The sequence below is a fragment of the Kitasatospora sp. NPDC087314 genome (assembly GCF_044744365.1).
Lineage (GTDB): Bacteria > Actinomycetota > Actinomycetes > Streptomycetales > Streptomycetaceae > Kitasatospora.
In genome coordinates, this window is sequence record NZ_JBIUYE010000027.1 from 1 (window position 1) to 56,067 (window position 56,067).

The 56,067-nt window shown below is 72.4% G+C and carries 54 protein-coding genes; 36 read left to right on the top strand and 18 right to left on the bottom strand.

The window, feature by feature from the left end; genetic code table 11:
- Positions 1-126 precede the first annotated feature (126 nt).
- The 8 genes from mshD to pstB all read left to right on the top strand — a co-directional run bounded on the left by mshD (position 127) and on the right by pstB (position 9,734).
- Positions 127-1,110: a mycothiol synthase gene (gene mshD / locus ACIO5E_RS38000; RefSeq protein ID WP_400676833.1), complete on the top strand. Its 984-nt coding sequence runs from the start codon at positions 127-129 to the stop codon at positions 1,108-1,110.
- Positions 1,111-1,430: 320 nt separating this feature from the next.
- Entirely contained in the window at positions 1,431-3,608 is a 2,178-nt protein-coding gene (locus tag ACIO5E_RS38005; RefSeq protein ID WP_400676964.1) for an RNA degradosome polyphosphate kinase, read from the top strand.
- A gap of 103 nt (positions 3,609-3,711) precedes the next feature.
- On the top strand, positions 3,712-4,800 hold the full coding sequence (locus ACIO5E_RS38010; RefSeq protein ID WP_400676835.1) for a CHAD domain-containing protein: 1,089 nt from the start codon (positions 3,712-3,714) through the stop codon (positions 4,798-4,800).
- A 1-nt stretch (position 4,801) separates the two neighbouring features.
- Positions 4,802-5,329, top strand: a complete 528-nt coding sequence (locus ACIO5E_RS38015) for an NUDIX hydrolase (RefSeq protein WP_400676837.1) — start codon at positions 4,802-4,804, stop codon at positions 5,327-5,329.
- A 227-nt stretch (positions 5,330-5,556) separates the two neighbouring features.
- The gene (gene pstS / locus ACIO5E_RS38020) at positions 5,557-6,690 is read left to right on the top strand and encodes a phosphate ABC transporter substrate-binding protein PstS (RefSeq protein WP_400676839.1); all 1,134 of its coding nucleotides are present in this window, start codon (positions 5,557-5,559) and stop codon (positions 6,688-6,690) included.
- A 148-nt stretch (positions 6,691-6,838) separates the two neighbouring features.
- Positions 6,839-7,819 carry a phosphate ABC transporter permease subunit PstC gene (gene pstC / locus ACIO5E_RS38025; protein ID WP_400676841.1) on the top strand — a complete coding sequence of 327 codons (981 nt, stop codon included), beginning with the start codon at positions 6,839-6,841 and terminating at the stop codon, positions 7,817-7,819.
- A complete protein-coding gene (pstA, locus tag ACIO5E_RS38030) occupies positions 7,816-8,892 on the top strand; it encodes a phosphate ABC transporter permease PstA (protein ID WP_400676843.1) in 1,077 nt (358 codons plus the stop codon). The genes pstC and pstA overlap by 4 nt, the downstream gene beginning before the upstream one ends.
- A gap of 65 nt (positions 8,893-8,957) precedes the next feature.
- Positions 8,958-9,734 (top strand): phosphate ABC transporter ATP-binding protein PstB, encoded by a 777-nt coding sequence (gene pstB, locus ACIO5E_RS38035; RefSeq protein ID WP_280685424.1) that lies wholly within the window; start codon positions 8,958-8,960, stop codon positions 9,732-9,734.
- Between the two features lie 155 nt (positions 9,735-9,889).
- Here the strand turns inward: pstB and ACIO5E_RS38040 are convergent, their stop codons facing one another.
- Both ACIO5E_RS38040 and ACIO5E_RS38045 read right to left on the bottom strand, forming a co-directional pair.
- Positions 9,890-10,885: an anion permease gene (locus tag ACIO5E_RS38040; RefSeq protein ID WP_400676846.1), complete on the bottom strand. Its 996-nt coding sequence runs from the start codon at positions 10,883-10,885 to the stop codon at positions 9,890-9,892.
- A 5-nt stretch (positions 10,886-10,890) separates the two neighbouring features.
- Positions 10,891-11,511, bottom strand: coding sequence for a DUF47 domain-containing protein (locus ACIO5E_RS38045; RefSeq protein ID WP_280685426.1), 621 nt, complete (start codon positions 11,509-11,511; stop codon positions 10,891-10,893).
- Between the two features lie 359 nt (positions 11,512-11,870).
- On the opposite strand from ACIO5E_RS38045, the gene ACIO5E_RS38050 reads away from it, so the two are divergent.
- The gene (locus ACIO5E_RS38050) at positions 11,871-12,251 is read left to right on the top strand and encodes a metal-sensitive transcriptional regulator (RefSeq protein ID WP_400676848.1); all 381 of its coding nucleotides are present in this window, start codon (positions 11,871-11,873) and stop codon (positions 12,249-12,251) included.
- A gap of 20 nt (positions 12,252-12,271) precedes the next feature.
- Here ACIO5E_RS38050 and ACIO5E_RS38055 read toward each other — a convergent pair whose 3' ends face one another.
- Complete coding sequence (locus ACIO5E_RS38055) at positions 12,272-12,472, bottom strand: hypothetical protein (protein WP_400676850.1); 201 nt, start codon at positions 12,470-12,472, stop codon at positions 12,272-12,274.
- Between the two features lie 196 nt (positions 12,473-12,668).
- Positions 12,669-13,568, bottom strand: a complete 900-nt coding sequence (locus tag ACIO5E_RS38060) for a hypothetical protein (protein WP_400676853.1) — start codon at positions 13,566-13,568, stop codon at positions 12,669-12,671.
- 162 nt (positions 13,569-13,730) lie between these two features.
- Here ACIO5E_RS38060 and ACIO5E_RS38065 point away from each other — a divergent pair, with 162 nt between their 5' ends.
- Complete coding sequence (locus ACIO5E_RS38065; RefSeq protein ID WP_400676856.1) at positions 13,731-13,934, top strand: hypothetical protein; 204 nt, start codon at positions 13,731-13,733, stop codon at positions 13,932-13,934.
- A 9-nt stretch (positions 13,935-13,943) separates the two neighbouring features.
- Here the strand turns inward: ACIO5E_RS38065 and ACIO5E_RS38070 are convergent, their stop codons facing one another.
- Both ACIO5E_RS38070 and ACIO5E_RS38075 read right to left on the bottom strand, forming a co-directional pair.
- Positions 13,944-14,657 carry a phosphatase PAP2 family protein gene (locus ACIO5E_RS38070; protein ID WP_400676859.1) on the bottom strand — a complete coding sequence of 238 codons (714 nt, stop codon included), beginning with the start codon at positions 14,655-14,657 and terminating at the stop codon, positions 13,944-13,946.
- 183 nt (positions 14,658-14,840) lie between these two features.
- Entirely contained in the window at positions 14,841-16,037 is a 1,197-nt protein-coding gene (locus ACIO5E_RS38075) for an NlpC/P60 family protein (protein ID WP_400676860.1), read from the bottom strand.
- Positions 16,038-16,285: 248 nt separating this feature from the next.
- Here ACIO5E_RS38075 and ACIO5E_RS38080 point away from each other — a divergent pair, with 248 nt between their 5' ends.
- The 6 genes from ACIO5E_RS38080 (at position 16,286) to ACIO5E_RS38105 (ending at position 23,946) form a co-directional block, all read left to right on the top strand.
- The gene (locus ACIO5E_RS38080) at positions 16,286-16,636 is read left to right on the top strand and encodes a hypothetical protein (RefSeq protein WP_280685431.1); all 351 of its coding nucleotides are present in this window, start codon (positions 16,286-16,288) and stop codon (positions 16,634-16,636) included.
- A 165-nt stretch (positions 16,637-16,801) separates the two neighbouring features.
- A complete protein-coding gene (locus ACIO5E_RS38085) occupies positions 16,802-17,617 on the top strand; it encodes a hypothetical protein (RefSeq protein WP_400676863.1) in 816 nt (271 codons plus the stop codon).
- Positions 17,607-18,908 carry a hypothetical protein gene (locus ACIO5E_RS38090; RefSeq protein ID WP_400676866.1) on the top strand — a complete coding sequence of 434 codons (1,302 nt, stop codon included), beginning with the start codon at positions 17,607-17,609 and terminating at the stop codon, positions 18,906-18,908. The genes ACIO5E_RS38085 and ACIO5E_RS38090 overlap by 11 nt, the downstream gene beginning before the upstream one ends.
- A gap of 7 nt (positions 18,909-18,915) precedes the next feature.
- Positions 18,916-20,490, top strand: coding sequence for an SCO6880 family protein (locus ACIO5E_RS38095; protein WP_400676868.1), 1,575 nt, complete (start codon positions 18,916-18,918; stop codon positions 20,488-20,490).
- Positions 20,491-20,544: 54 nt separating this feature from the next.
- Entirely contained in the window at positions 20,545-21,894 is a 1,350-nt protein-coding gene (locus ACIO5E_RS38100; RefSeq protein WP_400676871.1) for an ATP-binding protein, read from the top strand.
- A gap of 252 nt (positions 21,895-22,146) precedes the next feature.
- Positions 22,147-23,946, top strand: a complete 1,800-nt coding sequence (locus tag ACIO5E_RS38105) for a bifunctional metallophosphatase/5'-nucleotidase (protein ID WP_400676873.1) — start codon at positions 22,147-22,149, stop codon at positions 23,944-23,946.
- A gap of 56 nt (positions 23,947-24,002) precedes the next feature.
- Here ACIO5E_RS38105 and ACIO5E_RS38110 read toward each other — a convergent pair whose 3' ends face one another.
- The 5 genes from ACIO5E_RS38110 to ACIO5E_RS38130 form a co-directional block, all read right to left on the bottom strand.
- Complete coding sequence (locus ACIO5E_RS38110) at positions 24,003-25,517, bottom strand: sensor histidine kinase (RefSeq protein ID WP_400676875.1); 1,515 nt, start codon at positions 25,515-25,517, stop codon at positions 24,003-24,005.
- Positions 25,514-26,284, bottom strand: a complete 771-nt coding sequence (locus tag ACIO5E_RS38115; protein WP_280685438.1) for a response regulator transcription factor — start codon at positions 26,282-26,284, stop codon at positions 25,514-25,516. Before ACIO5E_RS38115 ends, ACIO5E_RS38110 begins: the two co-directional genes overlap by 4 nt.
- Positions 26,285-26,338: 54 nt before the next feature.
- The gene (locus ACIO5E_RS38120; protein WP_400676878.1) at positions 26,339-27,445 is read right to left on the bottom strand and encodes a S1C family serine protease; all 1,107 of its coding nucleotides are present in this window, start codon (positions 27,443-27,445) and stop codon (positions 26,339-26,341) included.
- A gap of 125 nt (positions 27,446-27,570) precedes the next feature.
- Positions 27,571-28,632, bottom strand: coding sequence for a LacI family DNA-binding transcriptional regulator (locus tag ACIO5E_RS38125; RefSeq protein WP_400676880.1), 1,062 nt, complete (start codon positions 28,630-28,632; stop codon positions 27,571-27,573).
- Between the two features lie 125 nt (positions 28,633-28,757).
- Positions 28,758-29,489: a response regulator transcription factor gene (locus ACIO5E_RS38130; protein ID WP_280685441.1), complete on the bottom strand. Its 732-nt coding sequence runs from the start codon at positions 29,487-29,489 to the stop codon at positions 28,758-28,760.
- A 687-nt stretch (positions 29,490-30,176) separates the two neighbouring features.
- Here ACIO5E_RS38130 and ACIO5E_RS38135 point away from each other — a divergent pair.
- The 7 genes from ACIO5E_RS38135 to ACIO5E_RS38165 all read left to right on the top strand — a co-directional run bounded on the left by ACIO5E_RS38135 (position 30,177) and on the right by ACIO5E_RS38165 (position 34,778).
- The gene (locus ACIO5E_RS38135) at positions 30,177-30,470 is read left to right on the top strand and encodes a MoaD/ThiS family protein (RefSeq protein WP_400676883.1); all 294 of its coding nucleotides are present in this window, start codon (positions 30,177-30,179) and stop codon (positions 30,468-30,470) included.
- 5 nt (positions 30,471-30,475) lie between these two features.
- The gene (locus tag ACIO5E_RS38140; protein WP_400676885.1) at positions 30,476-31,792 is read left to right on the top strand and encodes a hypothetical protein; all 1,317 of its coding nucleotides are present in this window, start codon (positions 30,476-30,478) and stop codon (positions 31,790-31,792) included.
- 219 nt (positions 31,793-32,011) lie between these two features.
- The gene (locus ACIO5E_RS38145) at positions 32,012-32,737 is read left to right on the top strand and encodes a DUF2993 domain-containing protein (RefSeq protein WP_400676887.1); all 726 of its coding nucleotides are present in this window, start codon (positions 32,012-32,014) and stop codon (positions 32,735-32,737) included.
- Between the two features lie 230 nt (positions 32,738-32,967).
- Entirely contained in the window at positions 32,968-33,048 is an 81-nt protein-coding gene (locus tag ACIO5E_RS38150; protein WP_350517234.1) for an Ms5788A family Cys-rich leader peptide, read from the top strand.
- A 232-nt stretch (positions 33,049-33,280) separates the two neighbouring features.
- Positions 33,281-34,114, top strand: a complete 834-nt coding sequence (locus tag ACIO5E_RS38155) for a sulfurtransferase (RefSeq protein WP_280685444.1) — start codon at positions 33,281-33,283, stop codon at positions 34,112-34,114.
- 38 nt (positions 34,115-34,152) lie between these two features.
- Positions 34,153-34,443 (top strand): DUF1416 domain-containing protein, encoded by a 291-nt coding sequence (locus ACIO5E_RS38160; protein WP_030059605.1) that lies wholly within the window; start codon positions 34,153-34,155, stop codon positions 34,441-34,443.
- Between the two features lie 62 nt (positions 34,444-34,505).
- Positions 34,506-34,778, top strand: coding sequence for a DUF3099 domain-containing protein (locus ACIO5E_RS38165; protein WP_400676890.1), 273 nt, complete (start codon positions 34,506-34,508; stop codon positions 34,776-34,778).
- Positions 34,779-34,832: 54 nt separating this feature from the next.
- Here ACIO5E_RS38165 and ACIO5E_RS38170 read toward each other — a convergent pair whose 3' ends face one another.
- Complete coding sequence (locus ACIO5E_RS38170; RefSeq protein WP_400676892.1) at positions 34,833-35,195, bottom strand: DsrE family protein; 363 nt, start codon at positions 35,193-35,195, stop codon at positions 34,833-34,835.
- 349 nt (positions 35,196-35,544) lie between these two features.
- On the opposite strand from ACIO5E_RS38170, the gene ACIO5E_RS38175 reads away from it, so the two are divergent.
- The 3 genes from ACIO5E_RS38175 to ACIO5E_RS38185 all read left to right on the top strand — a co-directional run bounded on the left by ACIO5E_RS38175 (position 35,545) and on the right by ACIO5E_RS38185 (position 37,718).
- A complete protein-coding gene (locus ACIO5E_RS38175) occupies positions 35,545-36,129 on the top strand; it encodes an FABP family protein (protein ID WP_280685447.1) in 585 nt (194 codons plus the stop codon).
- Positions 36,130-36,236: 107 nt separating this feature from the next.
- Positions 36,237-36,701, top strand: a complete 465-nt coding sequence (locus ACIO5E_RS38180; RefSeq protein ID WP_400676894.1) for a Fur family transcriptional regulator — start codon at positions 36,237-36,239, stop codon at positions 36,699-36,701.
- Positions 36,702-36,755: 54 nt separating this feature from the next.
- Positions 36,756-37,718 carry a YgfZ/GcvT domain-containing protein gene (locus tag ACIO5E_RS38185; RefSeq protein WP_400676897.1) on the top strand — a complete coding sequence of 321 codons (963 nt, stop codon included), beginning with the start codon at positions 36,756-36,758 and terminating at the stop codon, positions 37,716-37,718.
- 40 nt (positions 37,719-37,758) lie between these two features.
- Here the strand turns inward: ACIO5E_RS38185 and dtd are convergent, their stop codons facing one another.
- A complete protein-coding gene (gene dtd / locus ACIO5E_RS38190) occupies positions 37,759-38,199 on the bottom strand; it encodes a D-aminoacyl-tRNA deacylase (RefSeq protein WP_400676899.1) in 441 nt (146 codons plus the stop codon).
- Between the two features lie 473 nt (positions 38,200-38,672).
- On the opposite strand from dtd, the gene ACIO5E_RS38195 reads away from it, so the two are divergent.
- The 3 genes from ACIO5E_RS38195 to ACIO5E_RS38205 all read left to right on the top strand — a co-directional run bounded on the left by ACIO5E_RS38195 (position 38,673) and on the right by ACIO5E_RS38205 (position 40,663).
- Complete coding sequence (locus ACIO5E_RS38195; protein ID WP_280685451.1) at positions 38,673-39,284, top strand: ABC transporter substrate-binding protein; 612 nt, start codon at positions 38,673-38,675, stop codon at positions 39,282-39,284.
- A gap of 69 nt (positions 39,285-39,353) precedes the next feature.
- Positions 39,354-40,313 (top strand): asparaginase, encoded by a 960-nt coding sequence (locus tag ACIO5E_RS38200; protein ID WP_400676901.1) that lies wholly within the window; start codon positions 39,354-39,356, stop codon positions 40,311-40,313.
- Positions 40,314-40,453: 140 nt separating this feature from the next.
- On the top strand, positions 40,454-40,663 hold the full coding sequence (locus ACIO5E_RS38205; protein WP_280685453.1) for a dodecin: 210 nt from the start codon (positions 40,454-40,456) through the stop codon (positions 40,661-40,663).
- Between the two features lie 16 nt (positions 40,664-40,679).
- On the opposite strand, the gene ACIO5E_RS38210 is transcribed toward ACIO5E_RS38205, so the two are convergent.
- Genes ACIO5E_RS38210 through ACIO5E_RS38220 form a run of 3 tightly spaced genes read right to left on the bottom strand, consistent with a single transcriptional unit; the run spans position 40,680 to position 43,596 of the window.
- Positions 40,680-41,498, bottom strand: coding sequence for a heme ABC transporter ATP-binding protein (locus tag ACIO5E_RS38210; protein WP_400676904.1), 819 nt, complete (start codon positions 41,496-41,498; stop codon positions 40,680-40,682).
- On the bottom strand, positions 41,495-42,556 hold the full coding sequence (locus ACIO5E_RS38215; protein ID WP_400676906.1) for a FecCD family ABC transporter permease: 1,062 nt from the start codon (positions 42,554-42,556) through the stop codon (positions 41,495-41,497). Before ACIO5E_RS38215 ends, ACIO5E_RS38210 begins: the two co-directional genes overlap by 4 nt.
- Positions 42,553-43,596 carry a hemin ABC transporter substrate-binding protein gene (locus ACIO5E_RS38220; RefSeq protein WP_400676908.1) on the bottom strand — a complete coding sequence of 348 codons (1,044 nt, stop codon included), beginning with the start codon at positions 43,594-43,596 and terminating at the stop codon, positions 42,553-42,555. Before ACIO5E_RS38220 ends, ACIO5E_RS38215 begins: the two co-directional genes overlap by 4 nt.
- Before the next feature lie 171 nt (positions 43,597-43,767).
- Here ACIO5E_RS38220 and ACIO5E_RS38225 point away from each other — a divergent pair, with 171 nt between their 5' ends.
- Both ACIO5E_RS38225 and ACIO5E_RS38230 read left to right on the top strand, forming a co-directional pair.
- Positions 43,768-45,351 (top strand): HtaA domain-containing protein, encoded by a 1,584-nt coding sequence (locus ACIO5E_RS38225; protein WP_400676910.1) that lies wholly within the window; start codon positions 43,768-43,770, stop codon positions 45,349-45,351.
- Between the two features lie 59 nt (positions 45,352-45,410).
- Positions 45,411-47,066: an HtaA domain-containing protein gene (locus ACIO5E_RS38230; RefSeq protein ID WP_400676912.1), complete on the top strand. Its 1,656-nt coding sequence runs from the start codon at positions 45,411-45,413 to the stop codon at positions 47,064-47,066.
- A 96-nt stretch (positions 47,067-47,162) separates the two neighbouring features.
- On the opposite strand, the gene ACIO5E_RS38235 is transcribed toward ACIO5E_RS38230, so the two are convergent.
- Both ACIO5E_RS38235 and ACIO5E_RS38240 read right to left on the bottom strand, forming a co-directional pair.
- Positions 47,163-47,831, bottom strand: coding sequence for a heme oxygenase (biliverdin-producing) (locus tag ACIO5E_RS38235; RefSeq protein ID WP_400676914.1), 669 nt, complete (start codon positions 47,829-47,831; stop codon positions 47,163-47,165).
- A gap of 208 nt (positions 47,832-48,039) precedes the next feature.
- Positions 48,040-48,531 (bottom strand): inorganic diphosphatase, encoded by a 492-nt coding sequence (locus ACIO5E_RS38240; RefSeq protein ID WP_030244505.1) that lies wholly within the window; start codon positions 48,529-48,531, stop codon positions 48,040-48,042.
- A gap of 76 nt (positions 48,532-48,607) precedes the next feature.
- On the opposite strand from ACIO5E_RS38240, the gene dacB reads away from it, so the two are divergent.
- The 5 genes from dacB to ftsH all read left to right on the top strand — a co-directional run bounded on the left by dacB (position 48,608) and on the right by ftsH (position 55,970).
- Positions 48,608-50,212, top strand: coding sequence for a D-alanyl-D-alanine carboxypeptidase/D-alanyl-D-alanine-endopeptidase (gene dacB, locus ACIO5E_RS38245; protein WP_400676916.1), 1,605 nt, complete (start codon positions 48,608-48,610; stop codon positions 50,210-50,212).
- Between the two features lie 289 nt (positions 50,213-50,501).
- Positions 50,502-51,677, top strand: a complete 1,176-nt coding sequence (locus ACIO5E_RS38250; RefSeq protein ID WP_400676918.1) for a zinc-dependent metalloprotease — start codon at positions 50,502-50,504, stop codon at positions 51,675-51,677.
- A 258-nt stretch (positions 51,678-51,935) separates the two neighbouring features.
- Positions 51,936-53,063 carry a tRNA lysidine(34) synthetase TilS gene (gene tilS, locus ACIO5E_RS38255; RefSeq protein WP_400676921.1) on the top strand — a complete coding sequence of 376 codons (1,128 nt, stop codon included), beginning with the start codon at positions 51,936-51,938 and terminating at the stop codon, positions 53,061-53,063.
- A gap of 70 nt (positions 53,064-53,133) precedes the next feature.
- Positions 53,134-53,688 carry a hypoxanthine phosphoribosyltransferase gene (gene hpt, locus ACIO5E_RS38260; RefSeq protein ID WP_280685463.1) on the top strand — a complete coding sequence of 185 codons (555 nt, stop codon included), beginning with the start codon at positions 53,134-53,136 and terminating at the stop codon, positions 53,686-53,688.
- Positions 53,689-53,915: 227 nt separating this feature from the next.
- Positions 53,916-55,970, top strand: a complete 2,055-nt coding sequence (ftsH, locus tag ACIO5E_RS38265) for an ATP-dependent zinc metalloprotease FtsH (protein ID WP_400676924.1) — start codon at positions 53,916-53,918, stop codon at positions 55,968-55,970.
- The last annotated feature ends 97 nt before the right edge of the window (positions 55,971-56,067 follow it).

Sequence of the window (56,067 nt, forward strand, 5' to 3'; positions counted from 1 at the left end):
CGCCGATGGTACTGCAGGGGGGACCCTGTGGGAGAGTAGGACGCCGCCGAACAATCATTCAGAAGAACCCCCATCCGGGAAACCGGATGGGGGTTTTTCGCATTTCCGGTGACGTATCGTCGGGGCATGGACGATCAGACAGCGGTCATTGCGAACAGTGTGCTCCGCCCCGAGCAGCGCGACGGCGCCCTGCGCGTTCTGGCGGACGCCCAGGCGGTGGACGGTCGGGCTGCCGTGTCCGAGCAGGGCCGGCTCCGGCTGCGTTCCTCGGAGACGTCGCGCCCGGGTGTCAGCCATCTCATCGAGATCGAGAGCGAGCAGGCCGGCGCCTCCGTCGTCGGCTACGGCCAGCTCGAAGTCCCGGAGGCGCCGTCCGCCAACCCCGCCGCCGAGTTGGTGGTCGACCCGGCCGCCCGTGGGCGCGGCCTGGCCCGGCCGCTGGTGGACGCGGTGCTCGCGGAGGCCCACCGGGCGGGCCGCGATGCGGTGGACTTCTGGGTGCACGGCGGTCACCCGGCGGCCCGGCACCTGGCCGGGCGATACGGGGCCGAGCTGGTCCGCGAGCTGCGGCAGATGCGTCGCACCGGGCCGCAGACCGAGGCCGTCGCCGTCCCGGAGGGCGTCGAGCTCCGCACCTTCCGTCCCGGCGAGGACGACGCCGAGTGGCTGCGGCTGAACGCGCTGGCCTTCGCCCACCACCCGGAGCAGGGCGCCTGGACGGAGCGTGACCTGGCCGAGCGGCTGGCCGAGCCGTGGTTCGACCCGGCCGGCTTCTTCCTCGCCACCCGAAACGGCAAGGTGGTCGGTTTCCACTGGACCAAGGTGCACCCGGCCGACGCCACCGAGCCGGCCCTCGGAGAGGTGTACGTCGTCGGGGTGGACCCGGCGGAGCAGGGCAGCGGCCTCGGCCGCGCGCTGACCGCCGCGGGTCTGCGCCATCTGACCGGTTCGGGCGTGGGCGAGCGCGGACTTGAGACGGTCCTGCTCTACGTCGACGCCGACAATCCGGCCGCTGTGCGGGTATATGAACGACTGGGGTTCACCATCCACGAGGTGGACCTCATGTACCGAGTCCAGTACCGCGAAGGCCGGCCGGGCCAAGCGGGCTAGACGAGTCAGACAGGCCGAACGGACCGGACGGCTTAGCCGCACCAGGTGGTCCGGGGCAAGGGGTCGGACGGCCCCGTCCCTTGCCCCGACCGACTCAGCTTTCCTCCTGGCCATGCGGTGTTTACCGTGGATTCAATTGCTGCCGCGAAGATCACAGGATGAAGTCCGTAGTGTCTCGCTCGTGCAGAGTCGACCGCCACGTGCCGGCCGACCCTGTACGGACCGCGCCCGGCGGGTGGGCGCTGGCCGTGGGCGAGAACGACGGCTCGCAGAGCCATTCGCGTCCGGACGCCGTCCTGCTGCTGGAGGAGCTGGAGCCCATGAGCATCCCCCGCCCCGTCTCTGCCCCGCTTTCCCCGCCGGCCCGGATGTCCAGTGCGCTGGGGATACCGCCAGAGCTGCCGGCCGAGGACGAGCAGGAGTTCGACGCGCTGCCGCAGGGCCGCTTCCTCGATCGCGAGCGCAGCTGGCTCGCCTTCAACGAGCGGGTCCTGGAGCTGGCCGAGGACCCGGGCATCCCGCTGCTGGAGCGGGCCAAGTTCCTCGCGATCTTCGCGAGCAACCTGGACGAGTTCTTCATGGTCCGGGTGGCCGGCCTGAAGCGTCGGATCGCCACGGGCGTCGCCCAGCGCAGCGCGTCCGGCCTGCAGCCGCGCGAGGTGCTGGACCTGATCTGGACCCGCTCGCGCGAGCTGATGGCGCGGCACGCCGCCGCCTTCCAGCAGGAGGTACTGCCGGACCTCGCGACCGAGGGCATCGAGGTGGTCCGCTGGCCGGAGCTGGCCGAGAAGGAGCAGGCCCGGCTGCACACCCTGTTCCGGCAGAAGATCTTCCCGGTCCTCACCCCGCTGGCGGTCGACCCGGCGCACCCCTTCCCGTACATATCGGGACTCTCGCTCAACCTGGCCGTCGTGGTGCGCAACCCGGTGTCGGGCCACAAGCACTTCGCCCGGGTGAAGGTGCCGCAGTCGCTGGCCCGCTTCCTGGAGGCCTCGCCGCAGCGTTACGTCCCGCTGGAGGACGTGATGGGCGCGCACCTGGAGGAGCTGTTCCCGGGCATGGAGGTGCTCGCCCACCACGCCTTCCGGGTGACCCGCAACGAGGACCTGGAGGTGGAGGAGGACGACACCGAGAACATCCTCAAGGCCCTGGAGAAGGAGCTGATGCGGCGGCGCTTCGGCCCGCCGGTGCGGCTGGAGGTCGAGGAGTCGATCGACCCCTACATCCTGGACCTGCTGGTGCGGGAGCTGAACATCACCGAGGCGGAGGTCTTCCCGCTGCCCGGGCCGCTCGACCTGACCGGCCTGTTCGGGATCGCCGAGCTGGACCGCCCGGAGCTGAAGTACCCGAAGTTCGTGGCCGGCACCGCCCGCGGGCTGACCGACGTCGAGTCGGCGTCCCAGCCGGACATCTTCGCCGCGATGCGCGAGCGGGACGTCCTGCTGCACCACCCGTACGACAGCTTCTCCACCTCGGTGCAGGCCTTCCTGGAACAGGCCGCCGCCGACCCGGACGTCCTGGCGATCAAGCAGACGCTGTACCGCACCTCGGGCGACTCGCCGATCGTGGACGCGCTGATCGACGCGGCGGAGTCGGGCAAGCAGGTGCTGGTCCTGGTGGAGATCAAGGCGCGCTTCGACGAGCAGGCCAACATCAAGTGGGCCCGCAAGCTGGAGGAGGCCGGCTGCCACGTGGTCTACGGCCTGGTCGGGCTGAAGACGCACTGCAAGCTGTCGCTGGTGGTCCGCCAGGAGGGCGACACCCTGCGCCGCTACTCGCACGTGGGCACTGGCAACTACCACCCGAAGACCGCCCGGCTGTACGAGGACCTGGGGCTGCTGACCTCGGACCCGCAGGTCGGGGCCGACCTCTCGGACCTGTTCAACCGGCTGTCCGGTTACTCGCGCCGCGAGTCCTACCGCCGCCTGCTGACCGCCCCGCGCGGTCTGCGCGACGGGCTGATCTCCCGGATCCACAACGAGATCGCCCACCACCGGGCCGGCCGACCGGCGTACGTGAAGCTCAAGGTCAACTCGATCGTCGACGAGGCCGTGATCGACGCGCTGTACCGGGCGTCGCAGGCCGGCGTGCCGGTGGACGTCTGGGTGCGCGGGATCTGCGCGATCCGGCCGGGTGTGCCGGGGCTGAGCGAGAACATCCGGGTGCGCAGCATACTGGGCCGCTTCCTGGAGCACTCCCGGATCTTCGTGTTCGGCAACAACGGCGATCCGGAGGTCTGGATCGGCAGCGCCGACATGATGCACCGCAACCTGGACCGCCGGATCGAGGCGCTGCTGCGGATCACCGATCCGGCGCACCGGGCCGAGCTGTCCGGGCTGATCGACCTCGGGATGTCGGACGAGAGCGAGTCCTGGCACCTCGGGCCGGACGGTGCGTGGGCCCGCCACTCGCAGGACACCGAGGGCAGGCCGTTGCGGCACGTCCAGGATCTGCTGATCGACTCGCGCCAGCGCCGCCGGGCCGCCGCCTCGCGCTGACGCGACCACTGATGCGAGCCGCTGGAACCGCAGGGGACCGGTTCCAGCGGTCGGCCACCAGCCCCGGGGGGACGAACCCGGGGGAACGGGGATCTACCACGCCATGACCGATGCGCCGATGACGGCCCAGGCGGCTGCCACAGCGACCGCCGGGGACATCCTCTCCAGCCATCTCACCGCCCAGGCCGGCGCGTTCCTTCGTGCCCTGCCGCTGGCGGTGGGCGAGGTCGGCGCCAGACCGGGGACGGCCGCGGTCGTTCCGGCGGCCGGTACCGCCGACCTGCTGGGGACGGTCCGGCGGATCGGCGGGCTGCTGCACACCTTCGGTTCCGTCTTCGAGCAGGCCTGGGCGCAGGAGTCGCGCACCGAACTGCGCTGGCTGCTCAACCTGTTGGCGCTGGAGCCCGGGTACGTCCGCCGCTCGGCCCGGCTGCTGGGCGCGCTGGACTCGCTGAGCGGCAGCGACCCGGACGGGACGGGCATGCTGGCCGGGCACACCGGGGCGCCCAAGGCGCGGGCGCTGCTGGACCGGCAGCTGACCCTGGCCCGGACCAGGGCGCACTCCTCGGTGCTCCAGGAGCTCCGGTCGGCCCGGCTGCACGCGCTGGCGGACCGGATGACGCTGCTGGTCGGCGAGGCACCGCTGCTGGAGGCGGCGGGCGGCCGGGCGCCGGCGGTGCTGCTGCCGCAGGCGGCCGCCGCGGTCGCGGTGCTGTCCGCGAGCGCCCAGCAGCTGCCGCTGCGGCGGGCCGCCACCCCGTACGGCGGGGACGGGCTGCGCCGGCTGGGCGCCGTTCCGGCGGCGCGCGGCGCGGTGGACGCGGACACGGCGCTGGCGGCCGACGACGCGCCGTGGGCCCGGATGCGGATCCTGGTGAAGCGGGCCCGGTACGCGCTGGAGGTCTGCGGCCGCACCTCCGCCGAGCTGGACGAGCTGGACGGGGTGCTGGGCCGGCACCAGGAGGCGGCGGACGCCGCGGTCACGGTGGCCACCGCGGCGCGGACTCCGCGGATCACCCCGGCGACCGCGTACGTGTTGGGCGTGGTGCACGCTGATCAGCGACTGGAGGTGGAGGCGGCGCGGTACGCCTTCGGCCGCCGGTGGCCCGACCTCCCGCCCGGCCTGGACGGCTGGCTGGACCTCCCCGCTGCCGAGGGCTGGGGGCATTCCCCCGCACCACGGACGGCCTGAGTTGCGCGATCGTCCGAGCACCGGGCCGGGAGCGGAGGCAACCGCGACCGGGGCGGGGCGTGCCCCGGTGGTCCTGGCGGCCGGCGCGGTGCTGTGGCTGCCGGGCCGGCCGAAGAAGAGCGGCCGACTGGGGCGGCCGCGGATCGCGGTGATCCACCGGCCCAAGTACGACGACTGGAGCCTGCCGAAGGGCAAGCTCGATCCGGGGGAGGGCGTGGTCGCGGCGGCGCTGCGCGAGGTGCGCGAGGAGACCGGGTTCTCCTGCCTGCTCGGTCCGGAGCTGCCGACCCAGCACTACCTGGCGCAGGGGCGGCCGAAGGAGGTGCGCTACTGGGCGGCGGTGCCGTCGAGCGGGGCGTTCCGGCCGAACCGCGAGGTGGACCGGTTGGAGTGGTTGCCCGCCGGAAAGGCCCGCGCCCGGCTGACGCACGACCGCGACCGGTTGCTGGTCGACGCCCTGCTGGTGATGCTGGGTGCGAAGCCCGTACGGGCGGACGACCTGCCATCGGCGAAGGGACGGTGGAAGTGATCACGTCGCGCCCTTGCCGTGACGCAACCGTTACTACCTGACGTAGTTTCCTGTCATCCGTTCGAGGTTCACTCCCCGTTCACTTGCGACCGGCTGTCGTGTCACCTACCCGGCCTAACTTCGGGTTTACCGGAGGGCCGAACGGGCCCCGGACCACAGCAAAACCCGCGCTCCGCCGTCCTCGTACGGCCCGCGCGACGGGCAATGCCACAGAAAGGGACACCCCAGTGAAGCTCCAGCGGAACGGCCGCTCCAAGGCCCTCGCCATCGGTGCCATGGCGCTCGTCAGCTCGCTGTCGCTCGCCGCCTGCGGCTCGGACAACAACAACGACACCAAGGCGTCCGGTGGTTCCAGCGGCGGCTCGTCGGCCGCGGCGATCAACTGTGGCAAGGCGGGCACGCTGCTCGCCTCGGGCTCCACCGCCCAGGGCAACGCGATGGACGTCTGGAAGACCAACTTCGGCGCCGCCTGCTCCGGCAGCACGATCAACTACGGTGGCGGCGGCTCGGGCACGGGTGTCCAGCAGTTCAACCAGGGCAAGGTCCAGTTCGCGGGTTCGGACTCGGCCCTGAAGCCGGCCGAGGTCGAGGACAGCAAGAAGGTCTGCACCGGCGGCCAGGGCATCGACCTGCCGATGGTCGGCGGCCTGATCTCGCTGATCTACAACATCGACGGTGTCGACAACCTGGTCCTGGACGGCCCGACCGCCGCCAAGATCTTCGACTCGCAGATCACCAAGTGGAACGACCCGGCGATCGTCGCCCTGAACCCGGGCGCCAAGCTGCCGGACGCCGACATCCAGGCCTTCCACCGCTCGGACGACTCCGGCACCACGGAGAACCTGACCAAGTACTTCGCCAAGACCTCCGGCGGCGCCTGGAGCTACCCGGCCGCCAAGGCCTGGGCGGGCAAGGGCGGCCAGTCGGCCAAGGAGTCCGCCGGTGTCTCGGCCCAGGTGAAGCAGGTCAAGAACTCGATCAGCTACGCCGAGCTCTCCTACGCGCAGACCAACAACCTGAAGAGCGCCGCCATCAACACCGGCGCCGCCAAGCCGGTCGAGGCCACCGCCGCCAACGCCGCCAACACCTTCGCCAAGGCGAAGGTCGCCGGCACCGGCAGCGACCTGGCGCTGACCCTCGACTACGCGACCAAGGACGAGGGCTCGTACCCGCTGGTCCTGGTCACCTACGAGATCGTCTGCGACAAGGGCAACAAGACCGACACCCTCGACACCGTGAAGGCCTTCCTGACCTACGCCGCCAGCGACGCCGGCCAGAAGGCCATCGGCGACACGGGCTACGTCCCGCTCCCCAAGGAGCTGACGGACAAGGTCAACGCCATCATCCCGACGCTGGCCTGATCCAGTAGGACCTCCCGGTGGGGCGGCCCCGTGAACGAGGGGGGCCGGGGCCGCCCCCACCGGGAAGCAGTGACGAGAAAGCACGTCCGGGGCACCGCCGCCAGGGTGCCGCCCCCTCGGGGCAGCACCACCAGACCGGAGTAGACCAATGACTTCATCCTCCCCTGCCGCCCCGCGAGGCAGGGAACGCCGCAAGCGTGACAGCCGGGTCGGCGACAAGATCTTCATGAACGCCGCTCGTGGGTCGGGCATCCTGCTGCTGGTCATCATGGCCGCCATCGCGGGCTTCCTGACCTGGCGCTCGGGCATCGCCCTGAGCAAGAACGAGGGCAACTTCCTCACCACCTTCGAGTGGACGCCGGACGCCCCGAAGCCGGTCTTCGGCATCGCGGTCCTCGCGTTCGGCACCATCGTCAGCGCGTTGATCGCGATGGCGATCGCCGTCCCGGTGGCCATCGGGATCGCGCTGTTCATCTCGCACTACGCGCCGCGCAGGATCGCCCAGCCGTTCGCCTACCTGGTGGACCTGCTCGCGGCCGTCCCCAGCGTCGTGTACGGCCTCTGGGGCGCGCTGTTCCTGGTGCCGCACCTGGACGGGCTGACCAGCTGGCTGAACGACTACCTCGGTTGGACGTACATCTTCGACCAGTCGCGGGCCGGCACCACGCCGCGCAACCTGTTCACCGTCGGCATCCTGCTGGCCATCATGATCCTGCCGATCATCACCGCGGTCAGCCGCGAGGTCTTCCGGCAGGTGCCGCGGATGCACGAGGAGGCGGCGCTCGCGCTCGGCGCGACCCGCTGGGAGATGATCCGCACCGCGGTGCTGCCGTTCGGCCGTCCCGGCATCATCTCGGCCTCGATGCTCGGCCTCGGCCGCGCGCTCGGCGAGACCATCGCGGTGGCGATCGTGCTCTCGTCCAACAACGTCCTGTCGCTGCACCTGCTCGACCCGGGCGGCGGTACCTTCGCGCAGAACATCGCGCTGAAGTTCAACGAGGCCCAGCCCTTCGGCCGGGACGCGTTGATGGCCTCCGGCCTCGTCCTGTTCGTGATCACCCTGCTGGTGAACGGTGCCGCGCGGCTGATCGTCGCCCGCCGCAAGGAGTACTCGGGGGCCAACGCATGAGCACTGCTACGACCTCGGTTCCGGCGGACGCCCGCCTGATCAACCGTCCGCTCACCGCGAACCGGCTGCCCAAGTGGGCCCCGGCCGCCGTCGCCGGCGGCTCCATCGCGCTCGGCTGCGCGCTCGGCGCGATCGGCGGACTGGCCAGCCACCTGCAGTGGGGCCTGATCTCCGCCGTCCTGTTCGTGGTGATCAGCTACGTGCTCTCGGCCCAGGTCGAGGGTCGCCGCCAGGCCAAGGACCGGCTCGCCACCTCGGTGGTCTGGGTCGCCTTCATCCTGGCCGTGGTGCCGCTCGCGGCGCTGACCTTCTACACCGTCCAGCAGGGCGCCAGCGTGGTGGACGGGAACTTCCTGTCCCACTCCATGAAGGGCATCCGCACCTCCGGCCCCGGCGGCGGCATCTACCACGCGCTGATCGGCACGCTGGAGCAGGTCGGCCTGGCCACCGCGATGGCCGCCCCGATCGGTCTGCTGACCGCCGTCTACCTGGTCGAGTACGGCCGCGGCACGCTCGCCAAGGTGGTCACCTTCTTCGTCGACGTCATGACGGGTGTCCCGTCGATCGTCGCCGGTCTGTTCATCCTCTCGCTCTGGAACCTCGTCCTCGGCTTCAACTACTCCGGTTTCTCGGGCAGCCTCGCGCTGGCGATCCTGATGATGCCGGTCGTGGTCCGCTCGACCGAGGAGATGCTCAAGCTCGTCCCGAACGAGCTGCGCGAGGCTTCGTACGCGCTCGGCGTGCCGAAGTGGAAGACCATCCTGCGGATCGTCATCCCCACCGCGATCGGCGGCATCACCACCGGTGTGATGCTCTCGGTCGCCCGCATCACGGGCGAGACCGCCCCGGTGATGATGCTGGTGTTCGGTGCCGACTACATCAACACCAACCCGTTCGACGGACCGCAGCAGTCCCTGCCGATGTACATCTGGCAGCAGTACTCGATGGTCAACAACGACTTCGGCTACGCCCGCGCCTGGGGCGCCGCGCTGGTGCTGATCGCCTTCGTGATGGGGCTCAACCTCATCGCCCGGGGCATCGCACGCTGGCGCTCGCCCAAGGGCGGACACTGAGCGCCCGACTGACGTACGAACCAGAATTCATTAGCGGCTCCGCCGCAGGCGAGAGAAGAACGATCATGGCCAAGCGCATCGACGTCAGCGGACTGTCCGCCTTCTACGGCACCACCAAGGCCATCGAGGACATCTCGATGAGCATCGAGCCCCGCTCGGTGACGGCCTTCATCGGCCCCTCCGGCTGCGGCAAGTCGACCTTCCTGCGCACCCTCAACCGGATGCACGAGGTGATCCCCGGTGCCCGCGTCGAGGGCAAGGTGCTCCTGGACGACGAGAACCTGTACGGCGCCAGCGTCGACCCGGTCGCCGTCCGCCGTTCGGTCGGCATGGTCTTCCAACGCCCGAACCCGTTCCCGACCATGTCGATCTACGACAACGTGGTCGCCGGGCTGAAGCTCGCGGGTGTGCGCAAGAAGTCCCTCCTGGACGGCGTGGTGGAGAAGTCCCTCCAGGGCGCCAACCTGTGGAACGAGGTCAAGGACCGGCTGAACAAGCCGGGCGCCGGCCTCTCCGGCGGCCAGCAGCAGCGACTGTGCATCGCCCGCGCCATCGCGGTCGAGCCGCAGGTCCTGCTGATGGACGAGCCCTGCTCCGCGCTCGACCCGATCTCGACCCTCGCGATCGAGGACCTGATCGGCGAGCTGAAGTCGCAGTTCACCATCGTCATCGTGACCCACAACATGCAGCAGGCGGCCCGCGTCAGCGACCGCACCGCCTTCTTCAACCTGGCCGGCGTCGGCCAGCCGGGCAAGCTGGTCGAGCTGGACGACACCCAGCGGATCTTCTCCAACCCGTCGGTCCAGGCGACCGAGGACTACATCTCCGGCCGCTTCGGCTAGGCCGGCCCCGTCACGAGCCCCGGACCGGAGCGTCCGGAGGCGAACGGCGAGACACAGACTGCTCCGCGGTGCTGCATGGCGGTGCCGCCGTGGAGCATGAAGAAGGGCCCGCCCCCGAGATGTGGGGGCGGGCCCTGTTTCACGTCCGGGGGCGGTCAGCCCCAGAACAGGTGGACGAACCAGTACACCAGCGCTGCGACGATGGCGGCCGCCGGCATCGTGATGAACCAGCCGAGCACGATGTTCTTCGCGACGCCCCAGCGCACCGCGCGGATCCGCTTGGTGGCCCCCGCGCCCATGATCGCCGCGGTGATCACGTGGGTGGTGGAGATCGGCGCCTTGAAGACGAACGACGTGACGTACATGACCGTCGCGGCGGTGGCCTCGGACGCGAAGCCCTGCGGCGGGTCCAGCTCGATGATCTTGCGGCCGAGCGTCCGCATGATCCGCCAGCCGCCCGCGTAGGTGCCCAGCGAGAGCATGGTGGCGCAGGAGATCTTCACCCACACCGGGATGCCCTCACCGGTGTGGTGGCCGGAGATGGTGAGTGCCATCACCACGATGCCCATGGTCTTCTGCGCGTCCTGCAGACCGTGCGCCAGCGCCATCGCGGCGGCCGAGGCGGTCTGGGCGACCCGGAAGTTGCGCTTGGCGCGGTGCGGGTTGGCCCGGCGGAAGATCCACAGGATCGCCAGCATCACCAGGAAGCCGCCGACCAGGCCGACCACCGGCGAGACGATCATCGGAATGACGATCTTGTCGAGGACCCCGCCCCAGAACACCTCGATGCCGCCGGCCAGGCCCGCGCCCACCATGCCGCCGAACAGCGCGTGCGAGGAGGAGGACGGCAGGCCGAAGTACCAGGTGACCAGGTTCCAGGCGATCGCGCCGACCAGGGCGGCGAACAGGATCGCCATCCCCTGGTTGCCGCTGGGGGTCGCGATGATCCCCTGGGAGACGGTGTGTGCCACGCCGCTGCCGAGGAAGGCGCCGGCCAGGTTCATCACCGCGGCCATCGCGAGTGCGGCCCTGGGGGTCAGCGCCCGGGTGGAGACCGAGGTGGCGATCGCGTTCGCCGAGTCGTGGAAGCCGTTGGTGTAGGTGAAGAAGAACGCAACGCCGACGACGGCGATGAGTGCTGCCATGTCCACGAGGGTCAGGACTCCTTGACGGCGATGGTCTCCACCGTGTTGGCGACGTGCTCGAACGCGTCCGCCGCCTCCTCAAGGACGTCCACGACCTGCTTGAGCTTGAGCACCTCGATGGCGTCGTACTGGCCGGAGAACAGGTGGGCGAGCAGCTTGCGGTGGATCTGGTCGGCCTGGTTCTCCAGCCGGTTGACCTCGATCCAGTACTCGGTGAGGTTCGACATGCTGCGCAGGTTCGGCATCGCCTCGGCGGTGAGCTCGGCGGCCCGTGCCAGCACCTCGATCTGCTGCTCGATCCCCTTCGGCAGCGTCTGGATGTCGTAGAGGACGACCAGGTCGACGGCCTCCTCCATGAAGTCCATGATGTCGTCCAGCGACGAGGCGAGGTTGTAGATGTCCTCACGGTCGAAGGGCGTGATGAAGGACGAGTTCAGCTGGTGGAAGACGGCATGGGTGGTGTCGTCCCCAGCGTGCTCGGCGGCGCGCATGCGCTCGACGATCTCCGCGCGGGCCGACACGTCTGATCCCAGTAGTTCCAGCAGGAGTTTCGAACCGACGACGAGGTTGTCCGCAGCGGCGGCGAACATGTCGTAGAAGCTCGTCTCCTTCGGGGTCAGGCTAAAACGCACGGAAATCTCCGATGTGCGGGGTAGGGACTGAACGATGCTAGGTGCAACCAAGCGCAATCACGCAAACGGGGTGCTGACGGTGGAGGAGGAGCCTCCCCTTCCGTTCGGCTGCCGCACCAGCTGACCCGGACCGCACACCCATGTGCGGACGGGAGCTCCCAGTCTGACGGAACCTCGCCCGGATTGTCCTCGTCGGGCCTGCGGAAGACGGGGGCGCCGCTCAGACGGCTCAACCGCGCGGGGGCCGGTCCGAGGCCCTTCGGCACATGCCGCGTCGGCCATCGGAACACCACGGACGGCCCTGGTGTTGGACACTGGTGGCCGACGCAGCCACCAGGCATCCAGACGAAGGCGGGCCGATGACCACGACGCAAGCGCGCACCGAGCCGGACCACGCGCACGGGACCGAGCCGTCCGCCGACGCGCCCGCCGCCCCCGCGGCCGCCGGGCACCACGGCCCGCACGGCTACAGCGCGCAGAAGGACGCCCACCTCAAGCGGCTGCGCCGGATCGAGGGCCAGATCCGCGGCCTCCAGCGGATGGTCGACGAGGACGTCTACTGCATCGACGTGCTCACCCAGGTGTCGGCCGGCACCAAGGCGCTGCAGTCCTTCGCGCTCTCCCTGCTGGAGGAGCACCTGCGGCACTGCGTCGCGGCCGCCGCCGAGGAGGGTGGCGCCGAGCTCGACGCCAAGGTGGCGGAGGCCACGGCTGCGATCGCCCGACTGCTGCGCAGCTGAGGCACGCCCCGGGGCACGCCTCAGTCGTCGGCGGGCCGCCCGCTCTTCCCTTCGGCCTGCCCCGGCTCGGCCCGGTCGAGCAGGACCTCGTCGATCCGCTCGGTCGGCAGCCGGTCGCCGATGCTGGCCGTGGCGGCGATCATCAGCTCGCCGGCCAGCTCGATCTCGTCGAGGGCCGCGTCGTCGTGGCCGCCGCTGCGGCCACCCGTGGACGACACCACCTGCACCACCCCTTCAGCGCCTCGCCAGCCCGGGCGGCAGCCACCCGACGTCCAGCCTAGGCACTTCGGGGCCCGTCCACATGGCACGGACGGGCCATCTCGGCGCCGCCGAAACGGGTGACCGCCGCTCCCCGGGCGGCCACCCGCTTCGGCGGCGCCCCGTTTCGCCCCGGCGCCGGAGCCCTGCCCCGGCGGCCTACTTCGGGCTCTCCGTGGGCTTCATCGCGTAGATGTCCGAGGCCGCCGGCTCGGCCGCCTCCACCGGCTTGCCGAAGTCCGTCAGCGAGGTGGTCGACGTCACCTTCACCTGGTCCTTGGCCTCCTTCGAGCCGGCCACCCCGGCGAAGGTGAACACCTCGACCACCTTGTGCAGCCGGCCCTGGTCGTCCAGCCAGGCGTCGTACGGGACCTCCTTCACGGTGAAGGTCTGGGCCCCCATCCGCAGGCCGTCCCCGCCCCGGCCACCGGTCGCGTCGGCCGCCTTGGCCAGGTCCAGGGTGCCGCGGTAGTGGTGCAGCGACACCCCGTCGACGGTCTCGGTGCCGACCGCGTCCGCCTTCTGCGCCCCGCGCAGCGCGCCCGCCGCGGTGGCCGGGTCGGTGGCGCCGCCGCTGACCAGGTTGCCGTCCGGCAGCTGACGCACGTCCAGCTTGACCCACTTGCCCTCGGGTACCTTGGCGCCGCTGTTCTGCAGGTAGACGGTGCCCGGCAGGACCACCTCGACGATCTTCCCGGTGGTCGCCGCGCCCGGGGGCACCTGGACCTCCAGCCGGCCGATCCGCTTCACGTAGTCGTAGCCGCCCGTCCCGGTGAAGGCGGCCTTCTTCTCGGACGACTCGGTGAGCAGCTCGGTGGCGACGTGCGCGGAGCCGGTGCGGCCGGTGATGTCGGCGGCGTTGCGCACCGCCGTCAGCGGGTCGGCGGCGAGCTGGTCGGGGGCTCCCGACTGCTGGTCCGAGGAGCCGCCGCCGGAGCCGGCCGCGCAGCCGGCGGACAGGCCCGCCAGGGCGGCGGCGAGCAGGGCGGCCCCGGCCGCCGAGCGCAGGTGCGGCATCGGACGGCGCCCCGGCCGCCCGGTGCGCTGCTGGTCGGTCATCTTCATCCTCGCGACAACCCCCTCGGGCCCGACTGCCCTGCCGACACCACCAGGTGGGCAGAGCTCTTTCCGGGCAAACGAGTTGAGGCGCCAAGGGTTACGCGGACCGGGGCTCACGGACGGCTTCGCACACCCGGCGTCCGGCGCGCTACGGTGAACCACGTGCACAGTGAGCTGCCGGCCTCCCCCGGCACCGTCCGGATGCCCGAGCACCGTGTCGCGATCAGCGAGCGCGGTTCCTTCGCCTTCGCGACCTGTAGCTGTGGCTGGTACTCACCGGCCCGCCGCTCGCGCGACCTGGTCCGGAGGGAGGCGGACGACCACCTCGCCCTCGTCCTCGCCGAGGGCGGAGACGGGCCGGGGTAGCCGCGCGGCTCACGCCGCCAGATCGGACTCCGGCGGCTGCTCCTCGGAGCGCACCGCCCGCCGCTCACGCCCGCGGCGTCGGCCGCGCGGGACGGCGCCGCCGCGCTCCGGCGCCCGGATCAGCGGGGCGACGGCGGTCCGGCTCAGCGCGTGGCAGAGCGGGACCAGCACCGCCATCGCGATCGGCGCCAGCAGCAGGACGACCGCGGCGGCGAGCGCGAAGCCGCCGATCACGTCGGTCGGGTAGTGGACGCCCATGAACATCCGGCAGAAGCCCTGCAGCAGGGCCAGCCCCCCGGCGATCCAGCCGAGCCGCCGGTTCACCAGGAACAGAGCCACCGCCACGCCCATCGTCATGGTCGAGTGGTCGCTGACGAAGGAGTGGGTGCCGGCCTTGCCGTCCACCAGCACCAGCAGCCCGCTGTGGTCGACGAACGGGCGCGGGCGGTTCACGATCGCGGCGATCGGCAGGTTGGCCAGCTCGGCGATGGCGACCGAGAGCGGCACCCAGAGCAGCCCGGCGACGGCCACCGGCGCGTCCGGGCGGCGTCTGGCCTGCAGCCAGGCCACCAGGCCGAGCATCGCCAGGCCGATCAGGATGCCGTACTCGCCGATCCACGAGACGAGGTGGTCCAGCCACTGCGGGGAGCGCTTGGCCAGGCCGTTGACGGCGTAGAGCAGGCCGAGGTCGGGATTGGTCGTGTCGGCAAGCGGCGTCGACACGCCGCACCTCCTTCTGGTCCGCTGCACCTGTTCGTTCCGGCCGGGCCCCTCCCGGCGCGGGAAGCTGACGGTGGGCCATCGGGACCAACGTCATCGCCGGGGCACAGCGTTCCACGGAAACGCGCGGTTATGGAAACTTGACTCAGCGTCCACAGGGCGCTCACACCTCGGGCTTCGGGCGGCTCAGCCCTTGGCCGCCGGCTGACCCGCCCCGGCGGGGCCAGGACCGGCCGGGGCGGGCGGTGCGGCGGCCGCGGGTGGGGCGGCGGTGGTCGCCGGGGCAGTGGCGGGAGGGTTCGGGGCCGCGAGGGCGTTCGGGTCCGCCGGGGTGGTCGGTGCCGTCGTGCCCGGGCGGCTCGGGGCGCTGACGGAGCCGTCCGCGTTGCGGTTCGGCAGCGCCTGGGCGCCGTCCGAGGTGACCCGGGTCGCGCCGATGTACTCCTTGGTGTCGATCTTGTCGTAGCGGATCACCGCGCCGGTGTGCGGCGCGTTGATCATGTACCCGCCGCCGACGTAGATCCCGACGTGGTGGATGCTGCGCGGATCGTTCAGGTCCGTCGCCCAGAACACCAGGTCGCCCGGCCGCAGCTGGTCGCGCGACGGGTGCGGCCCGGCGTACCACTGGTCGTTCGCCACCCGGGGCAGGGTGATGCCCACGCTGGCGAACGCGGCCACGGTCAGGCCGGAGCAGTCGAACCGGCCGTTCTGCCAGGCCAGTCCGTCCCCGCCCCACAGGTACGGCGTCCCCAGCTTGCTCTGCGCGAAGTAGATCGCCCCGGCCGACTGCCCGGACACCTCCACCGGCGCCGTGGGCGCGGCGAAGCTGCGGGCCATCGCCTGAATGCTCCTCACGTACCCCTGGGTCTCCTTGTACGGCGGCACCCCGCTGTACTTGGCCACCGCGTACGGGCCGGCGTTGTAAGCGGCCAGCATGTTGGCCTGCCGGTCGCCCGGGACCTTGGCGACGTCCTTCGCGAGCGCGCAGTCGAAGGTCGCCGCCGAGGCGATCGCGTCCAGCGGGTCCCAAACGTCCTTCTTGCCGTCCCCATTGGCGTCCGTGCCGTACGACGCCCAGGTGTCGGGCATGAACTGCGCCATTCCCTGGGCCCCGACGCCGGATTGGGCCTTCGGATCGAAACCGCTTTCCTGGTACAGCTGCGCCGCGAGCATCGGCGGGGAGATCTCCGGGCAGAGCGTTCCCCACTGCTGGATCGGGGCCTGGTAGGCCGCCGGGACCGTCCCCGGTGAGAGCGCCACGCGATTCGCGGACTGCTGCGGCGCCCCACTCGCCGCAAACGTCCCCACTGACACCAGACCGAGGAACCCGAACGTCACAACTCCCGCAGCGGCGGCGGCCGTACCGGCCTTCCGGAGTACCATCAGCACCATCCCGACGAATCGTCAGTCGAAGTGTTCCGGAAGGCGTTGCTCACCGCAATCATCAGAGATACAAAGAGTGAGCGCTATCCTTCGTACGGTGGACATCCTCGCGTACGTGGCCGAGTCCTCACGACCAATCCGCGAGAAGTAGCCAAGTCGACATCAGATCTGGCCAAGAATAGGTACCGACCCTTCGCGCGGGCGGGGTCAGGGCCCTTGAATTTGCCTGATCGGGCGGTGAGATGGAAATGAACCTGAGCAGCGTGCACACGAACGCGATCGGCCACCTGGCCGAGGACCCTCCAAAGAAGCCGAATATCGACACCATCATCGGCGGGATCGCCCCGGACTGGGGTCCGTTCGCGAGCCTCGGCTCGGAGGCCAGGGTGATGGTCGAGGTCGTCATGGCCGTCGCCATCCTCATCTGCCTCGGCATCGCCGTCTGGGGGGCGGCCAAACAGCGGATCGGTGCGACCGCGATGCGCGACAGCTTCGGCGCCGAGCAGGGCAAGGGGCTGATCGTCGCCGGCCTGACCGGCGTGTTCATCATCGGATCACTCGGCACTCTGTTCACCATTGTCTACGGCATGGCGGTCTGACGATCGGACAGCAGTAGGCAGGCGAGCCCGAGGTCGGGCGCCCGTCCCGGACCGCCCCGAGCCCGCCCGCCAGCAGTCCACCCCCGTTCCCACCCTCCGTCCGCGCCCGCCCACGGGCGGAGGGCCCCTGGAGCCGCCCCGGCTCCCCGCACCAGGAGGGCCGCCGTGCCGTTGTCCGACGACCAGCCGCACACCCGTACGCGGCTGCCGGTCGGCGAACAGCCCTCCTCCCAGCCGACCCAGCGTCAGGCGCGCCCGCTCCGCACCCTGCTGACGGTCCTCGTCGTCGTCACCCTGCTCATCGTGGCCATCTCCATCGCCAACCGCGGCAAGGCCGACCCCGGCAGCACCGGCTCCTCCGCCGACCGTGCCGCCCCGACCGCGCCGACCGGCGCCGGCCCCGCTCCCAGCGGCGACCAGCCCGTCGGCACCACCACCAACGGCATCGGGTCCGGCTACCCGCACACCGACCAGGGCGCCCAGTCCGCCGCCGCCAACTACGCGGTGGCGATCGGCTCCGCGGACATGTTCCGCACCGACAGCCGGCACACCATCGTCTCCACCATCGCCGACCCGGCCGCCGCCCCGGCGCTGCAGAGCCGGCTGGACCAGGGGTTCGGCGGCGACACCGCCTCCCGTTACGGCCTCGACGCCCAGGGCCGCGCACCCAAGGGCCTCACCTTCGTCAGCCGTACCGTCCCGGTCGGTACCAAGTCGACCGGCTACAGCGACGCCGACACCAAGGTCGAGGTCTGGTGCACCGGCCTCACCGGCCTCGCCGGCGAACACTCCGTCCAGCCCGTGACGACGACCTGGTTCACCCTCACGCTCTCGCTCCACTGGACGGGCAGCGACTGGAAGCTCACCGACTTCACCAGCAAGCAGGGGCCCGCGCCGATGCCGGGTGACCAGCAGGCCGCCACCGCCGACGAGATCACCGGCGCCGTCCAGCAGTTCGGGGGGTTCCGCTATGCCCGTTGACCAGACCTCGCACCGCCCCGTCGCACGCCGAGCGGGCACACTGGCGGGCGCGCTCGTCGGCCTGCAGGTCACGGCGCTGCTGGCGGCCCAGCGGGTGTTCGCCGAGCCGTCGCCGACGGCGACGCCGACCCCCACCGCGACGCCGAGCGCCAACTGCCCCGACCTGCCGATCTCCGGCAACGGCATCCTCTGCGTGGACAAACCCGGCATCGGTTCGCTCCCCGGCGGCGGCACCGTCGGGAGCGTGACCGATCCGCTGGGGTCGTTGGCCAAGGGCTGTGCCCAGGCGGCGGCCTGGGTGGTGCGGAAGTTGTCGAGCGCGATCGACGGGACGACGCAGGTGGACTTCACCAACGCGTCGTTCCTGCAGCAGTACGCGGTGGTGTTCGCCGTGTCGACGGTGATCACGCTGGTGCTGTGGCTGCTGGCGGTGACGAAGCGGGCGGTGCGGGGGGCGCCGCTGACGACGGCGTTCACGGAGGCGATCGGCTTCCTGTGGCTGACCGTCGTGGCGTCCGCGTTCACGCCGCTGATCCTCTACACCGTGGTGAGCGTGACGGACGGGCTGACCAAGGCGATCGCGGTGGGGACGAAGTCCGACACCGGGACGTACCTGGGCGGGTTCGCCGACACCCTGGAGAAGGGGGACATGGGCGGCGGCCCGCTGATCCTGATCATCGTGTCGCTGGTGGCGGTGCTGGCGGCGGCGGTGCTCTGGATCGAGCTGCTGATCCGGGCGGCGATGCTCTACGTGGGCGCGCTGCTGGGTACGGCGGTGTACGCGGGGCTGGTGGACAAGCAGCTGTGGAAGCACGTGCGCCGGTGGGCGGGGGTGATGGTGGCGGTGGACCTGGCGAAGCCGATCATCGTGGTCATCCTGGGCCTGGCGGGCGCGGTGGCGACCGGCGCCGGGGCCACCGACGACTTCGCGCGGGTGCTGTCCGGTCTGGCGATCCTGTTCCTGTCGATCTTCGCGAGCGCCGCCGTCTACCGCTTCGTGCCGGGCTTCGGCGACGAGCTGCTGAACATGCGCAGCGCCCGGGCGAGCGCGGTGTCGGCCGGTTCGGCGATGATCAACGGCACCGCGAACCTGATGAAGCAGGGCATCACCACCCACGGCGACCGCGGTCCGGTCGGTGCGAGTGGTGGTGGCGGTGGGGGCGCGGGCGGCGGCTCCGTCGCGCCCGGCATCGCCGCGCACGCTGGCCGGACGCCGGCCCCACCGCCGCAGGCCGGGCCTCCGCAGGGCTCGGTTCCGAACCGCGACAGCAACTCAGCGAAGGGAGGGTGACGGGTAAGTGAGCAGCGAACCGCTCGGCCAGTACGGCGCCCAGTACGCCCAGCCGTACGTGCACCAGCGCCGCACCTACCTGATCGGCAAGGCCCGCCCGAACGCGCCGATCGGCCGGAACCGGGAGTCCGGCGAGATCATGCTGATCATCTTCGGGGCGTTCCTCGGCATGCTCTGGGGCCTGCTGATGCCGATCCTGCCGTTGCGGATCGGCGGTCTGATCGGCCTGCCCCTGGTGGCCATCGCGGCGGTGTACGTGCCGTACCGCAAGCGGACGTTCTACAAGTGGGCGGAGATCAACCGCACCTACCGCCGGACGGTCCGCAACGGCCGCTCGGTGTGGCGCTCGGACGTGATGGACGCCGGCACCCGGATGGACGGCCGGGAGGTGGAGGTCGGTCCGCCGCCCGGGGTGGGGCGGCTGCGCTGGCTGACCGCGCCGTTCGGGCCGGACGAGGTCGGGGTGCTGATGCACCTGGAGCGGCGGACGGTGACGGCCGCGATCGAGATCGAGGGCCCGGGCGTCGGCCTGCGCGACTCGGAGGACCAGGAGGCGCTGGTCGACCGGTTCGGCACCCTGCTGAAGCACGTCGCCAACGGGGACGGCTTCGTGACCCGGCTGCAGATCCTGGCCCGGACGCTGCCGGCCGACCCGGACGCGCACGCGAAGGACGTCGAGCGGCGCGGTGACCACGACGCGCCGCGCTGGCTGCAGGAGTCGTACGACCAGCTGCAGTCGATGGTGTCGACCTCCTCGGAGCAGCACCGGGCGTACCTGGTGGCCTGCATGCACTACACCCGCGACCTCGCGGCCGAGGCGCACGCGATGGGCCGTACGGCGAACGGTCGGCGGGCCCGGGACGACGAGGGGCTGGCGGCCGTGATGGCGCGCGAGCTGACCGACATCTGCGCCCGCCTGGCGGAGGCGGACATCCGGGTGCGCCAGCCGCTGGGCCAGGCCCGGCTGTCCTCGCTGCTGCACTCGATGTACGACCCGGACCACCCGATCGACCACATCCAGGCGATGTCCCGGCGCAACGCCTGGCCGGCCGAGCTGGACGCGACCCACCCGCAGTACCTGCAGGCGAAGACCCGCGAGTCGGCGACCCGGGAGCCGTGGTGCCACGCCACCGCCTGGGTCAAGGAGTGGCCGCTGACCCCGGTGGGGGTCAACTTCCTGGCGCCGCTGCTGGTGCACACCCCGGACGTGATCCGGACGGTCGCGGTGACGATGGACCTGGAGCCCACCGACGTCGCGATCGAGCGGATGCTGACCGAGAAGACCAACGACGAGGCGGAGGCCAGCCGCGCGGCCAAGATGAACCGGACGGTCGACCCGCGCGACCTGGCGCACACCGGCCGGGTGGACCAGCGCGGCGACGACCTGGCCTCCGGCGCGGCCGGCGTGAACCTGGTCGGCTACATCACGGTGTCCTCGCGCAACCCCGACGCGCTGGCCCGGGACAAGCGGACCATCCGGGCCTCGGCCGGCAAGAGCTACCTCAAGCTGGAGTGGTGCGACCGCGAGCACCACCGGGCCTTCGTCAACACCCTGCCGTTCGCCACCGGCATCCGCCGCTGACGCCCGGACCGTCTGCCCTCACCACCGCCCGCCGACCAGACCAGGAGGCCGCACATGGCGCTCGGCAACCTCACCGAGGCGTTCACCAGCCTGATGTTCGGCAAGGTGGAGACCACCCGGCTGCCGGTGCGCACGTCCACCGGCCAGGCGCAGGCGGTCTACCTGCCCACCGCCGCGCCGGGGTTGGGCGACTCGGGCGTGATCATCGGCCGTGAGGTGTACAGCGGCAAGGGGTACGTCTACGACCCCTTCCAGCTGTACGGGCAGCAGCTGCCGGCCCCGCACTGGCTGGTGCTCGGGGAGTCCGGCAACGGCAAGTCGGCGCTGGAGAAGACGTACGTGCTGCGGCAGTTGAGGTTCCGCGACCGCCAGGTCGTGGTGCTCGACGCGCAGGGCGAGGACGGCGTCGGCGAGTGGAACCTGATCGCCAACGCGCTGGGCATAAAGCCGGTCCGGCTCGACCCGATGGCGGCCCGGGACGGTGGGGTGAAGCTCAACCCGCTGGACCCGGCGATCACCCAGACCGGTCAGCTGTCGCTGCTGCGCACCATCGTCGAGGTGGCGATGGGGCGCGGTCTGGAGGAGCGGGCCGGGTTCGCGCTGAAGGCCGCGCACGCGCACGTGGTGGGCACGGTGACGGACCGCCAGCCGGTGCTCGACGACATCATCGACACCTTGCGCAACCCCGAGCTGTCCTCGGTGGAGTCGCTGGGCGTGGCGGTGGACGAGGTGCAGTCCTGGGGCCTGGACGTGGCGCTGGTGCTGGACCGCCTGGTCGACGGCGACCTGCGCGGCATGTTCGACGGGTCGACCACCGACGGCATCGACCTGGACGCGCCGCTGATCGTCTTCGACCTCTCGCACATCGACCGCAACTCGATCGCGATGCCGATCCTGATGGCGATCGTCGGCGTGTGGCTGGAGCACACCTGGATCCGGCCGGACCGGAAGAAGCGCATCTTCCTGGTCGAGGAGGCCTGGCACATCATCAACAGTCCCTTCGTGGCGCAGCTGTTCCAGCGGCTGCTGAAGTTCGGCCGCCGGCTCGGGCTCTCCTTCGTCGCGGTGGTGCACCACCTGTCGGACGTGGTGGACGGCGCGGCGGCCAAGGAGGCGTCGGCGATCCTGAAGATGGCCTCCACCCGGACGATCTACATGCAGAAGGCCGAGGAGGCGCGGGCCACCGGCCGGGTGCTGGGCCTGCCGCGCTGGGCGGTGGAGATCATTCCCACCCTCTCGCCGGGCATCGCGGTCTGGGACGTCAACGGCAACGTGCAGGTGGTCAAGCACATCATCACCGAGGCCGAGCGGCCGCTGGTGTACACCGACCGCGCGATGACCGAGGACGCGGTGGCCGAACGGGACCGGGCCGAGCGGCAGTTGGCGGCCGAGCCGGGGGTCTGAGCGGCCGGGTCGTGGGCCTGGGCGGCCGGGCCGGGCGGATGGGCGGGCGGTCGTTCCGACGGTGCGAGCGTGCGCGCCGGAACCGTCGCGGCTCCGGTCGGACGGCGACGGTTCGTCAGCAGGTAATCCTCTCGTTACGTTCAACGTCCTGACAGCTACGCGCGTTGACCTTAGGCTTCACAGGCGCAACACATCGCCCAGACGCCCGGTCCAGTCCACAGCGGGCGCTCCTCCAAGGTGCAGGGGACCCTCATGCTCTCCGTCAGATCCCGACGCGCGGCGCTCGCCGTCGTCGCCGCCGCAGGTCTGTTCGGCACGGTGGCCGTGCCGACGGCCGCCCAGGCCGCCGACGCCAACGCCAAGCGTCACAAGACCGTCAACCTCCAGTTGCTGGCGATCAACGACTTCCACGGCAACCTGGAGCCCCCGGCCGGTTCGTCCGGCACCATCAAGGAGATCGACCCGGTCACCGGCAAGGAGGTCTCGACCCCGGCCGGCGGCATCGAGTACCTGGCCACCGAGCTGCGCAAGGCCCGGATCCCGGCCGATGACTCGATCACCGTCGCGGCCGGCGACATCATCGGCGCCAGCCCGCTCACCTCGGCGCTCTTCCACGACGAGCCGACCATCGAGGCGATGGACAAGCTCGGCCTGGACGTCACCTCGGTGGGCAACCACGAGTTCGACGAGGGCGCGCAGGAACTGCTGCGCATGCAGGACGGCGGCTGCCACCCGGTCGACGGCTGCTACGAGCCCGGCCGGACGTTCAAGGGCGCCAACTTCAACTACCTGTCGGCCAACGTCACCGACGAGAAGACCGGCAAGCCGCTGCTGGCCCCGTACTGGGTGACCAAGTCGCAGGGCGTGAAGGTCGGCTTCATCGGCGTCACCCTGGAGGGCACGCCGAACATCGTGACCGCCGAGGGCGTCAAGGGCCTGAAGTTCGCCAACGAGGTCACCACGATCAACAAGTACGCCGCCGAGCTCAAGGCCAAGGGCGTCAACTCGATCGTCGCGCTGATCCACGAGGGCGGCTACCCGGCCAGCGGCGTCTACAACTACGACTGCGGCCCGGCCGGCCAGGGCATCTCCGGCCCGATCGTCGACATCTCCAAGAAGCTCGACCCGTCGATCGGCGCCATCGTCACCGGCCACACCCACAACGCGTACGCCTGCAGCATCCCCGACCCCAACGGCGTCCCGCGCTCGGTGACCAGCGCCGCCTCCTTCGGCCGGCTCTACACCGAGATCGACCTGAAGCTGGACAAGACCACCGGCGAGATCGTCCGCCCGTCGGTCAAGGCCGAGAACCACGTGGTGCGTCGCACCGTCGAGAAGGCGCCCGACATGACGGCGCTGATCGACCACTACTCCAAGCTGGCCGCCCCGATCGCCAACCGTCCGATCGGCTACATCGGCGCGGACATCAACGGCCGTGGCAGCAACGACCTGGAGAAGCCGCTCGGCGACCTGATCGCCGACGCCCAGCAGGAGGGGCTCGCCGCGGCCGACAAGGGCGGGGCGCAGGTCGCCTTCATGAACCCCGGCGGCATCCGCTCCGACCTGGTCTACAAGGCCTCCGCCGGTGAGGGCGACGGCGTGGTGACCTACGGCGAGGCGTTCACCGTCCAGCCGTTCACCAACATGATGCAGGTCAAGACGCTGACCGGCGCCCAGCTGATCCAGCTGCTCCAGCAGCAGGTCAGCGGCTCCAACGAGGCCGCGCCGAAGATCCTCCAGCCGTCCTCGAACCTCCACTACACCCTGGACATGCGCAAGGCCGGCGCGGACCGGCTGATCGCCGACTCGGTCCGGCTGAACGGCGCCCCGGTCGACCCGGCCGCCAAGTACCGGGTCGCGGCCAACGAGTTCCTGGCCGGCGGCGGCGACGGCTTCCCGGCCTTCGCGGCCGGCACCGACAAGCTCGTCGGCGCCTCCGACCTGGACGTCTTCACCGCCTACCTGGGCGCTCACAGCTCGGCGGCCTCGCCGCTGAAGGCCCCGGCGCAGGACCGGATCAAGGTCATCGGCCCGGGCAGCGACATCGACTGACCGTGAGCCGGCACAGGACGGGCGGGGCGCTGTCGGGGCGCCCCGCCCGTCCTGTGTCATTCGGGGGCGGGGCCGCCGGGCAACCGGACGGTGGCCAGCGTGCCCGGACCGCCGTCCCCGGCCGGGCCCAGCGACACCTCGCCGCCCGCCTCCCGGACGCTCTGCGCGACGATCGACAGGCCGAGCCCGGAGCCGGGCAGCTGCCGCGAGGACGGCGAACGCCAGAACCGGTCGAACACGTACTGCAGTTCGTCCGGCGGAATGCCGGGCCCGTGGTCGCGGACGGTCAACACCCCCTGCTGGAGGCGGACTTCGATGGTGCCGCCGGGTGGGCTGTACTTGACCGCGTTGTCCAACAGGTTGATCACCGCCCGTTCGAGCGCGGCGGCATCGCCCTGCACGAACCAGGGCTCGGTCGCGGTCTCGAAGACCAGCCCGGGGCCGCGCAGCTTCGCCCGCTCGACCGCCCGCCCGGCGATCTCGTGCAGCGCCACCACGGAGAGGTTGCGGACCGGCTTGGGGGAGTCCGGGCGGGACAGCTGGAGCAGGTCGCCGATCAGGACGGTGAGCTCCTGCATCTGGGCCTTCATGTTGCCCAGCAGCTTGGTCTTGGTCGCGGGGGGCAGCGGGCGGCCGGTCTCGTTGCTGCGGATCAGCAGGTCGACGTTGGTGCGCAGGGAGGTCAGCGGGGTGCGGAGCTCGTGGCCGGCGTCGGCGATCAGCCGGGTCTGCCGCTCGCGGGAGTTGGCGAGGGCGGTGCTCATGGAGTTGAAGGAGGTGGAGAGGCGGGCGATCTCGTCGTCCCCGTGGACGGGGATGGTGGTGCCGACCTCCTCGGTGCGGGCGATGTGCTCGACGGCGTCGGTGAGCTGGTCGACGGGTTTGAGCGCGGACCGGGCGACCAGGCGGCCGGCGATGGCGGCGAGGGCGATGCCGCCGAGGGCGACGGCGCCGAGGAGGATGGCGAGTTGTCGGAGGGACTCCTCGGCGGCCTGGGTGGAGGTGGCGACCAGCACCAGCGCGGTCGGGTAACCGAGGACCTCCGAGCGGGCACTGGTCACCAGGACCATGGCGGGCTTGCCGTTGGTGTAACGGCCGTCCCGGATGATCGACTGACCGGGCTTGAGGCTCAGGGCCTTGCTGTCGTCCGTCTGGACCAGGATCGCCTTGTTGGAGCTCATGGGCAGGCAGACCAGGGGAGGACCGGACGGGCTGAGCAGGACGTACTGGGTGTCGCGGGGGACCGAGGCCCCGACCGGGGGCTGCCGGGAGTTGTTCTGGAGGTTCTTGAGGGCGGACTGCGGGGTCGCGGCGCAGTCGTTGGGGCTGATCGGGGGGAGTTGGACCCGGATGCTCTGGAGATCGCTGCGGATCAGCCCGTACATCCGCTGTTCGACGATGAACCAGCAGGCCAGCGCGGACAGGGCGATGGCCACCGCCACCGCTGCCGAGGTCAGGAAGATGAGGCGGCTGCGGAGGGAGCGGGAGCGGAACCACTGGGTGAGGCGCCGGCGGCGGGGGATGAGCGGGGGTGCCAGCGGCGGGGGTGGGATGGGGGCGTCGGAGGTCACGTGGTGGCGCCGGCGGCCGGGCGCAGGGCGTAGCCGACGCCGCGTACGGTCTGGATCAGGCGGGGCATGCCGCCCTGCTCGGTCTTGCGGCGCAGGTACATCACGTAGACGTCCAGGGAGTTGGAGGAGGGCTCGAAGTCGAAGCCCCAGACGGCCTTGAGGATCTGCTCGCGGGTGAGGACCTGGCGGGGGTGGGAGAGGAACATCTCCAGCAGCATGAACTCGGTGCGGGTGAGTTCGACGGGCTTGCCGGCGCGGGTGACCTCGCGGGTGGCGGTGTTCATCCGCAGGTCGGCGAAGGCCAGCACCTCGCTCTCGTCCTCGGCGGCGGCGCGGGCGGCGGCCTCGGTGGCGAGGGCGTTGCGGCGCAGCAGGGCACGGACGCGGGCGAGCAGTTCGTCGAGCTCGAAGGGCTTGGCGAGGTAGTCGTCGGCGCCGACGTCGAGGCCGGTGACGCGGTCGCCGACGGCGTCGCGGGCGGTGAGCATCAGGACCGGGACGGTGTCGCCGCGCGAGCGCATCCGGCGGACGGCGGTGAGGCCGTCCATCCGGGGCATCATGATGTCCAGCAGGACGAGGTCGGGCCGGTCGCGTTCGACGGATTCCAGGGCCTCGTAGCCGTCGGTGGCGGTGGCGACCTCGTAGCCCTCGAAGGCGAGGCTGCTCTCCAGGGCGTCCCGGAGGGCGGGTTCGTCGTCGACCACGAGCAGCCGGGCGGACAGGTGGCCGGGCTCGGCGGGGGTGCGGTCGTCGGCGGACGGGGTCATGGGCGGCTGCCCTTTCTCGTCGGGTGGAGGGCCTGCTGGGAGTAATTGTCCGTCTTACAGGTTCTGGCCGGCCTGCAGTTTCGGCAGAACCTGCTTGATGTCGTTGATCGGGATGGCGAAGCCGAGGCCCACGCTGCCGGCACTGCCGCCGCCGGCGGTGGAGCTGGTGCCGCTGGGGGCGTACATCGCCGAGTTGATGCCGATGACCTGGCCGTTGGCGTTGATGAGCGGGCCGCCGGAGTTGCCGGGGTTGAGGGCGGCGTCGGTCTGGAAGGCCTTGTAGGTGGTGGTGCTGCCGCTGTTCTGCTGCGGGAGGCTGCCGCGCAGGCCGGGCAGGTTGGGGAAGCCGAAGCCGCCGTTGTTGCTGGTGCTGCCCTCGTCGAGCTGGACGGTGACGTCGCGGTTCTCGGCGCTGATGATGCCGGAGGTGACGGTGCCGGTGAGTCCGTCGGGGTTGCCGATGGCGACGACCGGGTCGCCGACGGCAACGGTGGAGGAGTCGCCGAGGGTGGCGGGGGTGAGGTTCTTGGCACCGCTCGCGGTGATCACGGCGACGTCGAGGGACTTGTCGGTGCCGGTGACGGTGGCCGGGGCGGTGGAGCCGTCCTTGAAGGTGACGGTGATCCGGCCGCCGTCGGCAGCGGTGTCGATGACGTGGTAGTTGGTCAGGATCCGCCCGCTGGTGTCGAGGACGACGCCGGTGCCGGTGGCGGTGCCGTTGCCGTTCTTGACGGTGATCTGCACGACGCTCGGCGAGACGGCGGCGGCGATGGCGGTCACGTCGGCGCCGCCGTCGGAGCGGGCGGAGACGGGGCTGGCGACGGTGCTGGTGCGGGTGCCGGAGGAGTGCTGCTCGGCGGCGACGAACCCGCCGGTGACACCGCCGAGGACGGCGGCGACCGCGGCGACGGCGGTGACCAGGGCCAGCCGTCCGCGCAGCAGGCCGCGCCGGGCGCGGTTGCCGTGGCCGCCGGGCTGGCCGGCGGTGGGCGGTGCGGGGGGCATGGGCGGCGGGGGCGGGGCGTCGAAGCCGCCTTCGGAGTGGTCCTCGCGGTACCCGTAGGCGGTCGTGGCGGCGCTGCTGCCGAGGACGGTGCCCTCGACCACGCGGGGCTCGTACGGGCCGTACTGCTCGTCGTGGTGCTGCTGCTGTTCGCTCATGCCGACTAACGTCCGCCCGGGGCATGAGGATCGGATGAGAACCGGCTCAGAAGGGTCCGAGAAGCCCGTTGGGTTCTCATAAAGCCTGGTCAGGCGATGTGCGGCGGCCGGTTTGGCGGAGGCCGCTACTCCGCTTCCCCGGACGGGGCCGGGGCGGCGCCGTCGCAGCCGCAGGAACGGCGGATGACGAGACGGGACGGGAACTTGCGGACCCGCTCGGTGTCCGATCCGGGCACCATCAGCGAGTCGTCGAGCACCAGGTCCACGGCGGCCCGGGCCATCGCGTCGCGGTCGGAGGCGACGGTGGTCAGCGGCGGGTCGGCGAGCGCGGCCTCGGGCACGTCGTCGAAGCCGGCCACCGCGAGGTCCTCCGGGACCTTCAGGCCGACCTCGCGGGCGGCCCGCAGCACGCCGATCGCCTGGTCGTCGGTGGAGCAGAAGATCGCCGACGGCCGGTCCGGCGAGCGCAGCAGGTCGAGCGCGACGTCGTACGCGCCGTAGCGGTGGAAGGGCGCGTCGATCAGGTGGGGCTCGGTGGGCAGGCCGTGCGCGTCCATGGCGCGCTGCCAGCCCTCGACGTGGTCGATGACCGGGTCGCCGGGGGCGGGGGACTCGACCGGGCCGCCGAAGCAGGCCACGTGCGGGTGCCCGTGCACCTCCAGCAGGTGACGGACGACGGCCTCGGCGCCGCCCACGTCGTCGGTGACCACCGCGACGTCGTCTATGGCCTCGGGGCGGCGGTGCAGCAGGACGACCTTCGCGCCCTCCATCGCGGCGAACTCCTCGGCGGCGCGCTGCGAGGGGCCCTGGCTGACCAGGATCAGGCCGGAGACGCGCATGCCGAGGAAGGCCCGGACGTAGTGCACCTCGCGGTCGTCCACGTAGTCGGAGTTGCCGATCAGCACGAGCTTGCCGCGCTCGGAGGCGGCCCGTTCCACGGCGTGCGCCATCTCGGCGAAGAAGGGCTGGCGGGCGTCCGGGACGACCATGCCGATCAGGTTGGTCCGGCGCGAGGCCATGGCCTGGGCGACGCTGTTCGGCCGGTAGCCGAGCTGCTCGATCGCGGCGAGGACCTTCTCCCGGGTCGCGGGCGCGACCGGGCGCGGCCCGTTGTTGATGACGTAGCTGACGACCGCGGTCGAGGTACCAGCCAGCCGGGCTACATCGTCGCGCGTCACTTTGGCCACGGGGGGAGTCTACGCGTGTGGCGTCCGCGTCGGCAGTGGGTCCTGGGGCTGCCGGCGGGTGCACTGCGGGTGCCGAGGGGGCGAACCGGACAAGCCGGGCGGGGTCGAACCCCGCCCGGCCTCCGTCAGGCCTCCAGCGGCGCCGAGGGGCGCTGGGCGAGCTCCGGGCGCTCGCCCTTCTCGGGCTTCTCCGGGACGACGAAGCGGTAGCCGACGTTGCGCACGGTGCCGATCAGCTGCTCGTGCTCGACGCCGAGCTTGGCGCGCAGCCGTCGGACGTGCACGTCGACCGTCCGGGTGCCGCCGAAGTAGTCGTAGCCCCAGACCTCCTGCAGCAGCTGCGCCCGGGTGAAGACCCGGCCCGGGTGCTGGGCGAGGTACTTGATCAGCTCGAACTCCTTGAAGGTGAGGTCGAGCGCCCGGCCCTTGAGCTTGGCGGAGTAGGTGGCCTCGTCGACCGAGAGGTCGCCGTTGCGGATCTCCATCGGGCTGTCGTCGGTGGCGACCTGGAGCCGCCCGAGTGCGAGCCGCAGCCGGGCCTCGACCTCGGCCGGGCCGGCGGTGTCCAGCAGGACGTCGTCGATGCCCCACTCGGCGGTGACGGCGGCGAGGCCGCCCTCGGTGACGACCAGGATCAGCGGGCAGCCGATGCCGGTGGAGCGCAGCAGCTGGCAGAGGCTGCGGATCTGCGGCAGGTCGCGGCGGCCGTCGACCAGGATGACGTCCGCGCTGGGGGTGTCCACCAGGGCGGATCCCTCGGCGGGGGCCACCCGGACGTTGTGCAGCAGCAGGCCGAGGGCCGGCAGCACCTCCGCGGAGGGTTGCAGCGCGTTGGTGAGGAGGAGGAGAGAACTCATACCCGGTAGTCCCCTTTCCGGGTCGTCGCGGTCGCGTTACGGCTGCCGCCACAGCCGGATGGCGCACGTGCTGAGGTGAGGGGGAGGACGACGGGCGCCTGAGGAGTACCGGAGGATCGGCCGGCGCGCAGGACGCGACGGCGCACGCGCCGAGGGTCCCGCAACCCCTGGCGCACCGTTTCTGCCCTGCTCATCCCGCGAACCCTCCGGTCTGGTCCGGCCCCGGGCGGCGGCCCGGTCGCCGGGTGGCGACACCCCGGCCGGCCGTGGCACGTCGTTGTGCCGCGTGAGGCGGGGAGCGGTTCCCACGACGCGCCGGGGGTGGGCCGACGAATCGCAAGAACGTCCGTACTGGCGTCCTGAAAGCACAAAAGGACCCGGGGGCGACTCTGCCCGGATCCCTCTTGGACGTCGAGGATAGCCGACCGGCCTGCGCACCGGGAGGGCTCGAATCCGGCGGTTCGCCCAATCCGGGCGTGCGCCGGGTGAGCCTGGACACAGCTTCGAGCGGTCCTCCGGGCGCCCCGGGCCAGGGCGATTGCCGGTCGTGGCGGGGGACACGCCATCATGGGACGCACATCGGCGGCGCCGTGCGAGTCCATCTTTCGGGTGGTCGGGCGGGCGCCCCGGTGGCGAGCCGGACCGGGGTACCGGGGCCGGGCGAGGACGACGAGAAGGGGTGGCCCGATGGGTGCGACCACGGAGCCCGCGAGCGGCGCCCGGGTGCGCGGGACGATCCGCTACTGGGCGGCCGCGAAGTCCGAGGCCGGGCTGGCCGAGGAGCCGTACGAGGCGGTGACCCTGGCGGAGGCGCTCGCGGCGGCCGAGCGGCGGCACGCGGACCGGCCGAAGCTCGTCCAGTTGCTCGGGCACTGCTCCTACCTGGTCGACGGCGCCCAGGTCGGCGGCCGGGACCACGCGACCGTCGCCCTCACCGAGGGCGGAACGGTCGAGGTACTGCCGCCGTTCGCGGGAGGCTGAGCGGCGTGACGGACATGAACAACGCGAACCAGGGCGGCTACGGCGAATGGCCGCAGCAGCCCCAGCAGCAGTATCCGCAGCAGGGGCAGCACCCGCAGCCGCAGCAGGGGCAGCACGCGCAGCAGTACCCGCAGCACCCGCAGGCTCAGCAGCAGTACCCGCAGCGGGGGCAGCAGCCGCCGTACGGCTACCCGGGCCACGGGCAGCTGCCGGTGGACGACGCCGCGACGACGCTGATGCCGCCGGTCCCGGCGATGGAGGACGCGGCCACCACGCTGCTGCCGCCCGTGCCGCCGATGGACGACGCGGCCGCGACCACGCTGCTGCCGCCGGTGGTCGTGTCCGGCGCGATGCCGGTCGCCCCGCCGGCCCGGACGCCCGCCCCGCCGGCCCGGACACCCGCCCAGCCGCCCGCCGGGCACGCCGCTCCCGCCGCAGCTCCCGCACCGGCCCCGGCGCCGTACGCGGGGCCCCCCGCCTTCGACCCGCCGACCATGACGCTCAAGCGCCCGGTCGCCCCGGGCGGCCCGGCGGGTGCCCCGGCCGCGCCGCCGTACGGGGCCGTCCCGGCGCAGCCCGCGCCGGTGGCGCCGCCCGCCGGCCCGCGCGGCCGGACCGGCTCGCCGATCATCGACCCGGGCCTGCAGCCCGCGCTGATCACCGCCGGCGTGGCCGCGCTGCTGGCCGGCGGCGCCGCGCTCGGGCAGGTGGCGCTGGCACTGGTGGTGGCGCTGCTCCAGGTGCTGACGGCGGCCGGCTGGTTCCGGCTGAACGGGATGTGGCCGGCCCGCCAGGGCATCGCGCTCGCCGCGCTGGCCGGGCTCACCGCGGACGCGGCGGTGCTGCTGGCGGACTCCGACGGCAGTGTGGCGGCGGTGGTCGGCACGCTGGGCGGGTTCTTCCTGCTGGTCCTGGTGCTGCAGACGTTCCGCCCCTCGGACCCGAAGGAGCGGTTCTACGCGTTGACGGTGCTCGGCTCGGCCACGGTGGTGACGGTGCTGTGCACCACGCTGCTGGTGGCCGACTGGGTGCCGGCCGGGGTGGGCGCGGTCGCGCTGGCCACCGTGCTGGCCGCGGCGCCGCTGCCCGGTCCGAAGCAGCTGGGCCCGGTGCTGGGCCTGCTGGCGGCGGTGCTGCTGGGTCTGCTGGTGGGTGCGCCGCTGGCGCTGGGCGCGCTGGCGGGGCTGGGGGCGCTGGTCGGCCGCCGGGTCGCGGCGTACGACTTCCCGTCCCGGTTCGTGCACATGACGGCGGGCGTGGCGCTGCCGCTGGCGGTGGCCGCGCCGCTGATCTGGCTCGCCACCGACCTGCTGGCCGGCTGACCCCGGCCGTCGACCGTGACGTCCCGCCTCGGAACCATGCTCCGGGGCGGGACGTCGTACGGTCGTGCGGGAGCGGCCTCGGCCGGGCGGCCTCCGCGGGACACCGGACGACGGCCGCGAACGACCACGACGAACACGAACGACGAACACGACGAACAGCGACACCGACGAACAGCGACACCGAACGACGACAGCGACCGGCGACGGCGGGGGAGAGCGATGCGCGGATGGCTGAAGGCGACGATCGGCCTGGTGGTGGTCTCCGGCCTGCTGGTCGGCGCCGACCGGATCGCGGTCGGCGTGGCCGAGGACCAGGCCGCCGACCGGATGGTGAGCAGCGGCCGGATGAGCCAGCGGCCGGACGTCTCGATCGAGGGCTTCCCGTTCCTCACCCAGGCGCTGTCGATGAAGCTGGACGACGTCCGGATCTCCTCCGACGGCCTGACCGTCGGTGACGGCGGCCGCCAGGTGGCGCTGCACTCGTTCAAGGCCAAGCTCTCCGGCGTCACCGTGAGCGACAGCTTGAAGAGCGCCACGGTGGACAACGGCACCGGCAGCGGCCTGATCTCGTACGCGGACCTCGCGCAGCTGCTGCCGCCGGCCTCCCAGCTGATGTCGGGGGCGGGCAAACTGCCGGTGGGCGGCAACTCCCGGCTGACCCTGTCGTACGCCGGGCCGGGCAAGATCAGGGCCGCGCTGGGGCCGGTCGCGGTCGGTGAGGGCTCGGTGCACAACAACGGCAACACCGCGACCGCGGACGGCTTCCAGCTCAGCGGGCTGGCCGGCGTGGTCGCCGGGCTCACCAACCAGCGGCTGGAGCCGATGAGTTTCACGCTCGACTCGCTCCCGGCCGGTCTGAAGCTGGCCGACAAGGACGGGGCGACGCCGCTGCCGGAGGGCCTGCAGCTGACCTTCGAGGGCAAGGGCGTCAAGCTGCTGGGCTGATGGCCGCCCCGCCACTCCCGTCCTGTTCCGCTCCGCGAGACGCGCCGTCCAGCGCGGGTCGCGGAGCGGTTCCGTTTCCACCGGTTGGGTGCCGCCCGGGGCCACCGGACCTGCCCCGGCCTGCCACCCCGTCGGCCATGAAAAGCTCAAATCTCAGAATTCGGTCCATTTGGTCTCAATATTCGGTACGCTGATGACAGCGGGGCTTCGGTGTCCCTAGCATCGTCGACATGAAGCGACAGACGGATCTCACGAAGCGGCGGGCGGTCGACCTGTGCCGCGTGGCCGCCTGTCTGTGTCGAATGCGCTGACTCGGCGTCTTGGCTGGGCAGTTGACGCCCGCACGCCGATCCTCCCGGTGACCATGCCAGGCCCTCCCGGCCGGCCGTCGTCGCCGCACCCCGCAGTCTCCTGGCCGGCAGGCCCGGGCCGCCGTCCCGTCCCAGTATTCGGACAGGAATTCGGACGGCAGTCGTCCGGGCGCCGCGCAGCACCTCCTGAGCAGAACCTTCCGCAAACCGCCCTCGGATGGAGAACACCACCATGAGCCGCAGCGACGTCCTGGTCGACGCCGACTGGGTCCAGGCCCGCCTGGACGACCCGAAGGTCGTCATCGTCGAGGTCGACGAGGACACCTCCGCGTACGACAAGAACCACATCCGCAACGCCGTCCGGATCGACTGGAAGAAGGACCTCCAGGACCCGGTCCGCCGCGACTTCATCGACCAGGCCGGCTTCGAGGCGCTGCTCAGCGCCAAGGGCATCGCCAACGACGACACCGTCGTGCTCTACGGCGGCAACAACAACTGGTTCGCCTCGTACGCCTACTGGTACTTCAAGCTGTACGGCCACGGCGACGTCCGCCTGCTGGACGGCGGCCGCAAGAAGTGGGAGCTGGACTCCCGCGACCTGGTCTCCGAGGTGCCGGCCCGCGAGGCCACCGCCTACCGGGCGCAGGCCGCCGACTCCTCGATCCGTGCCTTCCGCGACGACGTGATCGCGGCCATCGGCAGCCTCAACCTGGTCGACGTGCGCTCGCCCGACGAGTTCTCCGGCAAGCTGCTCGCCCCGGCCCACCTCCCGCAGGAGCAGTCGCAGCGCCCCGGCCACGTGCCGAGCGCCCGCAACATCCCGTGGGCCAAGAACGCCAACGACGACGGCACCTTCAAGAGCGACGACGAGCTCAAGGCCCTGTACGAGGCCGAGGGCATCGACCTGGCGAAGGACACCATCGCCTACTGCCGCATCGGTGAGCGCTCCGCGCTCACCTGGTTCGTCCTGCACGAGCTGCTCGGCCAGGAGAACGTCAAGAACTACGACGGTTCGTGGACCGAGTACGGCAGCCTGGTCGGCGTGCCGATCGAGCTCGGCAACTGAGCCCGCGGCTCGACCGTCGTCAGAAGGGAAGACAAGACATGTGCGGTGCGAAGGCCGGCGGCCCGGACCTGGCAGGAGTTGACGTGGCGAACGAGACGATCATCCAGGGTTCGGTGACCCGCGACGGTGAGCCGGTCAACGGCTACGTCCGGCTGCTCGACGAGGGCGGCGAGTTCACGGCCGAGGTGCCCACCTCGGCGACCGGCCAGTTCCGGTTCTTCGCCCGCCCGGGCAAGTGGACCCTGCGTGCACTGGTGCCGGGCCAGACCGTGGACCGTCAGGTGGTGGCCTCCCAGGGCACCGCCGTCGAGGTCGCGATCGCGGTCTGATCCGCGGACGAACCTCACCGAGGGCCCTGCCATGGCGGGGCCCTCGGTCGTACCGTGGAGAGGTGCAGGCAAGGCGGCGGCGTCGCTTCTACTTCGCCATGATGGGCGTGTGTCTGGGCCTGTTCGTGCTGGCCTGGGGCGTGGTGAGGTTCTTCTCCGTGCCCGCCGCGATCGGCATGTGCGTGGTCGCGATGGTGATCCCGCCGGCCGCCGCGGTGTTCGCCAACAAGCGGGACCCGGACGACGACTGGTGGAACGACCCGCGCTGGGACGACCCGAAGTGGGACGAGCCCGGCCACGACCGGGACCGCCCCGACCACGAGGAACGTCGGTAGAAGAGCGCCAGGGGACGTGGGCCGGTAGCCGAGCTAGTAGCGGGCTAGTAGGGGCTAGTAGACGAGGGCCTGGACGCCGTCGGCCATGATCTCGCTGACGAAGACCTGCGCGCCCGCGATCCGGACGCCCTCGACGGTGTCCTTCTGCACGATCCCACGCCGCGCCGCGCACTGGGTGCACAGCGTCACCGAGCCGCTGGCGAGGATCGCCTCCAGCAGGTCCGGCAGCGGCGCCGTGTGCGGCAGCTCGAACTCCGCCGCCCGCCCCGGCAGGGCGAACCAGGAGGACTCCCCGGTCAGCCAGAGCGAGACCTCGATCCCGCTGGCGACGGCCACCGCCGCGACCGTGAACGCCTGCGAGCACCGCTCCGGCGCGTCGGCCCCGGCGGTGACCTTGATGACGAGTTTCTTCGACATGGCGCCACCTTAGAGCGCCCACGGCCCCCGCTCGCCGTCATCCCGGGATCCCTTGGGGAAACCTTGGACGGCGCGGGAACATCGGCGCGATCGGCGACGTGGTGGGGCTCACCGCGACCGGCCGATGACCGGCGGATAGAGTGAGCGACAGCAAAATCCACCACACTGTCGCCGCCTGGGAGCCCCCCGTGTCCGGTCTGGAAATGTTCTTCGACGGTCTGCTGGCCCTTATGGCCGTGCTGATCACCTGGTTCGCCATCTTCTCGGTGATGAAGCTCTACCAGGGCCAGCGCTGATCCTGCCGTACGGTTGAGGCAGCCCCACACCGACGACGACAGCGACCAGGAACATGATCGAGATCCCCTCTGACCTCCACAAGGACGTCGTCCCGCTCGCCTTCCTCCTCGGCACCTGGGAGGGCGCGGGCGTCTACGACTTCCCGGGCACGGAGAAGTGCAACTTCGGCCAGGAGATCGTGATCCGGCACGACGGCCGGCCCTTCCTGGAGTTCCGCTCCCGCACCTGGGTGCTGAACAACGAGGGCGAGAAGGTCCGTCCGCTGGAGAACGAGCACGCGTTCTGGCGCATCACCAGCAACCAGGACGGCACCAGCGGCGCCCGCGGGATCGAGATCTCCTCCGTCCGCGATGACGGCACGGTGGAGATCTGGTACGGCGAGCTGGCCGACGGCAAGCCGCAGATCGACGTCTCCACGGACGCGGTGGCCCGGATCGAGGGCTCGCCGGAGTACTCGGGCGGCAAGCGGCTGTACGGCTTCGTCAACGACGAGCTGCTCTGGGTCGGCGAGAAGGCCGCTCCGAACGTGCCGCTGCGTCCGTACATGTCGGCCCAGCTGAAGAAGGTGCTCAGCCCGGCGCAGTTGATCAAGGACATCAACGACCTGCCGGACGACGGCATCGCCTTCTTCAAGTGAGCCCGGCCTTGCGCTGAGCGGTACTGCTTTCACGAGAGGTAGGGATCGGCCCCCGGGCCGGTCCCTACACTTGCATCAGGACCCCCGACCTTGGCAGGGACAGCACCGTGGCGGACACCGGCACCACCGACTGGCAGCTCTCCGGCGACTGGAAGACCGACCTGCGCGAACGCGGCTACCGGCTGACCCCGCAGCGGCAGCTCGTGCTGGAGGCCGTCGACGTCCTGGACCACGCCACCCCCGACGACATCCTCTGCCACGTCCGGCAGACCGCCAGCGGCGTCAACATCTCCACCGTCTACCGGACGCTGGAGCTGCTGGAGGAGCTCGGCCTGGTCTCGCACGCCCACCTCGGCCACGGCGCCCCGACCTACCACCTGGCCGGCCGCCACCACCACCTGCACCTGGTCTGCCGGGACTGCGACAAGGTCGCCGAGACCGGCACCGAGATCGCCGAGCCGCTGATCCGGAGCCTGCGCGAGCAGCACGGTTTCGACACCGACCTCAAGCACTTCGCCATCTTCGGCCGCTGCGCCGACTGCACCGCCAAGCTCGCGGACGGCGGGTCGTAGGGCCCGTCGCACGAGGCCGCGGGCCCCGTTGTCGGCCGGTCTAAGCTGGCCGGTATGAAGAGCCCGCTGCTGAGCCTGCCCGGAGCCGTTCCCGCCGAAGGTGCCGACGAGGGCGTCGCCGCCCACTACGGCGACATCTTCCGCGAGCAACGCAACCTCGCGCAGGGCACGGGCTTCGTCGACCTCTCGCACCGCGGCGTGATCACCGTCACCGGCCAGGACCGCCTCGCCTGGCTGCACCTGCTGCTCACCCAGCACGTCAGCTCGCTGGAGCCGCAGGAGGCCACCGAGGCGCTGGTGCTCTCCCCGCACGGGCACGTCGAGCACGCGCTCTACCTGGTCGACGACGGCACCACCACCTGGGCGCACGTCGAGCCGGGCACCCAGGAGGCGCTGCTGGGCTACCTGGAGAGCATGAAGTTCTTCTACCGGGTGGAGGTCGCCGACGCGACCGCCGAGTACGCCGTGGTGCACCTGCCGGCGGGCTCCGTCGCCTCCGTCGAGGGCGCCGCCGCGGTGCGCGAACTCCCGTACGGGCGGGACCTGTTCGTGCCGCGCGCCGGGCTGGAGGAGCTGACCGCAGGCTGCGGTCCGGCGGCGGGGGTCTGGGCGTACGAGGCGCTGCGGATCGAGGGCCACCGGCCGCGGCTGGGCTTCGAGACGGACCACCGGACCATCCCGCACGAGGTGGACTGGCTGCGCACCGCCGTCCACCTGCAGAAGGGCTGCTACCGGGGGCAGGAGACCGTCGCCCGGGTGCACAACCTGGGCCGCCCGCCGCGCCGGCTGGTCTTCCTGCACCTGGACGGCACCGAGGAGACGCTGCCCCCGCACGGGACGGAGGTGCGGCTGGCCACCGAGCCGGACGGGCGCCCGCTCGGCTTCGTCACGTCCTCCGCCCGCCACCACGAGCTGGGGCCGATCGCGCTGGCGATCGTCAAGCGGAACGTCCCGGTGGACGCGGTGCTGCTGGCCGGGACGGTGCCGGGCACCCAGGACGTGATCGTCCCTCAGTAGGGCTTTCGCCGAGGGCCCGTCGGCCGGACAAGCCCTGGGGTCAGACCTCGACGAGGACGGTGAACGGGCCGTCGTTCACCAGCGCCACCTGCATGTCGGCGCCGAACCGGCCCGTCTCCACCTTGGCGCCGAGCTCGCGCAGCCGGGCGACCACCTCGTCCACCAGCGGCTCGGCGACCGGGCCGGGGGCGGCGGCGTTCCAGGTGGGGCGGCGGCCCTTGCGGGCGTCGCCGTAGAGGGTGAACTGGCTGATCACCAGCAGCGGGGCGCCGAGGTCGGAGCAGGACTGCTCCACGCCCTCGTCGTCGGCGGGCAGCAGCCGCAGCGTCCACAGCTTGCGGGCCAGCTGCGCGGCCTTGGCCGGGGTGTCGTCGTGGGTGGCGCCGACCAGGACGCAGAGCCCCGGTCCCTCGATCGCGCCGACGGTCTCGCCGGCCACGGTCACCCTGGCCTCGGTCACTCGCTGCACCACTGCTCGCATGCCGCCATTGTGCCGGAGCCCGCCGGGCCGTCCGGCGGCCAGGGCCGCACACAAGGGGCGCGTACGTGTGTGGTGCACGCCGTGTATTGCGCGCCTGCGCGGAGTCGGGCGCCGCTCTTCCTGCGGAAAGGCCCGGTCATATCAGCCACCTCCGTTCGCCAGGGGGCCGTTCGGGTGCACGGGCCGTGCGCGCGCGCCGGGCGGGGTGGCACGCTGGTGGACCGTACGAAGGGCTCGGGGCGCCATGGGGTCCGCCGCACCGGGCCGGGTTCGGCCGGGCGGTCGAGTCGGTAGGTCAGGCGTTCCTGCGGTGTCGCCCCGAGGGGTGGTTCCGGCCGGGAACCGGAACCACCGGGGGTGGCCGGGCGTGCCAACGGACGGGACGTGTGAGCCCGTCGGAGGACGGGCGGGACCGGCGGCAGGGACGGAGTGCCGCGAGCGGGCGGGATCGGACGACGGCAGGTGGTTGGTTGATGGACGCGAGCAGCGCGGCGTGGGACCGGTCCGGGCACGTGGCGGAGGTCGCCGAGGGCGCCGAGGCCCTGGGAACGGCGATAGAGCCCGATCTGGAGCGGCTGGGCCTGGACCAGCTGCGGATCCTGCGCCGGGAGACCTTGGAGCAGGAGGCCGACCTCTCCTACCTGCGGCGGCTGCTGCACGGGCGGATGGACATCCTGCGCGCCGAACTCGACCGCCGGCCCGGCGGCCCGGTCCGCGCGGCCGGGGCGGGCGGCACCGACGGGCTCCCCGGCGACCTGCTGGACCGCCTCCCGGCCATCCTGACCGACGCGCCCTCCAGCGTGCGGCGCTCGGCTCGGCACGTCACGCTCGGGCCGCCGCGCGGCCACGAGTCCCAGCTGGAGGCGGACACGCTGATGGGGGACGTCCAGCTCGCCGACCTGGCCGCGCACCCGGCCGAGGAGCTGCTGGCCGCGCTGGAGCGGCTGCGCGCGCACGAGCGCGAGGTGTCCGGGCGGCGGCAGCGGTTGCTGCGGACGGCCGACGGTTGCAATGCCGAGATCACCCGCAGGTACCGTGATGGGGAAGCACGGGTCGACGACCTGCTCGCAGGGGGGCCGCTCTGACCGGGTGAGGCACCATGGGCGGGTGCGCCCGGCTCTCCCCGGTCCACCCTCACCCCGGAAGGCCTCGCCATGTCCCAGTCCGTCACCCCGTCCGTCCTGGCCGAGGTCATACGCTCGGGTTTCACCGAGGGCCGGCACCACGGCTCACTGGTGCTGCTCGCCGCCGACGGCTCGGTCGAGTTCGCGCTCGGTGACCCCGACGCGCCGGTCTTCCCCCGGTCGACCGCCAAGCCGTTCCAGGCGGTGGCCACGCTGCGGGCCGGACTGGCGATCGGGGGCGAGCTGCTGGCGCTGGCCGCCTCCAGCCACTCCGCAGAATCGTTTCACCTCGATGGCGTCCGGACGATCCTGAGCTCCGCCGGGCTCGACGAGTCCGCCCTGCGCACCCCGGCCGACCTGCCGCTGGACGAGACCGAGGCGGAACTGCTGCTCGGCTCCGGCGGCCGTCGCGCCCCCATCCTGATGGACTGCTCCGGCAAGCACGCCGGCTGGCTGGCCGCCTGCGTCGCCAACGGCTGGGACACCGAGGGCTACCTGGACCCGGAGCACCCGATCCAGCGGCTGGCCCACGAGGCCCTGGAGGAGGGCACCGGCGAGACCGCCGCGCACGCCGGGGTGGACGGCTGCGGCGCGCCGCTGCTGGCCGTCACGCTGACCGGCCTGGCCCGCGGCTACCGCGGCCTGCTGCTGGCCGCCGAGGGCACCGCGCCGCGCCGGGTGGCCGACGCGATGCGTGCCCACCCCGAGTACGTGGCCGGCACCCGCCGGGCCGACACCTGGCTGATGCGGGCCGTCCCGGGCGCGCTGTCCAAGATGGGCGCCGAGGCCGTCCAGGTGGTGGCGCTGCCGGACGGGCGGGCGCTCGCCTTCAAGATCGACGACGGCGGCGAGCGGGCCCGCGGCCCGGTGCTGGCGGCCGCGCTGCGCCGACTCGGGGTGACCGGTGCGGACGACACGGTCGAGCGGATCGGCGCGGCCCCGCTGCTGGGCGGCGGCGCGCCCGTCGGGCGGGTGCGGGCGGCGTTCTAGCGCTCGTCCGACAAGCGCTGGGGCCTCCCGTCGGCGTTCTGGCGCCGACGGCTGCCGTCGGTGGCGGCCGTCGGCGTGCGGGCGGACCGGCGGCGGTGCACGGTGGACCTGGGGCCGTCGCACAGCTGAGGGAGTCCGTCATGACTGACCACGTGTACCGGGTGACCGAGATCGTCGGATCCTCGACCGAGAGCGTCGACGCCGCGATCCGCAACGCGGTGGAGCGGGCCTCCCGGACGCTGCGCAACCTCGACTGGTTCGAGGTGACGCAGGTCCGGGGCCACCTGGAGGACGGGCAGGTGAAGCACTACCAGGTCGGCCTGAAGCTCGGCTTCCGGCTGGAGGACTGAGCCCGCTCAGCCCCGCTCAGCCCCGCTCGGGCAGCACCAGCGGCATCCCGGTGCGCGGGTGCGGCAGCACCTCGACCGGGTGGCCGTACACCTCGCTGAGCAGCGGTGCGCGCAGCACCTCGGCGACCGGCCCGTCCGCGACCGTCGCCCCGGCCGTCAGCAGCACCACGCGGTCCGCGTACGCCGCCGCCAGGGACAGGTCGTGCAGCACCACGACCACGCCGTCCCCGGCGGCGGCGCGCGCCCGGGCGACCCGCAGCACCAGCTCCTGGTGGCGCAGGTCGAGGGCGGCGGTCGGCTCGTCCAGGAGCAGCAGCGGGGCGCGCTGGGCCAGCACCCGGGCCAGCGCCACCCGGGCCCGCTCGCCGCCGGACAGGGCGGTGAACGGGCGCCCGGCGAAGGCGGCGGACTCGGTGGTGGCCATCGCCTCGGCGACCACGGCCTCGTCCTCGGTGGCGGCGGCGGTGCCGGCCCAGGGGGCGCGGCCCATCCGGACCACCTCGTCGGCCGGGAACGGGAAGGACAGCGCGGCGGACTGCGGCAGCAGCGCGCGGTGCAGGGCGAGCTCGGCGGCGCCGTAGCCGGCCAGCGGGCGGCCGCACAGCCGGACCTCGCCGCCGTCCGGCCGGACGTCGCCGGCCAGCACGGACAGCAGGGTGGACTTGCCGGCGCCGTTCGGCCCGAGCAGCGCGACCACCTCGCCGGCGGCCACCCGTACCGACGCGCCGTCCAGCAGGGCGCGCCCGCCGACGGCCAGCCGGACGGCCTCGGCCGTCAGCAGCTCCGTGCCGGGGGACGGCCGTTCGGGCACCTTCCGATGGGTCCGCAGTCTCATGCCCAGCCTCCCTGCCTGGTCCTGGTCCGGCGCAGCAGCCAGAAGAAGAACGGGCTGCCGATCAACGCGGTGAGCACCCCGAGCGGCAGCTCGGCCGGCTCGGCGACGGTCCGGGCGGCGAGGTCGGCGGCCACCAGGACCAGCGCGCCGCCGAGCGCCGAGGCGGGCAGCAGGAAGCGGTGGCCGGGCCCGGCCAGCATCCGCAGCAGGTGCGGGACGACCAGCCCGACGAAGCCGATGATGCCGCTGACCGCGACGGCCGCGGCGGTCAGCAGCGCGACGACGGTGATCAGCACCAGCCGCATCCGCTCGACGTCCACCCCGAGGTGGCGGGCCGGGCGCTCGCCGAGGGCCAGCAGGTCCAGCTTGCGGGCGTACAGCGGGGCGACGGCCAGGCCGACGAGGGCGAGCGGCAGGACGGCGAGCACCTTGCCCCAGGTGGCCTGGGAGAGCGAGCCGAGCTGCCAGAAGGTGACCTGGCTGATCGCGGCGGAGTCGGCGGTGAACAGGAAGATCCCGATCAGCGCGCCGCAGAAGGCGTTCACGGCGACCCCGGTGAGGATCAGCGTGACCACCTCGGTGCGCCCGCCGGAGCGGGCCATCAGGTACACCGCGAAGACCGTCAGCAGGCCGCCGGCGAAGGCGAAGGCGGTGACCGTCCAGCTGCCGAGGGCGTCCAGGCCGAGCACGATGCAGGCCACCGCGCCGACCGCGCCGCCCGAGGAGACGCCGATCACGGCGGGCTCGGCCAGCGGGTTGCCGAACACGCCCTGCATCAGCGCCCCGGCGCAGCCGAGCGAGCCGCCGACCAGCAGGGCGAGCACCACCCGGGGCAGCCGGACGTTCCACAGCACGGACTCGGGCACCCGGTCCAGGGCGTGCCCGCCGAGGCCGAGCCGGTGGGCGGCGGAGGCCAGGATGTCGCCGAGCGGGATGCGGTAGGCGCCGACGCCGGCCGCGAGCAGGACGCAGAGCACCAGGGCGGCGGCGAGCACGGCGATGATCAGGGCGGTCCTGCTGACGGTGGGTGCGGCCTTCGACCGTACGGCGGTGGTCACTTGGCGTCCGTCGGGTAGAGCTGGGCGGCGATCTCGCGCAGCACCTGGGGGGTGCGCGGGCCGTAACTGAGCAGTTGGCCGTCCTCGATCGAGACGATCCGGCGGTCGAGGCCGGCCGGGGTCTGGGCGACGCCGGGCAGCTTGAGCAGGCCGTCGACGCCGCCGACCGAGTCCAGGCCCTTGCTCATCACCAGGATCGCGTCGGGCGCGGCCTTGACCAGGGCCTCACTGGTCAGCGGGGTGAAGTCGCCGCTGAGGCCGGCGGCGGTGCCGGCGTCCTCGCCGCCGACCGCCTCGATCAGCGAGCCGGCGCCGGAGGCGGGCCCGCCGAGCAGGTAGACGGAGGCGCTGCCGCGCAGGTAGAGGAAGGCGACCTTGGGGTGGCGGCCTGCGGTCGGGACGGCGGCCTTGGCCTCGTCGATCCGCTGTGCGGTGCGCTCCTTCAACTGCCGGCCGGCGTCCGGGACCCCGAGGGCGGCGGCGACGGTGTCGATGCGCGGACCGACGTCGGCGAGTCGCTTGGCGTCGTCCAGGACGAGCAGCGGGACGCCGGCCGCGCGGATCTGCGCGATGGCCTCGGCCGGGCCGGTGGTGCGGTCGGCGAGGACGACGGTGGGGTGCAGCGAGAGCACGCCCTCGGCCGAGACGTCGTGGGCCTGGGTGATCACCGGCAGGGCGGCGGCCTGCTGGAAGGTGGTGGAGACGTCCCGGGCGACGACCTTGGGGCCGAGGCCGAGGCTGAACACCAGCTCGGCGAGGCTGCCGTTGAGCGGGACGATCCGCTCGGCGCTGGTGACGGTGACCTGGCGGCCGTCGACGGAGGCGATGGTGGCCGGGAGCTGCGGGACGGGTTCCACGGGCAGCGGCTCGACCGCGTCGGGGGCCCGGGAGGAGCCCGCCGCGGTCGCCTTGGCGGCCGTGCCGGACGGGCCGCAGGCGGCGAGGGCGAGCAGGAGGCCGAGGGCGAGCAGGAGGCCGAGGGCGAGCAGCAGGAGGGCGGGCCCGCGGGCCACCCGGGGGCGGATCGTACTGCTGCTCAACGTGCTTCCCTTCGCCGGGAGTTGTCGCCGCTTCGGCCCTGGCCGGGGGGTCGCGGCGGGACTCTTGACTCATATATTAGGTTAGCCTTACCTGAGTTTCGCAAGGGGGTCGGCAGCACGCCGGACCCTTCCCTTGCCGCGCCCCCGCACCCTGCCGAGGAGTGATCCGCCGTGCCCCTGCCCAGCCGGCTCCGCCGTCTGGCCGCCACCCTGGTGGCCGCCCTCGCCGCCCTGCTGGTGGTGGGCCTGTCACCCGGCCAGGCGGTGGCGGTGGAGGGCAAGGTCGCCGGCGGACGGCTGGACTGGGGGATCAAGCAGTCCTTCCTGACGTACGTCACCGGGCCCATCGCCAAGGGAAGTTGGACGCTCACCGGCGGCGCCGCCACGGTCGGCGGCAGCACCTTCCGGTTCCACTCCGCGACCGGTGGCTACGACCCGGCGACCGGCACACTGACCGCCTCCTTCTCCGGCGGCGTCCGGTTCACCGGGCACCAGGAGAACGGCGCCAACGCGCTCGATCTGAGCATCGGCCGGCTCGGCTTCCGGGCCGTCCAGGGCGGCGCGGCCGGGCTGTACGCCGACGTCAGCAGCAAGTCCAAGGAGACCGGGCAGGTCAGCAGCGTGAGCCAGGCCAAGCTGGCCGACCTCTCGCTGGCCGGCGTCGATCTGCGGGGCGCGGCCGGGACCCTGACGCTCAGCAACGTGCCGGGCGCCCTCACCGACGCGGGGGCGAAGGCCTTCGGCAATTTCTACCCCGCCGGGACGGCCCTCGACCCGCTCACCCTGTCGGTCAACCTGCCCGCCGCGCAGGCCACGTCCTCGGCCCCGTCCGCTCCGTCGCCGACTGCCGTGCCGTCGCCCTCGGCGGCCGCCGGGACCCCGGCCGCCTCCGCTGCTCCGGCCGCACCGGCCGGTACGCCCGGCACCCGGGCCCCCGCCCGGACCGAGTTCGCCGACGGCGCCCTCGACTGGGGCGTGCGCCGTACCTTCCGCGACTACGTCACCGGCGCGATCGCCCAGGGCCGTTGGGAACTCGGCGCCGGTGCGGCGGACGGCGGCGCCTTCTTCCGCTGGACCCCGGCCAAGGGCCGGTACGACCCCGCGAACGGTGACCTCACCGCCGCCTTCACCGGCACCGTGCGCTTCACCGGCCTGCGCAGCGGCGACACCTACGGCCTGGACCTCACCCTCGCCAACCCGGGTGTCACCGTGTCCGGCGGCCAGGGCCGACTGGTCGCGGACGTCTCCGGACGCACCCCGGACGGTGCCACCCGGCAGCTCACCGGCGTCGAGCTGGCGGCCTTCGACCCGGCCGGGCTCAAGCCCGAGGGCGGCCTGCTGAAGGCCGTCGAGGTGCCGCTGAAGCTCACCGAGGGCGGCGCCAAGGCCTTCGGCGGCCTCTACCCGGCCGGCACCGAGATGGACCCGCTGAGCTTCGCCGTCGCGCTCGACCCGGCGGCCGCGCTGCCCCCGCTGCCCGATCTCGGCAGTGCCCCGGCCACCGTGCCGAGCGCCACCGCGAGCCCCACCGCGAGCCCCGCCGCGAGCCCCTCCGCCGGGCCCGTCGCCGCGTCCTCCCCGGACGGCTTCCCGGTGGCGGCCGTGGTCGGTGGCGCGGTGCTGGTGGCCGTGCTCGCCGCGACCGGTGGCCTGCTCGTCCGGCGCCGCCGCGCGGCCGCCGCGCCGGTCGCGGGCGCCGAGGTCGGCACCAGCAGTGGCCCCGGTGCCGCGCCGGGCCCCGACGACGCGGCCTGACCCCCCGGAGCGTCCCCCCGCGTTCCCTCCCCCCGCCCCACCCGAACGGAGTAACCACCATGTCCCGCAACCGCACCCGGCTGGCCGCCCTCGCGGCCGCCACCGTCGGCCTCGGCCTGACCGCCCTCGGCGCCCCCGCGCTGGCGTTCGGCGCGGGCGGCCCCGGCAGCGTCACGTACGACACCGGCGCGCTGGACTGGGGCGTGAAGGCCGGCTTCCGCAACTACATCAGCGGTCCGGCCTCCCAGGGCGGTGCGATCGAACTGACCGGCGGCGCCACCGCCAACGCCGACGGCACCTTCCACTTCGGCCTGGCGAACGCCACGTACGACCTCGCCACCCATGCGCTCAGCTCCTCCTTCACCGGCGGGGTCCACTTCACCGCCCACCACGGCGCACTGGACGTCGCGATCAGCGACCTCAGGATCACCACCGCCGGGACGACCGGCACGCTCACCGCCGACACCGCGTCCAAGGAGTCGACGGGCGCCACCGAGATCACCCGGCGGGAGGACGTGCCGCTGGTGACGTTCACCGTCGGGCGGGACACCACCACCGGGGTGCCGACCGCGGCCAAACTGACCGAGCAGGGTGCCAAGGCCTTCGCGGGCTTCTATCCGGCCGGGTCGGACATGGACCCGCTGTCGCTGCTGCTGAAGCAGAGCCCGGCGACGCCGTCGCCGACCGCCACGGCCGCCTCCTCGCCGTCCGCCACGGCCTCGCCGACGACCCCGGTGCCGACCGTCACGAGCACGGCGACCTCCTCCCCGTCCGCCACCGGCACGCCGTCGACCACGCCGTCGGCCACCGGCACGCCGTCCGCGACGCAGTCGCCGAGCGGCACCTCCTCGCCGTCCGCGAGCGCGACCTCGTCCGCGAGCGCCACCCCGTCCGCGACCGGGAGCCCCGCGCCCACCACCGCGCCGGGCCGGCTGCCCGTGGTGAACGGCACCCTCGACTGGACGGTCAAGGAGAGCTTCCGCGCGTACCTGGCCACCCCGATGGCGAGCGGCAAGGTCGAGTTCGGCGGCGGCGCGGCCGACTACCGCTTCGGCGGTGCCACCGGCGGCTACAACACCGCCGACCACTCGCTGACCGCCGCGTTCAACGGCTCGGTGCGCTTCCTCGGCCACCCCGGCAAGGACGGCTGGGCGCTCGACACCACGCTCTCCAAGCTGGGCCTGACGATCGACCAGGGCGGCGCCTTCCTGACCGCCGACGTGAACGGCAAGTCCCCCGACGGCAAGGCGACGGCACTGAGCGGCGCGCGGATCGCCAAGCTGGACGTGCCCGCCGCCGCCCTGAAGCCGGTCGACGGCGTGGTGACGCTCTCCGGCGTCCCGGCCACGCTCACCGCCGAGGGCGTCCCGGTGTTCTCCAACTACCCGGCGGGCACGGCCCTGGACCCGGTCAGCGCCACCCTGGCGTTCGACAAGGACGCCAAGCTCCCGGCCACCCCGTCGGCCGGCGGGTCCGGCACCGGCGGCGGCGCCAACCAGGTTGCCGGAGGCCAGGGTTCGGGCGCCGGCACGGTCGGCGGCGCCTCGCTGACGACCGGCAGCGGCCTGAGCGGTGCGGGCGGCGCGGGCGGCGTGCTGGCCGCCACCGGCTCGGACACCCCGGTGGTCCCGCTGCTGGCCACCGCGGCCGGTCTGCTGCTGGTCGGCGGCAGCGCCACCGTTCTGGTGCGCAACCGGCGCGGCGCACGCTCCTGACGCACCCCCGGGACGCGCGACGGCCCCGGGGAGCAACCACTCGCCGGGGCCGATCCGTTCGTGCCGCCGATCCCTTGGTGTGACGGGGAGAAACGTTCAGGCACTCAGCGGGTAGCGCGCGTCCAGGTCCCGGAAGACGGCGCCGTTGAGCACGAAGGCCCGCTTGCACTCCTCGACCACCCGGCGGCGCTCGACCTCGTCCATCGCCAGCCCGGCCGCGTCCAGCCGGGCCCGGTACTCGCGCTTGAAGGCGGCCGGGTTGTCGACCTCCTCGAAGACGTAGAACCGCACGCCGTCGCCCTTGCGCTCGAAGCCCCAGGTCTTCTCGGCCACCCCGCGGATGATCTGGCCGCCGGACAGGTCGCCCAGGTAGCGGGTGTAGTGGTGCGCGATGTACCCGGCCGGCCACGTCTCGGCCAGTTCCGCCACCCGTGCGACGTACGCGGCGGTGGCCGGCAGCGGCTCCAGCCCGTCCCGCCAGTGCGGCCCGCGCAGGTGCGCCAGGTCGCGCTCGATGGCGGCGGTGCGCAGCAGCGCCCGGTCGATGAAGGGCCCGGCGAGCGGGTGCTGCGCCAGTTGTCCGGCGCGGCTCTCCAGGGCTCGGTAGACGTACCAGAGCTGGCCGGTGAGGTCGGCGTACGCCTCGATTCCGAGCCGTCCACCCAGCAGGTGGCTCATGAACGAGGACTGCTCCGCGGCCTCGTGTTCCTGGCTGCTGGCGGCGCGGAGCGCGGTGGAGAACGGGACGGGCTCGGGCGTGGGCATAGGTGGCCTCCAGGGATCGGATTCGCCCCCGACAGTTATGGTTAGCCTAACCTAATCAGGCGTCATGCCGACAGCCTGTCGGTAAAACGGTCGCACCGGCCCCCGGATATGGCAAAGGCCGGAGCCCGCGGACGAATCCGCGAACCCCGGCCCTCGGCTGCCCCGACCTACCTCGAACTTCCTGGTCGAACGAGATCGGAACGACGGCTCAGTGGCCGCCCTGCTCCGCCAGACGCTTGATCGAAGCGGTGACCTCGGCCTCGGCCTCGGCGCGGCCGACCCAGTTGGCGCCCTCGACGGACTTGCCCGGCTCCAGGTCCTTGTAGACCTCGAAGAAGTGCTGGATCTCCAGGCGGTCGAACTCCGACACGTGGTGGATGTCCCGCAGGTGCTCCCAGCGCGGGTCGGTCGCCGGGACGCACAGCAGCTTGTCGTCGCCGCCGGCCTCGTCGGTCATCTGGAACATGCCGATGGCGCGGCACTTGATGAGGCAACCCGGGAAGGTCGGCTCGTCCAGGATCACCAGCGCGTCCAGCGGGTCGCCGTCCTCGCCGAGCGTGCCCTCGACGTAGCCGTAGTCGGCCGGGTAGCGAGTCGAGGTGAAGAGCATCCGGTCGAGCCGCAGACGGCCGGTCTCGTGGTCGACCTCGTACTTGTTACGAGAGCCCTTCGGGATTTCGATAAGGACGTCGAACTCCAACGGTTCCTCCAAGGTAGGGACTGACAGAATCCAAGTGTCTCCTACGGGAGTGAGTGCTCAGGAAAGGGGCCGGTCGGTGGGAGCAGGGGTCGGGGCGGCGCGCCGCCGCAGGGGGACGACCGCCGGACTGTTCGGGGCGGCGCTGCTGGTCGCCGGAACGGTCCTGACCTCGGGCGGAGCGTACGCACAGCCCTCCCCGAACCCGAGCGGCCACAGCACCGAGCACGGCGAGGGCGACGACCGGGACGGCCGGAAGGGTGAGCACGGGAAGGGCGACGGCAAGCCCAAGGCGGGCGACACCGCGACCACCCGCTCGGCCGAACAGCCCGCCGGGCGCGGTGCCGCCGCCCCGGGCCCTACGGGCTCCGCCCCCGCCCCGAGCGGCAGCGCCCGCCCGGCCCCCGCCCCCGGTGCCGTCCTGGCCACCGTCGAGGCCGGTGGTGCCGCCGCCGCACCCACCGCCCAGGGCCTCCAGCAGGCGCTCGCCACCGCCCTCGCCGACAAGAGCCTCGGCACCGTCACCTTCGCCGTCGCGGACGCCGTCGACGGCCAACTCCTGTACGGCTCCGGCGAGAACACCCCGGCCACGCCCGCCTCCACCACCAAGCTGGCCACCTCGATCGCGGCCCTGTCGCTGATCCCCGGCGACACCCGGCTGACCACCCGGGTGATCAAGGGGGCGGAGCCCGGCACGATCACCCTGGTCGGCGGCGGTGACCCGACGCTCACCGCGCTGCCCGCCGACCAGGTGCAGATCGGCGGGCAGGCCGCCGACGCCGACACCGCCCCCGCCTCGCTCGACGCCCTGGCCCGGCAGGCCGCCGCCGCCCTCAAGGCCGCTGGCATCACCACCGTCAAGCTCGACTACGACCTGTCGATGTACACGGGCAGCCCGCAGCACAAGAACCACGACGCGCAGAACATCGCCCTGGTCGTCCCGCTGATGATCGACGAGGGCAAGGTCGACCCCAAGAGCCGCGACGAGGCGCCGGCCCGGGTCGCCGACCCGGCCGGGAGCGCCGCCGAGAGCTTCGCCGCCCTGCTCAAGGCCCAGGGCGTCACCGTCGACGGCAAGGCCAAGCCCGCCGCCGCCCCGGCCGCACCCGGCGCCGCCGTCCTCGGCCGGGTGGACTCGCCGACCGTCGCCCGGCTGGTCGAGCGGCTGCTCACCACCTCCGACAACCAGCTCGCCGAGGCGATGGCCCGCCAAGTCGCCCTCGCCGCCCACCAACCGGCCGGCTTCGAGGGCGCCGCCACCGCCGTCACCCAGGAACTCGCCAAGCTCGGTGTCCCGATGGCCGGCGTGGTCCTCAACGACGGCAGCGGCCTGAACCCGGACAACGCGATCCCGCCGGCCGTCCTGGTCCGCCTCCTCGCCCTGGCCGCCTCCGACCAGCACCCGACCCTGCGCCCGATCCTCGCCGGCCTGCCCATCGCCGGCTTCACCGGCACCCTCGGCAAGCGCTACGGCTCCGGCTCGGGCGCCGCCGACGCGGCCGGCCTGATCCGCGCCAAGACCGGCACCCTCAGAGGCGTCAACACCCTCGCCGGCACCGTCGTCGACGCCGACGGCCGCCTCCTCGCCTTCGCCGTCATGACCCGCACCACCGCCCCCGCCGACACCGCCCGCGCCGCCATGGACCGCATCGCCGCCCGCCTCACCACCTGCGGCTGCCACTGACCCACCCGCACCGCCAGCGGGCGTCGGAAAGGACCGGCCGGGGACCAGGCCCTGGCGCCGCCGACCTTGCCGCACTTCCGCTGCACCCCGCCCCGCCGGCCGCTTCCCCGTCCTGCCGGCGAGCCGCGCCATGCGGCCACGACGGCCGCGCGGGCGGCCGGTGCAGGGTGCCGCCGGAGTGGGGGCGGTTCGGGGGTGGCACTGCGGTTGGTGCCGAGTGGACGTGCGGGGTGAGGGTGTTCGGTACGGGTGGCTGCCGTCGGTGGGTGGGAGCACGTACGGTGAGGGCATGACGAGCGCGAGTGGCGGTGCTGGCATGGTCGACTGGAATCTCGCGGTCGCAACCGCGACCAGGTTGGTGCGGCCGGGGCCGGAGGTGAGCCGGGCGGAGGCGGCGGCGGTGGTCGCCGAGCTGCGCCGGCACGCGCTGGAGGCCGAGGAGCACGTCCGGGCGTTCACGGGGATGCGGTCGAGCAGTCTGGCGGCGGCCGCCGCGACGCCGGTGCTGGTGGTGGACCGTCCGGGCTGGGTGCGGGCGAACGTGGCCGGCTTCCGGACGGTGGTCCAGCCGCTGGTGGAGAAGCTCCAGGCGCGCCGGGCGAGCAGTCCGACGGCGGGGGTGTTCGGCGCGGTGGGGGAGAAGGCCACCGGGATCGAGGTGGGCGCGCTGCTGGCGTTCCTCGCCGGCAAGGTGCTCGGCCAGTACGAGACCTTCGCCCCGGCGGAGCCTTCGCTGGAGGCCCCGGACAGCCCGGCGGCGCTGTTCGACAAGCCGCGGCTGGGGCCCGAGGGGCCCGGCCCCGGCCGGCTGCTGCTGGTGGCGCCGAACATCGTGCACGTCGAGCGGGAGCTGGACGTCGACCCGTCCGACTTCCGGCTCTGGGTGTGCCTGCACGAGGAGACGCACCGCACGCAGTTCACCGCGGTGCCGTGGCTGCGGGACCACATCCAGTCCGAGGTGCAGGCCTTCCTGGCGGAGACGGACGTGGATCCGGGCGCCCTGCTGGACCGGCTGCGGGACGCGGCGGGCTCGCTCGGCGGCGGCCTGCCGGGTGTCGGGGGCCGGGAGGGCGTGCCCTCGGCGGGGCTGATGGAGATCGTCCAGTCGCCCGCCCAGCGCGAGATCCTGAGCCGGCTGACGGCGGTGATGTCGCTGCTGGAGGGCCACGCGGACGTGGTGATGGACGGGGTCGGCCCGGCGGTGGTGCCGACGGTGGCGGAGATCCGGGAGAAGTTCCAGCAGCGCCGGGACCGCGGCGCGAACCGGCTGGACCTGCTGTTGCGCCGGCTGCTCGGCATGGACGCCAAGCTGCGCCAGTACCAGGACGGCGCGGTGTTCGTGCGCGGAGTGGTGGAGCAGGTCGGCATGGAGGGCTTCAACCGGGTGTGGACCTCCCCGAACACGCTGCCGACCAAGGAGGAGATCCACGACCCGGCCGCCTGGGTCGCCCGCGTCGCCCGCTGACGGCGTCCGGCCGCCGCTGGACGCGCGGTGGTCAAACCCGCTCGTACGAGTGGTCCAATCGGGCAGACCGAGGGTGAAGATACGTTTCTCCGTTCACCCGAACGTGGGACGGTGGTCGTACCGGTGGCGCGGGTGGCGTAGCGGGTCGCTGCTTTCTGCCACCATCTGTGAGCGCCCGGTAACAGGGCGCTCACGCGAGGTGCGCGGCCCGGCCGCGCGAACCGCAGTCCTGTCCCCTCCGTCGAGGAGTCGTCCGCCGTGGGCCCTCACCCCGCCGTCGCCGCGATACGCCTGGCCGTTCGCCGCACGCTCACCGACCTCGCCGCCGAGGCCGGTACCACCTTCACCGCGCCCGTGCGCGAGCCCCGCGAGCGCCCGGCCGGGGCGCCGCTGGTGGGTGCCGCCGTCGGCACCACCCTGATCGGCAACGCCGCGCGCCACCCGTCCGGGCTGCCCCGGACCCCGGCCGCCCCCGGCTCGCCGCTGGTGCTGGTCGCCGTCAGCGGCGGCGCCGATTCGATGGCGCTGGCCATCGCCGCCGCCTTCGAGGCACCCAAGATCGGCCTGCGGGTCGGCGCCGTCACCGTGGACCACGGCCTGCAGCCCGGCTCCGCCGACCGGGCCGCCCAGGTGGCCGAACGACTGCGCTCGCTCGGCCTGGACCCGGTCGAGGCGATCCCGGTGCACGTCGGCCGGTCCGGCGGCCCGGAGGCCGCCGCCCGGGACGCCCGCTACGCGGCCCTGGACGAGGCCGCCGAGCGGCTCGGCGCGGTCGCCGTGCTGCTCGGCCACACCCGGGACGACCAGGCCGAGACGGTGCTGCTGGGCCTGGCCCGCGGCTCCGGCTCCCGCTCGCTGGCCGGGATGCCGGCGCAGAAGGGCCGCTACCGCCGCCCGCTGCTGGAGCTGGACCGGGCCGCCACCCGGCAGGCCTGCTCCGCCCAGGCGATCCCGGTCTGGGACGACCCGCACAACTGTGACCCTGCCTACACCCGCTCCCGGGTCCGGCACGAGGTGCTGCCGGTGCTGGAGAAGCACCTGGGCGGCGGCGTGGTGGAGGCGCTGGCCCGGACCGCCCGGCTGTTCCGGGACGACGCCGACGCCCTCGACCAGTGGGCCTCCTTGGCCGAACGCGACCTCCGGACGGGCGACGGGGCCCTGGACGCCGTGAAACTCGCCGAACTCCCCCCCGCGGTCCGCCGCCGGGTGCTGCGCCGGGCCGCGCTGCGGGCGGGCTGCCCGGCCGGGGACCTGTTCGCGCGGCACCTGGAGACGATCGACCTGCTGGTCACCGGATGGCGCGGCCAGGGGCCGCTGCACCTACCCGGGGGCGTCGAGGCCACCCGCAGGTGTGGCACGCTGGTCTTTCGGCGGCAGGGCGACTGACGGGCGGGCATGTCCCGGGGTAGCCGGCCGCCGGCCACACAGACCCCGAACGTTTGAGGACGTATCCCCGGTGGACCAGAACGACATGGGCGCTGACCTCGCGAAGGTGCTCATCAGCAAGGACGAGATCGACGCCAAGCTCCTGGAGCTGGCCGAGCGCATCGACCGGGACTACGCAGGCAAGGATCTGCTGATCGTCGGCGTCCTCAAGGGGGCCGTGATGGTCATGGCCGACCTGGCCCGGACCCTGCACTCGCAGGTCACCATGGACTGGATGGCGGTGTCCTCCTACGGCATGGGCACCAAGTCCTCCGGGGTCGTCCGGATCCTGAAGGACCTGGACACCGACATCGCCGGCCGGGACGTCCTGATCGTCGAGGACATCATCGACTCCGGTCTGACCCTGTCCTGGCTGCTGGGCAACCTGGGTTCGCGCGGTCCGGCCTCGCTGGAGGTCTGCACCCTGCTGCGCAAGCCGGACGCGGCCAAGGTCGAGATCGACGTGAAGTACGTCGGTTTCGACATTCCGAACGAGTTCGTGGTCGGCTACGGGCTGGACTACGCGGAGAAGCTGCGTAACCTGCCCTTCATCGGGACGCTCGCCCCGCACGTCTACGGGGGCTGAGCGCCCGTTCGGGCTACGGGTGGGAACAGGAGTCGGTTCCCGCCCGTTGGACCGGGGGGACAAAGAACGACAGCCGTGTCGCTGCGCTCCCGCCACGGGCGGGTGCGACTGCGGTACGGTCCATTAAAACCGCTCTTCACATGAGCACCGACCCGATGCGCCGCGGCCCCCCAGCCCCCCGGCGCCGTTGAGTGGCAGGAGGGACGGGGCGGCAACGCCCCGCATGGATGGACGTCAAGCGATACTTCCGTGCGCCGATCATGTGGATCGTGCTGGCCGTCCTCGCCGTCATCGTGCTGATGCAGGTCGTTTCGGATTCGAACGGCTACAAGACGGTGGACACGGGGCAGGTCGTCGCAGCGATCGATGCCAAGCAGGTCAAGTCGGCGCAGATCACCACTGGTGACTCGAACACGATCAAGATCCAGCTGAAGGACGGCGCCACGCTGTCCAACGCCGGGACCGGCAAGACGCCGTCCGGCAGCAAGTTCCAGGCCTCGTACATCGGCGACCAGGGTGTTGCGATCGCCGACAAGCTCCAGGCCCAGATCAACGACAACGACTCGAGCACGCTCGCCGAGGGCTACACCATCAGCCCCGAGAAGCAGAGCACCTTCGTCAGCCTGCTGCTGTCGATGCTCCCGATCGTCATCATCGTCCTGGTCTTCCTGTTCCTGATGAATCAGATGCAGGGCGGCGGCTCCCGGGTCATGCAGTTCGGCAAGTCCAAGGCCAAGCTGCTCACCAAGGACACCCCGAAGACGACCTTCGCGGACGTCGCGGGTGCCGACGAGGCGGTCGAGGAGCTCCACGAGATCAAGGAGTTCCTGCAGGAGCCGGCCAAGTTCCAGGCCGTCGGCGCCAAGATCCCCAAGGGTGTGCTGCTCTACGGCCCGCCCGGTACCGGCAAGACCCTGCTGGCGCGTGCCGTCGCGGGTGAGGCCGGGGTGCCGTTCTACTCGATCTCCGGCTCGGACTTCGTCGAGATGTTCGTGGGTGTCGGCGCCAGCCGCGTCCGCGACCTCTTCGAGCAGGCCAAGGCGAACGCCCCGGCGATCGTCTTCGTCGACGAGATCGACGCCGTCGGCCGGCACCGCGGTGCGGGTCTGGGCGGTGGCCACGACGAGCGCGAGCAGACCCTCAACCAGCTGCTGGTCGAGATGGACGGCTTCGACGTCAAGGGTGGCGTGATCCTGATCGCGGCCACCAACCGCCCCGACATCCTGGACCCGGCGCTGCTGCGCCCGGGCCGCTTCGACCGCCAGATCGCGGTGGAGCGCCCCGACCTCCAGGGCCGGCTGGACATCCTCAAGGTGCACCAGAAGGGCAAGCCGATCGCGCCCGACGTCGACCTCTCGGCCGTCGCCAAGCGCACCCCCGGCTTCACCGGCGCGGACCTGTCGAACGTCCTCAACGAGGCCGCGCTGCTGACCGCCCGCTCGGACAAGAAGCTGATCGACAACGGCATCCTGGACGAGGCGATCGACCGCGTCGTGGCCGGTCCGCAGAAGCGGACCCGGATCATGTCGGAGAAGGAAAAGAAGATCACCGCGTACCACGAGGGCGGCCACGCCCTGGTGGCGGCGGCGTGCCCCAACAGCGACCCGGTGCACAAGATCACCATCCTGTCCCGCGGCCGGGCCCTCGGCTACACCATGGTGCTGCCGGACGAGGACAAGTACTCCACCACCCGCAACGAGATGCTCGACCAGCTGGCCTACATGCTGGGCGGGCGCGCGGCGGAGGAGCTGGTCTTCCACGACCCGACCACCGGCGCCTCGAACGACATCGAGAAGGCCACCGCCACGGCGCGGGCCATGGTCACCCAGTACGGCATGACCGAGCGCCTCGGTGCGATCAAGTTCGGCTCGGACAACTCGGAGCCGTTCCTGGGTCGTGAGATGGGCCACCAGCGCGACTACTCGGAAGAGGTCGCCGGGCTGGTCGACGAAGAGGTCAAGAAGCTCATCGAGAACGCGCACAACGAGGCCTGGGAGATCCTGGTCGAGAACCGCGACGTGCTCGACAACCTGGTTCTGGAGCTCCTGGAGAAGGAGACCCTGAACAAGGAGCAGATCGCCGAGATCTTCGCGCCGATCGTCAAGCGCCCGGCCCGGCCGGCCTGGACGGGTTCCTCCCGTCGCACGCCGTCCACCCGGCCCCCGGTGCAGTCCCCGAAGGAGCTGGCGCTCACCAACGGCGCCGCCACGGTCGACACCGCCCCGGTGGACATCGTGAAGCTCCCGCCGCTGCCGACCGCGGAGCCGCCCGCGGAGGGCTGAGCCCGCCGCACCGTACGGAATGGATGCCGCGTCACCGGGGTTTGTACCCTGGAGGCGCGGCATCCGTGCTGTACAGCAAAGTCGTCCCAAGTAAGCG

Coding starts and splice junctions, on each gene's coding strand:
- ftsH (WP_400676924.1), top strand. CDS start 53,916: ATGGACGTCAAGCGATACTTCCGTGCGCCGATCATGTGGATCGTGCTG.
- ACIO5E_RS38235 (WP_400676914.1), bottom strand. CDS start 47,831: ATGCCCACGCCCGAGCCCGTCCCGTTCTCCACCGCGCTCCGCGCCGCC.
- ACIO5E_RS38090 (WP_400676866.1), top strand. CDS start 17,607: ATGCCCGTTGACCAGACCTCGCACCGCCCCGTCGCACGCCGAGCGGGC.
- mshD (WP_400676833.1), top strand. CDS start 127: ATGGACGATCAGACAGCGGTCATTGCGAACAGTGTGCTCCGCCCCGAG.
- dtd (WP_400676899.1), bottom strand. CDS start 38,199: ATGCGAGCAGTGGTGCAGCGAGTGACCGAGGCCAGGGTGACCGTGGCC.
- ACIO5E_RS38060 (WP_400676853.1), bottom strand. CDS start 13,568: ATGACCGACCAGCAGCGCACCGGGCGGCCGGGGCGCCGTCCGATGCCG.
- ACIO5E_RS38145 (WP_400676887.1), top strand. CDS start 32,012: ATGCGCGGATGGCTGAAGGCGACGATCGGCCTGGTGGTGGTCTCCGGC.
- ACIO5E_RS38135 (WP_400676883.1), top strand. CDS start 30,177: ATGGGTGCGACCACGGAGCCCGCGAGCGGCGCCCGGGTGCGCGGGACG.
- ACIO5E_RS38120 (WP_400676878.1), bottom strand. CDS start 27,445: ATGAGCGAACAGCAGCAGCACCACGACGAGCAGTACGGCCCGTACGAG.
- ACIO5E_RS38185 (WP_400676897.1), top strand. CDS start 36,756: ATGAAGAGCCCGCTGCTGAGCCTGCCCGGAGCCGTTCCCGCCGAAGGT.
- ACIO5E_RS38160 (WP_030059605.1), top strand. CDS start 34,153: ATGTGCGGTGCGAAGGCCGGCGGCCCGGACCTGGCAGGAGTTGACGTG.
- ACIO5E_RS38080 (WP_280685431.1), top strand. CDS start 16,286: ATGAACCTGAGCAGCGTGCACACGAACGCGATCGGCCACCTGGCCGAG.
- ACIO5E_RS38010 (WP_400676835.1), top strand. CDS start 3,712: ATGACCGATGCGCCGATGACGGCCCAGGCGGCTGCCACAGCGACCGCC.
- ACIO5E_RS38005 (WP_400676964.1), top strand. CDS start 1,431: ATGAGCATCCCCCGCCCCGTCTCTGCCCCGCTTTCCCCGCCGGCCCGG.
- ACIO5E_RS38050 (WP_400676848.1), top strand. CDS start 11,871: ATGACCACGACGCAAGCGCGCACCGAGCCGGACCACGCGCACGGGACC.
- ACIO5E_RS38115 (WP_280685438.1), bottom strand. CDS start 26,284: ATGACCCCGTCCGCCGACGACCGCACCCCCGCCGAGCCCGGCCACCTG.
- pstB (WP_280685424.1), top strand. CDS start 8,958: ATGGCCAAGCGCATCGACGTCAGCGGACTGTCCGCCTTCTACGGCACC.
- ACIO5E_RS38210 (WP_400676904.1), bottom strand. CDS start 41,498: ATGAGACTGCGGACCCATCGGAAGGTGCCCGAACGGCCGTCCCCCGGC.
- ACIO5E_RS38075 (WP_400676860.1), bottom strand. CDS start 16,037: ATGGTACTCCGGAAGGCCGGTACGGCCGCCGCCGCTGCGGGAGTTGTG.
- ACIO5E_RS38175 (WP_280685447.1), top strand. CDS start 35,545: ATGATCGAGATCCCCTCTGACCTCCACAAGGACGTCGTCCCGCTCGCC.
- ACIO5E_RS38105 (WP_400676873.1), top strand. CDS start 22,147: ATGCTCTCCGTCAGATCCCGACGCGCGGCGCTCGCCGTCGTCGCCGCC.
- ACIO5E_RS38250 (WP_400676918.1), top strand. CDS start 50,502: ATGACGAGCGCGAGTGGCGGTGCTGGCATGGTCGACTGGAATCTCGCG.
- ACIO5E_RS38230 (WP_400676912.1), top strand. CDS start 45,411: ATGTCCCGCAACCGCACCCGGCTGGCCGCCCTCGCGGCCGCCACCGTC.
- ACIO5E_RS38155 (WP_280685444.1), top strand. CDS start 33,281: ATGAGCCGCAGCGACGTCCTGGTCGACGCCGACTGGGTCCAGGCCCGC.
- ACIO5E_RS38170 (WP_400676892.1), bottom strand. CDS start 35,195: ATGTCGAAGAAACTCGTCATCAAGGTCACCGCCGGGGCCGACGCGCCG.
- ACIO5E_RS38130 (WP_280685441.1), bottom strand. CDS start 29,489: ATGAGTTCTCTCCTCCTCCTCACCAACGCGCTGCAACCCTCCGCGGAG.
- ACIO5E_RS38205 (WP_280685453.1), top strand. CDS start 40,454: ATGACTGACCACGTGTACCGGGTGACCGAGATCGTCGGATCCTCGACC.
- ACIO5E_RS38150 (WP_350517234.1), top strand. CDS start 32,968: ATGAAGCGACAGACGGATCTCACGAAGCGGCGGGCGGTCGACCTGTGC.
- pstC (WP_400676841.1), top strand. CDS start 6,839: ATGACTTCATCCTCCCCTGCCGCCCCGCGAGGCAGGGAACGCCGCAAG.
- pstA (WP_400676843.1), top strand. CDS start 7,816: ATGAGCACTGCTACGACCTCGGTTCCGGCGGACGCCCGCCTGATCAAC.
- ACIO5E_RS38195 (WP_280685451.1), top strand. CDS start 38,673: ATGGACGCGAGCAGCGCGGCGTGGGACCGGTCCGGGCACGTGGCGGAG.
- ACIO5E_RS38100 (WP_400676871.1), top strand. CDS start 20,545: ATGGCGCTCGGCAACCTCACCGAGGCGTTCACCAGCCTGATGTTCGGC.
- ACIO5E_RS38200 (WP_400676901.1), top strand. CDS start 39,354: ATGTCCCAGTCCGTCACCCCGTCCGTCCTGGCCGAGGTCATACGCTCG.